The sequence below is a fragment of the Actinomadura sp. NPDC047616 genome, from assembly GCF_040642915.1.
Classification (GTDB): domain Bacteria; phylum Actinomycetota; class Actinomycetes; order Streptosporangiales; family Streptosporangiaceae; genus Spirillospora; species Spirillospora miaoliensis.
In genome coordinates, this window is the sequence record NZ_JBEYTB010000029.1 from 1 (window position 1) to 56,243 (window position 56,243).

Sequence of the window (56,243 nt, forward strand, 5' to 3'; positions counted from 1 at the left end):
TCTGGCACAACGACAAAACCGCCCAGCCCACCGCCCGATCCCTGACCGCCTACGATCACTGACCGCAACCAGACAGCTTGGAATCAATCATCTAGGGCGTCACGGCCGCGCAGGATTCCCCGCATGCATGCGGCTTGTGCCGGTCATGCATGCGGGGAATGGGGTCAGGCGCGGTCCCCGGGCTTGGCGACGAAGGCGCCTCGGGTCAGGGCGCCCCAGCCGATGATCTGGCCCTGCCTGACGGGGCGCAGGCCGGTCTCGCGGTGGTCCTTCACGGCGACGACGCGGAAGCCCATGTAGGCGTAGGTCTTCCGGTCCACGAAGATCTCCCTGCGCAGGTAGCCGTTCTCGACGCGGTAGAGGGTGACGCCCGCGCGGTCCGTAGAGCCAAGGGACGCGCGTCGCACCGCGGCAGGTCGTACGGCGCGCGTTTGCGGAACGCCGTCAGGAAGGTCGGACGGCGAGGGCAACATCTACCACGTCCGTTCATTGGAGATCCCTTCGGGTGGATGTCACCCGGTACTCGGCCGATCTCCGCGAACGGGTTCCCTCCTTCGGCCGATGAGTTTCCGGTGGGCGCGCGGTCTGTCCTTGCGACTGGAGGGATGTCATGACGAGTTTCGTGCGTTCGGCGGACGGGACGCGGATCGCGTTCGATCGGCTGGGTCAGGGGCCCGCGGTGATCCTGGTGGGCGGGATGTTCTGCGTCCGGGGCACGACGGCCGCGCTGGCCGAGCGGCTCGCCGGGGAGTTCACGGTGGTCAACTACGACCGCCGGGGACGGGGTGACAGCGGGGACACGGCGCCGTACGCCGTGGCGCGGGAGATCGACGATCTGGCCGCGCTGATCGAGACGGCCGGGGGCGCGGCGGCGGTGTACGGGATCTCGTCCGGGGCGGGGCTGGCCCTGGAGGCGGCCGCGGCCGGGCTGCCGATCACCCGGCTCGTGCTGCACGAGCCGCCGTACGGGTCGGACGACGAGGACGACAGGCAAGGCGCCCGGCGGCTCGCCGAGGGCGTGCGGCAGGCCGTCGCGGACGGCCGCCGCCGCGACGCGATAAAGCTGTTCCTGACGGCCTCGGGCATGCCGCCGGAGATGGTCGAAGGCGTGAGCGGCGACCCGGGGATGCTCGCGGTGGCCCCGACGATGCCCTACGACTTCGAGATCATGGGAGACGGCGCCGTCCCGGCGGACCGCGTGCGGAAGATCGGCGTTCCGACCCTGGTCATCGCCGGCGGGGCCAGCCCGCGGTTCTTCCGCGACACCGCCGACCGGCTCGCCGGCCTGCTGCCGGACGGGCGGCTCACCGTTCTGGAGGGCCAGGGCCACGACGCGCCGGCGGACGCGGTGGCACCCGCGGTCGCCGCCTTCCTCCGCTAGAAGCAGGGGCCGTCACGGGCGGATCAGGGTGTTCAGGTGGTGTTCGTAGAGTTCGCGGACGCGGGCGGGGGGCATGCGGTCGGGCGCGGTGACGGCGTGCAGGCACAGGCCGTCGAACAGGGCGTGCAGGCGGTCGGCCTCCAGGTCGACGTCGGTGCCGGGGGCGAGGTGACCGGCGTCGGCCAGGTCGCGCAGGGTGGCGCGGAACAGGTCGGCCAGGTACCGGTCGCCTTCGGCGTTGAGCTTGCGCGCTCCCGCGTCCACCAGCGCCCGTGACAGGAACGCCACCCATACCTCGTTGGCCGTGCGGGCCTGCGCGTCCAGCGGCAGCAGCAGTTCCAGCAGGGCGCGCGCGGCCTCGCGGGGATCGTCGGGGGGTTCGTGGGCGTCGAGCCTGCGCTCGGTGGCGTCGAAGATGACCCGCATGGCGAAGTCGAGCAGTTCGCCCTGGCTGGAGAAGTAGTGCTGGACGGAGCTGTGCGACCAGCCCGCCTGCCGCGCGACGTTCCGCAGTGACGCGCCCTCGACGCCGCGTTCGCGCACCACCTGCCAGACGGCCAGGGCGAGCCGGCGCCGGCGTTCCTCGTGGTCGACGATCTTCGGCACCCGACCATGGTACTTTTTTCGGCCATGTGGCCGAAAAAAACCATCGCTGCTGCTCCGAGGGCGCACGTCCCGCTGCGTCCCGTCCCCACCGTGATCGGACGGGCCGTGCTCGGCATGCTCGCCATGGCCGTCGCGCTGGGCACGGCGGGCGCGGTGGGCGACACCGCCCACGAGCGTCTGGGGCTCGACGGCACCGGCCGGCAGCTGCTGACCGCCGTGGTGTGCTGCGCCATCGCCGTGCCGCTGATCTGGTTCCTGCGCCGCCGCGTCGACCGGCTCCCCCTGGACGGGCTGGGCCTGACCGGACGCGCCGAGAGCGTGCGCGCGTTCGCCAAGGGCGTGCTGATCACCGCGGGGTCGGCCGCCGCGATGTTCGGGCTGGGCACCGCCGCGGGCTGGGTGCGCTGGGGCGCGCTCGACTGGCCCCGGCTGGTCGCCTACATGGCGGTGAACGCGGTGATCGCGCTGGCGTTGGAGGCGCTTCCGGAGGAGCTGACCCTGCGCGGCTACGCCTACCGCACTCTCAACGCGCGTTTCCGCCGGCGGGCGGCGTTCGCCGGCACGGTGGTGCTGTTCCTGGTGACGCCCGGGGTCTCCGGCGTCGTCCAGGCGGCGGTGTCCGCCCTGCTCGGCGGGCCGGTGACACGGCCCGGCCTGGCACCGCCCGGCGAGGATCCCGTCTCGTACCTGATCCTGCTGACGGTCTTCGGAAGCGCGCTGCTCACCGCGAGGATCACCACGGGATCGCTGTGGAGCGCGATCGGCCTGCACCTGACGTTCCTGACCGTCAACCGGGTGACGCTGTACGGGGAGGACCGCGACGCCGGGTGGTCCGCCGAACTGACCACGCCGGACGCCGTTCTGCTCGTCCCGGGTTACCTGCTGCTGGCCACCGCGTTGTTCCGGCTGACCGGACGGCGGATCGGATGGCGCGAGCGCGCACCCGAGTGACCGCCCGCGGGGTGAGGTATTCATGACCCGCCGGTCTCGTTACAGAGAGTGAGGAGAGTGGCTAGGTTGCTGGGTGTTCTCCGGGACGGGCGGAGTCACGGACACACTCGGTGAAAGTGGATCATTGACGCACGAGTCGCGCTTCCACATCCTGGGGCCGCTGGAGGTCACCGTCGGCGACCGGCCGGTGCGGGTGCCGGCGGGGCGGCAGCGGGTGCTGCTGGCCTCGCTGCTGGTGGACGCCAACGAGATCGTCCCCGTGGACGAGCTGGTCGAGCGGGTCTGGGGACGGCACCGGCCGCGGCACGCCCGCGGGGCGCTGCACACCTGCCTGACGCGGCTGCGGCACACGCTCGACCGGGGCGAGCCCACGGCGTCCGCGATGATCCGCACCACGGCCGCCGGATACGGCATCGCCGCGCCCCCGCACCGCCTGGACCATCTGCGGTTCCAGGAGCTGCTGCGGGACGCGCGGTCGGCGGCGTGGCGCGGCGACCCGGCGGGCGAGTCGGCCGCGCTGGCCGAGGCGCTGTCGATCTGGCGGGGGCCGCCGCTGACGGACGTGCCGTCGGAGTCGCTGCACCGCGAGGTCGTGCCCAAGCTGACCGAGCAGTGGCTGCGCGCGGTCGAGCGCAGCAACGCCCTGGACCTGGCGCTGGGACGGCACGGCGAGCTCATCGGCGAGCTGCGCGCGCTGATCCGCCGCCACCCGTTCCACGAGCGGTTCTGGGGGCAGCTCATGCTGGCGCTGTACCGGTGCGGACGGCAGGCCGAGGCCCTGCAGGCGTACGCGAGCGTCCGCGAGCGGCTGCGCCGGGAGCTGGGCGTCGAGCCGGGCCGCGAGCTGCGCCGGCTCCAGCTGGCCATCCTGCGCGACGACCCCGAGCTGGCGGCTATGTGAGGCCGGGCGGCGGGTCGAGCAGCAGGACGGACGGGATCCGGTCGGGGTGCGCCAGACGCAGGAAGTGCATGCCGTGGCCGGACAGCCCGAGCATGAGGCCGGGGAAGAAGCCGTCGCCTTCCGGGCCGGGGTTCTGCCACTGGGTCTGCACCTGGACGTCGGCCTCCAGCCGGAACGCGGGCCGGTCGCGCAGCTCGGCGTAGCGCAGGAACAGCTCGGCGTTGCCGCAGCGGCCGTGGCACAGCGAGTCGTTCATCAGGCGGGGGAAGTCGCGCATCGTCGCCGAGACGGCCCGGTGCGCCTCGTCCAGCAGCGATTCGTCGTCGCGGCCCAGCAGGTCCCAGCTGTGGATGCGGCTGAGGCCGGTGCCCGCGGCGCCGTTGCACCAGGCGTTGCCGGGACGGGGCCTGCCGCGCGGGTCGTCGCCGTCCCGCGCGGCCTCGTCGAAGCGGCGCGCCTCGTAGGCGAAGGCGCGGCGGCCGGCCTCGATGTACTCCGCCCCGTCGGTGCCGGCGCCGAGGGCGATCAGGGCCCAGCCGATGCCGCCCGCGCCGTGGGCGAAGCCGGTCAGGCCGGGGTGGGCGCCGGGACGGTCGGGCCGCGGCCAGCAGAGGGTGCCGCGGTCGGCCCGCGCCTGCCGCAGCAGGTGGTCGGCGCAGCGGTGGGCGACGTCCAGGCCGGCGGTGCCGCCGGTGGCGCGGGCCAGGCCGAGCATCACGGGGATGATCCCGGCCGCGCCGCCGAGCACGTCCAGGTGCCGGTCGCGGTCGATCCGGTCGGCGATGTCGCGGCTGAGGCGGACGGCCAGGTTGAGCAGGGCGAGGTCGTCCCACAGCGCGTACAGGTGGGTGAGGGCGTAGACCAGGCCGCCCGTCCCGGTGAACGCGCCGACGCCGCGGCGTCCGCACTGCCCGGCCGCGTGCTGGAGCGCGCGCCGCGCCGCCTCCCGGAACCGCGGCTGGGGGCTTTCCTCGTTCAGGTAGGCCAGGAACAGGGCGATGCCGGCCGTCCCCAGGTACAGGTCGCCCTCCACGTCGACCTCGACCTTGCCGTCGCGGGTGCGCTGGTAGGACGTCCAGGGGGCGGGCGCGTCGGGTTCGCGCAGCATCGCGCACAGCCGTTCGCCGATCCGGACGGCGTGGTCGACGGCCGCGGCGGCGAAGTCGGGGTCGGTGACCTCGCCCGAGGCGAACCCGGCGAGGCCGCCGAGGCGGCCGTGCGCGCCGAGCCCGGCGGCGATGTAGCGGGCCTGCCGGGCGCGGTCGCCCGGGGCCAGCCGCCGGATGCGCGCCGCCGCGCGGTCGAGCGGCGTGGCGGCCAGGCGCGTGCCCAGCGGTGTCCGGTGGTCGTGGGTGACGCGGTCGTCGTCGGCCGCGACCGCGAACAGGGGCACGTCGAGCCGCCACATCGACGCCAGTTCCCAGGCCGGGAGGGGCCCCTCGCCGGCCTGGTCGCGTACGGCGTCGAAGAGCAGGTCGACTTCGAGGGGGTCCATCAGGCTCCGGGGCCGCCCGGCCGAGCGCAGCAGGTCCGCGTACTCGCGGGGGTCGCGGTCGTGCACGCGGACGCGGCTGCCGGTGAACAGCCCGGTGACGCACTCGACGGCGGTGCCGGGCCACTGCTCGAACCATCGGTGGACGCGGCAGAAGCCGTCCTTGATCGCGTCGGTGTGGTCGGCGGTGCGGACGGGCGCGTCGTCGAGCAGGAGGCCGGGCAGGACGTCGACGGTCGTGGGCCAGTCGAGCAGGGCGGGACCGAGCACCGAGTCCACGAGGGTGCCGAACGTGCCCGTGTCCTCGGGGGACGACGCTCCCAGCACGGTCGAGCAGTCGGCGACGTGCGCGTGGCCGTCGGCGACCAGGACGGTGCCGGGACGCAGTTCGCCGCCGAGCACGTAGAACAGCGCCAGGTGGCCGCCGAACTCGCGGTGCACGCGTTCGGCCCCGGCCTGGCCGGGCACCGTGGCGCGGCCGGACGGGATCAGCGCCTCGTAGCCGTAGCCGTCGCGCGCCAGGACGGGACGCACGGCGAAGTCCAGCACGCCGTCGTCGCGCAGCCGGGCGAGCAGCCCCTGGTAGGCGGCCTCGGCCCGCACGCAGCGCGGCTTGTAGACCAGGTGGGCGCGGGCGTCGCCGAGCTCGACCTCCACGACCGTGACCGACCGCGCCCCCGCGTGCGGCCCCGACAGCCCCGGCCGCACCGAGCGGATCGCGGTGATCCGGCGGCCGCCGAACAGGGTCTCCGCCAGCGCGTCGGCGTCGGCGCGCAGCCGGGTCAGCAGCAGGCGGCCGTGGTCGGCCAGCAGCGCGGTGACGTGCGCCAGCCACCGTCCCAGCACCGGGAAGTCCAGGTAGAAGCGGTGGTAGGACTCGGCGTCGGCGAAGGTCTTGTCGAGGTAGGCCAGGTTGTCGGCGGCGTCGCCGGCGTCCAGGCCGCTGTGCAGGTCGAGGTGGACGCGCGCGTCGGTCTCGACGGCGCGGGCGAGCGCGGGCTCGAAGCGCTCCAGCAGGTGGCGCTGGAAGTCGTCCACCACGCGGGGACGCACGGGTATCCCGGCGCCGCGCAGGCCGGTGAGGCGGCGCGCCAGCTCGGCCAGGAACGGTTCACACGCGGTGGCCAGGCGGCCGTAGTAGTCGTCGTAGGCGCGCCAGCTCGCGTCGGACGTGGCAGGCCCGGCCTCGTGGACGCCGTTCAGCGCGGCCTCGTAGGTGGGCAGCCAGGCGTGGTGCAGCTCCCGCAGGACGCGGGCGGCCCGGGCGCCGGGATCGCGTTCGTGGCGGCGGTAGGCGGTGAGCGTCTCGACGAGCGCCTGCCGCGTGTACCGGACGGAGCGGGCACGCCCCGCCGCCTCCTCGTCCGGCCGCCGGACGGCGAGCCTGCCGGCGAGGCGTTCGAGCCTCCAGACGCCGTAGGCGTCCGGAGGGGGTCTTCGGCCTCGTTCGTCCGGCTCGTCGTCACCCCCGTCGGCCACGTCGGCGGTGCCCAGCACGGACACCACCTGCACCCGTTCGGAGAGGTTGGCGGCGCGTGCCGCGATGTCCAGCGGATAGGTGCGGTCCATCCCCCGAGTCCTCCGCTCCACAGGGCCTGCCTGCGCGGCGGCCCGCGCGTCGCGGTGGGCGCGTCGCCCCCGTGCCCACCGGAGCGCTTTACCGTTTCCTCGCAGAAGCAAATCCAGATTAGGAACGGGCTCTTTCACTCGGCCTTCACATCGCTTCCACTTCCGAGGCACTCAACCAAGCGCTCGCTTGACTTCGCGGGGCATGTCACGGCACGGTGTCCCCATGGCGCTGCTGGACGGACTGCGCGTACTGGACCTGACGATGTGGCGGCCCGGCCCCTACGCCACGCAGCTGCTCGCCCAGCACGGCGCCGACGTGATCAAGGTGGAGCCGCCCGGCGGCGAGCCCATGCGCGCCTTCCGGTCCCACTTCGACCTGCTCAACCAGCGAAAACGCAGCGTCGTGCTGAACCTCAAGGACGACCGCGACCGCGCCCGCTGCCTGGAGCTGGCGGACGGGGCGGAGGTGTTCGTCGAGGGGTTCCGGCCCGGCGTCGCCGACCGCCTCGGCGTCGGCCACGACACGCTGCTGGCCCGCAATCCCCGACTGGTCTACTGCTCGCTGTCGGGGTACGGGGCGCGCGGACCGCTGTCCGGCGTGCCCGGTCACGACGTCAACTACCGGGCGTACGCGGCGGCGACGCCCCCGGACGCGGTGTCCCCGGACGCGGGCGAGCTGCCCGTGGCCGACATGGCGGCCGCCACGATGGCCGCGTTCGCGATCACGGCGGCGTGCCTGCGGGCCCGCGCCACCGGCGTCGGCGACCGGATCGACCTGGGCATGGCCGACGTGCTCGCCAACTGGGTCGGCACCGTCCCCTCCCCGACCCGCCCCGCCGCGGCGGGAACGGCGCCCGTCCCCGGATACGGCGTGTACGCGACCAAGGACGGCCGCAAGGTGACGCTGGGCGTGGTGTCGGAACAGCGGCTGTGGGCCGCGACCTGCCGGGCCCTCGGTCTGGACGAGCACGCGGACGCGCCGTTCGCCGAACGCCTCACCCGCGTCCGCGAACTGGACGACGCCGTGGCCGCCGCCCTGGCCGCGCTGCCGTTCGACGCCGCCGTCGCGCGCCTGACGCGGGCCGGGGCGCCCGTCGCACCGGTGCTGACCCGCGCGGAGATGATGGCGCATGACCATTTCCGGTCACGCGGCGTCGTCGCCGACGGGACGGTGGGCAGCCCGGTCCGCACCGCCGCGCATCCGCCGCTGCCGCCCGGCCCGGTCGCCGAGCTGGACGAACACCGCGGCCAGGGCTGGGCGGCCGGGCCGCCCGCCGATCTCACCCCCTGAAATTCATCCCGTTTTGTCGCACCCGGCTGGCATGCTGGGGCGCGTGAGCGCGCGCGTGTTGAGTCCCGTGCTGGTGGGCCGGTCGGCCGAGCTGGCACGGTTGCGGGAGGCCCTAGCCGACGCGCCGGGCGCCGTGCTGCTCGGCGGCGAGGCCGGGCTGGGCAAGACCCGGCTGATCAAGGAGTTCTCCGCCGGCCTGTGCGGCACCGGTGCCGCCGCCCAGGGCGAGCCGCCGACGCGGCTGCTGGTGGGCGGCTGCCTGGAGCTGGGCTCCGACGGCCTGCCGTTCGCCCCGTTCACCACCGTGCTGCGCGAGCTGGTGCGCGACATCGGCATCGACGGCGTCGCCGAGCTGCTGCCGCGCCGCGACACCTCCGGCCTGGCCCGGCTGCTGCCCGAGTTCGGCGAGCCGGAGACCGACGCGGCCACCGGCGAGGAGCGCGCCCGGCTGTTCGAGCTGGTGCTGACCCTGCTGGAGCGGCTGGCCGAGCGCGCCCCGGTGGTGCTGGTCGTGGAGGACGCGCACTGGGCCGACCGCTCCACCCGCGACCTGCTGTCGTTCCTGATCCGCAACCTCGGCACCGCGCCGCTGCTGATCGTCGTCACCTACCGCGCCGACGAGCTGCACCGCACCCACCCGCTGCGCCGCCTGCTGGCCGAGCTGGACCGGGTCGAACGCGTCCGCCGGATCGAGCTGGCCCGGCTGTCGCGCGCCGCCGTCGCCGAGCTGGCCGCCGGGATCCTCGGGCACGAGCCGCCCGCCCGGATCGTCGACGACCTGCACGCCCGCAGCGAGGGCAACCCGCTGTTCGTCGAGGCGCTGCTCGACAGCGACGGCTCGCTGCCGTCCGAGCTGCCCGAGTCGCTGCGCGACCTGCTGCTGGTGGGCGTGCAGCGGCTGCCCGAGGAGACCCAGGAGGTGCTGCGCGACGCCAGCGGCGGCGGCACCCGCATCGAGCACGCCCTGCTCGCCGCCGTCTCCGGCCTGGACGACGCCCGGCTGGCCCGGGTGCTGCGTCCCGCCGTCGCCGCCAACGTGCTGGTCGTGGACGGCGACGGGTACGCCTTCCGGCACGCGCTCATCCGCGAGGCCATCCACGACGACCTGCTGCCCGGCGAGCACAGCCGCCTGCACTCGCGGTACGCGCAGGCGATGGAGGACGACCCGGGCCTCATCCCGTCCGACCGGCTGTGGGTGGAGCTGAGCCACCACTGGTACTGGGCGCACGACACCACGTGGGCGCTGGTCAGCGCGTGGCGGGCCGCTGGCGACACCCGCAAGGCCGTCGCCTACGCCGAGTGCCTGTCCATGCTGTCGCGGGTGCTGGAGCTGTGGGACCGCGTCCCGGACGCCGCCGAACGCATCGGCGTCTGCCACATCGAGGTGCTGGAGCAGGCCGTCACCACCGCCGACCAGGCCGGCGAGTACGAGATGGGCATCAAGCTCGCCACCTCCGCGCTGCGCAAGCTGGAGGCCGAGCGGGGCGACGACGTCGACATCCGGCGGGCCCGCCTGCTGGAGCTGCGCGGACGCATGTCCTACGAGCTGGCGCGTCCCGGGTTCATCGAGGACCTGCGGGAGGCGGTGCGGCTGCTGCCCACCGACCCGCCGGGCCCCGACCGGGCCCGCGCCCTGTCCACGCTCGCGCAGTACGGGCGGCTGCTGCACGGCACCGAGGAGGCCCAGGCCGCCGCCGAGGAGTCGCTGGCGATCGCCCGCCGCATCCAGGACCCGGTGGCCGAGGCGCAGGCGCTGCTCACGCTGTTCTGCGTCGACATCGACTACTCGGCCGGGGTGGACGTGACCGAGCCGGCCGAGCGGGCGGCGCGGCGGGCCGGCGGCAGCGCCCCGCTGACGCGGATCGAGGTCATCCGGTCGCACTTCCTGGAGGGCGCGGGGCAGCACGAGGAGGCCGCCGAGGTGGCCCGGCGCGGCATGGAGAAGGCCAGCGAACTGGGCATGGCACGGACCAAGGGCACGTTCCTGGCCATCAACCTGGCCGAGCCGCTGGTGTCGCTGGGCCGCTGGGACGAGGCGCGCACCGTCCTGCGCCAGGCCCTCGACAAGGACCCGCCGCTGACCATCCGCACCTCCCTGTTCGTGCTCGCCGGCGAGATCGCCCTGGCGCGCGGCGACCTGGCCGAGGCGGAGGCCAGGCTCGCACCGGCGCGCGAGGTGATGTGGCGCAAGACCCAGGACCTGTTCGCCACGCTGCGCCTGCAGGCCAAGCTGCGGCTGACGCAGGGCCGCCACCGGGAGGCGCTGGAGTCGGTCGTCCCGGTGCTGGAGCACGTGGGCCTGCCGGACGACGCCCGCTACGCCTGGCCCGTCCTCACGCTGGCAGCCGCCGCGTGCGCCGAACTGGGCGAGGACGCGCTGCTGGACGGTGAACCGGCGTTCCCGCTGATCGAGACGCGGGCGGCCGGGCTGGACGTGCGCGGGCCGGCGCAGCGGGCCGAGCGGCTGACCTACCTGGCGCAGGCGGCGCGCGTACGCGGCGTCCAGGACATCCGGGCCTGGGACGAGGCGGCCGCGGCGTGGGCGGCCATCAAGCGGCCCTATCCGCAGGCCGAGGCGCTGGTGTGCGCGGCGGAGGCCGCCGTCGGCGCGGGTGACCGCGAGGGCGCGGCCGAACGGCTGCGGCGCGCCGCCGACCTGGCCGCCCGGCTGCGGGCGCGGCCGCTGGCCGAGCGCATCGACGACCTGTTCCGGCGCGCCCGGCTGCCGCGCGGCGCCGGCGGGGCGGACGGCGCGGACGGCGCGGCGACGTTCGGGCTCACACCGCGCGAGCTGGAGGTGCTGCGGCTGGTCGCGCAGGGCCGCAGCAACCGCGAGATCGCCGAGGCGCTGTTCATCTCGGCCAAGACCGCCAGCGTGCACGTGTCCAACATCCTGGGCAAGCTGGACGTCGCCAGCCGGGGCGAGGCCGCGGCCACCGCGCACCGGCTCGGCCTGTTCGCCGCTCCCCCGCCCACGGGCGACGGGGCTTCCGGCAACGGCGCGGCGCACAACGGAACCGGCGGAACCGGCGGCACGGGCGGCTCGGGAGGCGAGGCCGGACGGCCCGCCTACGCCACCCGCCGCGTGTAGCCCCGGGCCCGGCCGCCACCGCGCCCGGCCCCGGGAAGCCGGTGGCGGGGGCCTCCCCTCCCGGACCCCCGCCACCGGTTCGTCGGACCACACGGGAACTTCGGTGGCTGGCCTTCGCGCCACGGTCCGTGGAAGCACGCGGCGCTCCTCCGCTCGGAGAGGCGGTCCGTGACCCGTCTGGCCGTCACCCAGTCTGGACGCGCGCACGCACGGCGGCCATCGCGAAACGTGCCCATTGGCATATCTAAAACCAACGGGATTGACTCCCTGGGGGAGGCGGGCGCGTCCGCGACGGCGCGCAGGGCGTCAGCGCGGACGTGGCGTCGCTCGGACGGGCGTCAGCGGGGGACGCGCGCCACGCAGAAGACCGTCTGCCCGAACGGCGGGCGCACCACCCGCTCGATGGCGCGGGTGACCGGGATCACCGTCCGGTCGTAAATCTTGACCAGCCGCGGGTCGGGGTAGCCGGCGCCGCCGCGGCGCACCGCCAGCCACCAGGCGACGCCGCCCAGCAGGTTGATGGGCTTGAGCACCTGGGGCACCAGGCCCGCCTCGCGGACCGACCGGCCCAGCGTCTCGGGCGTGTACCGGGTGACGTGGCCGACCTTGCGGTCGAAGTCGCCGTACAGCTGCATGTAGCCGGGGACCCAGATGACGATCCGGCCGCCCGGCTCGGTCACCGCCGCCAGGTCCTTGAGGGCCTGCACGTCGTCCTTGATGTGCTCCAGGACGTTCATCATCACGACCGTGTCGACGCGCCGCCGGATCTCGATCTCGGCGGGCAGCTCCAGGTCGATGACCTCGACCCGGTCGTCGCCGTCGTAGCGCTTGCGCAGCTCGCCCACGCAGTACGGGTCGTTGTCGCTCACCACGAGGTAGTCGAGGCGGCCGGCGAACTGCTCGGAGAAGTGGCCGAGGCCCGAGCCGACCTCCAGCAGCGACCGCCCGACGTGCGGGGCGACCATCTCGTACTCGTACCTGCGGTAGTTGCGCGCCTCGTCGCCGCCGAGGTGGTTCTCCAGAGCCCCCTCTCCGGCGGCGGGTTGCACGATCTCCCCGTCACCCGCGGTGGGGACGGTGCGGCCGGGCTCGCCCGAGGGGGCCGGCCCGCTGCCGAGGAGGTTGAGGAGGGTGCCGGAAATGGACTTCTTCTGACCTGGTGACTGCATACTTTCCGCTCGCTGAGTGCGTTCGTCGCTGCCTGGCGTTCGGCTTGGCGTTCGCCGGATCGGCGGTCCGCGTGTCAAGACCGGGAGCGGACCGAATCTCGGGCGCAAGGTCGCGTCAGTCTACCCATCGTGCAACACCAGGACCGCTAGACGCGTCGTTTTTCCCGTGACACGTCCCACGGCGCGGCATCCGACGAGGTCACAGGGGGTGCTCAGCGGCAGATCTGCTCCCAGCAGATCCCGCGGCGGACGGGCGCGCCCGTCAGATGCCACGAGAAGTCACCGTACCGGACGGCGTAGAGATGATCGCGGCACGCCTGCTCGATGGCGTTGGGACGGCGCGGGCAGGCGTCGCCGTAGGACTCGACGGCGGCGGCCAGCACCGCCGACCGCACGGCGTCCGGGGGCACCTCGACACCGTGCCCGGCCAGCGAGCCGCCGCCCGCCGTTTCCGTGCCGGGTCGTTCGTCCTCGGCGAGGTAGCGGTCGCCGAGCACGCATTCCTCCGTCACGCGCACGGCGACGTGGGTGAGCACCGCGCGCCGGGTGCGCAACCGCGCGGTGCGCACGGCCCCGCCGCGCAGAGCCCGCGCGGGGAGTCCGAGCCGCTGGACGGCCGTGGCCACGAGCGCGTCCAGGTCGGGCCGCACGTCGGGCCGCGCGCCGGGCCGGGCTGCGGGCCCGTCGGCGGAGGGCAGGCGCCGCACCAGCGTGAACAGCAGGCAGCCCGGCTCGGTGTAGAGGGCGCCCCCGCCGGTGGCCCGGCGCACAACGCTCACGCCGTCACGCGCGCAGGCGGCCAGGTCGACCGCGCGGCCCAGGTTCTGGAAGCGTCCGACGACGATGCCGGGACCGTTCTCCCAGACGCGCAGCACGGGCGCCTCGACCGCCGACCGGACGACGTCCCTCGGCGCGACGCCCTCCGCGTCACCTGCCGGCCCAGGCCCCGCCCAGCCGGGGCCGAGCGTCATCGGCGACGGGACGCCCGCGCGTGCCAGCGCCTCGTCCAGAGCGAGGTTCCATGCCGGATCCCGCGTGTCGTCCACGACAACGCTGAGCATCGGGATGGGCCTCCGCACTCGTCCCCCACCGGCACCCCACCGCACCGGCATGATCCGGCGTCACCTGCCTACCTGGCGCACGCCGCGCTCCGCAACATAGCGACAGAGCGCACAGATCGCAGTCAGGCGGTTTTCATATGGTGGCACTGCGCGACGGGACCTGGTCGGGGGCTCACGGCGGGGGACGGAGTGCGTCTGCGGACACTCACCCGATGGTGCGGTGCACGTTCTCCCTCTGGCTCGCCCCCGGCTCGGCGTGCGCGATCCACGGCCCCGGAATGGACGGATCGAGAACGCCGTCCTCCTGCCAGACGAAGTCGCCGTCCAGCACGTGCCGGGCGAGCTTGTGGTCCAGCACGTCGGTGTTGCGCCACAGCCCCCTGAACAGCTCGTCGATCCGTACGCGGGCCTGCCTGCAGAACGCGTCCGCCAGGCGCAGCGCCGACGGGCCGGGGTCGTGCCCGTTCAGGCCGAACATCGCACCGTTCGTGGCGTCGGCGTAGGCGCGGACGCACACGGCGCTCATCGCGAACAGCTCGGCGCCGATGTCGACCATCCGCCCCAGGAACCCCTGCCTGCGTTCCAGCTCGCCCTGCCAGCGGCCGGCGGCGTAGAACGTCGCCCGAGCCAGCTTGCGCGAGGTCCGTTCGACGTAGCGCAGATGCTTGGCCAGCGGCCCGAACTGGGCGTACGAGCCCGGACGCTGGCCGGGCCCCGTCACCAGGGTCGGCAGCCAGCGCGCGTAGAAGTTGCCCGCGCGCGCCGCCGCGCGGGCCTTCTGCGCGGGGGACGCCTCGGGGTCGATGATGTCCCCGGCCACCGACAGGTGCGTGTCCACCGCCTCCCGGGCGATGAGCAGGTGCATGATCTCGGTGGAGCCCTCGAAGATCCGGTTGATGCGCAGGTCGCGCGCGTACTGCTCGACCGGCACGCCGCGCTCGCCGCGGGCGGCCAGCGACTCGGCCGTCTCGTAGCCGCGGCCGCCGCGCAGCTGCATCAGCTCGTCGGCGATCCGGCAGGCCATCTCCGAGCCCCACAGCTTGGCCAGCGCCGCCTCGATCCGGATGTCGTTGCGCTCGTCGTCGGCGAGCTGGGACGACAGGTCGACCATCGCCTCCAGCGCGTAGGAGGTGGCCGAGACGAACGCCACCTTGCGCGCGATCGCCTCGTGCTCGCCGATCGCGCGGCCCCACTGCACCCGCTCGCGCGACCACTCGCGGGCGATCTTGGTGGACCACTTGCCCGCCGCCGCGCACAGCGCCGGCAGCGACAGCCGCCCGGTGTTCAGCGTGGTCAGCGCGATCTTCAGCCCGGCGCCCTCGGACCCGATCAGGTTGGCGGCCGGGACGCGCACGTCGTGGAAGCGGGTGACGCCGTTCTCGATGCCGCGCAGGCCCATGAACGCGTTGCGGTTCTCCACGGTGATGCCGGGCGAGTCCGCCTCCACCACGAACGCCGAGATGCCGCCGCGGTGGCCGTCGCCGCGCGGCACCCGCGCCATCACCACCAGCAGGTCGGCGACGACGCCGTTGGTGGTCCACAGCTTGACGCCGTTGAGCACGTACTCGTCGCCGTCGGGCACGGCGGTGGCGCTCAGCCGGGCCGGGTCCGAGCCCACGTCCGGCTCGGTGAGCAGGAACGCGCTGATCTCGTTGACGCAGCGCGGCAGCCAGGTGTCCTTCTGCTCGGCGGTGCCGAACAGCTTGACCGGCTGCGGCACCCCGATCGACTGGTGCGCCGACAGCAGCGCGCCGATGGCCGGGCTCACCGAGCCGACCAGCATCAGCGCGCGGCCGTAGTAGAGCTGGCTCAGCCCGAGCCCGCCGTACCGGCGCGGGATCTTCATTCCGAACGCGCCGAGTTCGCGCAGTCCCTTGACGACCTCGTCGGGAATGCGCGCCTCGCGTTCGATGATCAGTGGATCGACCTTGGTTTCGCAGAATTCCCGCAGCCGGGCCAGGAACTCCTCGCCCGTGCGCCGGGACTCCTCGTCCGGCCGGGGATGGGGATGCACGAGATCGAGCCGGAAATCTCCCATGAACAGCTGTTTGCCGAAACTCGGCAGCCGCCATTCGGTCTCCCGGGCCTCCTCGGCCACCCTGCGTGCGGTGCGCTCGTCGACCGCGCCCGGGGCGGTGCCCCCGGCCGGACGGGTGCTGTGACTCGGCTGGCTCATGTCGGCTCCTCCGACGCGCTCCGTCGCTACCCGCGAAGTTACTACCAGGTTGTACCCGTGAGTAGCCCCCTGTGCTGGTTTCTGGAGATGCCCCCTGTGACGCACCGGAAACACCCATAAGCACTCTGGTGAGAACGCCGGTCAAGGACGGGACTAAACCCCCGATACCGCGACATCAGATTCGGCAAAAAGTCATGCCAAGTGACAGCAAAGGTGATCCAATGAGTGCAGTGTCGTCGAACGACTTGACCCTGCGGGGCCAGAGGGGTTCGCTGTGCGTGATGGATGAGACACGGAAACCGACTCTCATCGCCTCGGTGCAGCGCGCACTGCACCTGATGGAGGCCGTGGCGTCCCATCCCAACGGGGCGCCGGCCAAGCAGCTCGCCCGCGAGGCGGGCCTCCCGCTCGCCACCACCTACCACCTGCTGCGCACGCTGGCGCACGAGGGCTACGCCACCCGGCTGTCGGACGGCGTGTGGGTGCTCGGCGACCGCATCACCGCGCTGCACGGGCAGAGCAGGACCCAGCAGCTGCTGGCCCGGATCCGGCCCACCCTGATCGCCCTGCGCGACGAGCTCGGCGCCGCGTCCTACTTCGGCATGCACGTCGACGACGAGATCCGCATCATCGACATCGCCGACGGCCCGCGCACCCCGCGCGTCGACCTGTGGGTCGGCTTCACCGAGGCCGCGCACGCCACCGCGATCGGCAAGTGCGTGCTGCGCCAGCTCGACGTGGAACGCCGCCGCGACTACCTGGCGCGCCATCCGCTGGTCGACCTGACCCCGCACACCATCACCGAGCCGCGCCGCCTGCTGCGCCTGCTGGACGCCCCGTCGCCGATGTCGCTGGACCACGAGGAGTACGCCATCGGCACCGGCTGCGCCGCCGTCCCGGTCACCGACGCCAGCGGTTCGGTCGTCGGCGCGCTGGCGGTCTCGTGCCGCACCAGCAAGCTGCCCCGCATCGAGGCGTCGGTCCACCGCATGAAGGCCACCGCCGCCCGCATCCAGCGCACCCTCACCCTCACCATGTAACCGGCCACGCCCCCCGCCGCCCAGCCACGCAAGGACACCCGTCAGGCACGCGACAGTGGGGGGTTCAGGGGTGGGGGGCGGTGCGGTGGGCGCGTAGGCGGGCCTCCAGGGCGCGGATGCGGCGCTGGTCGTCCTCGTGGCGGCGTTCCAGTTCGCGGACGCGCGCCTCCAGCTCCAGGACGCGCCGGACGGCGGGCAGCGTCAGGCCCTCCTCGACCAGCTCCACGACGTACTGGACGCGGGTGATCTCGACCCGCGAGTAGCGCCGCTGCCCGCCCTCGGTGCGGCGCGGCCGGACGACCTGGTACTCGTCCAGCCGGCGCAGGAACGCCTGGCGCAGGTCGAGCATCGCGGCCACCTGGCCCACCGAGTAGAGGGGGGCGTGGTCATCGTCGATCGGCAACGTCGCCATCTCATCCGTCCGATCCTGGTCCCTGCCCGATCATGCCGGAAGGTTCCCGGTACGCGCGCCCGGCATGCGCGAAGGCGCGGCGGGGCCGTGCCCGCCGCGCCGTGCGCCGATCCTCCACGCCGTGCCTCAGCGCCCCAGGATCGCCTTCTTGTCGGCGCGCTTGATCTCGACCTTGCGCGGCTTGGCCTGCTCCAGCACCGGGATCCGGACGGCCAGCACGCCGTTGTTGTAGGCGGCCTCGATGGCGTCGGCGTCCAGGTGCTCGGACAGGTAGACGCGCCGGGTGAAGGTGCCCATGACGCGCTCGCGGACGAACATCCGGTCGTCCTCGGCGAGCTCCTCCTCGCGCCGCGCGCTCACCGACAGCACGCCGCGGTCGACGGTCACCTCGATGCTGTCGGGGTCGACGCCGGGCAGGTCGAAGCGGAGCAGGACGTCGTCCTTGCGGCGGACGCCGTCCATCGGCATGGCCCCGCGCTCGCTCGCCTGGCCCCACATCTGCCGGGTGAGCCGGTCGAACTGGCGCTCGAACTCCTGCACGAACGGGTCGATCGTGGTCAGCAGCATGATCGCCACCTCCGTAACGAGTGGTCGGTACTTCGACCTTCGCCTGGAGCAAACCTCCAACTCGACTTATATATTTCCTCTCACCCGGAGATCAAACAACTTACCTGGAGGACTGAATCGTCTTACCTGCCCTCGAAGCGCGGGGCGCGTCCCTCCAGGAAGGCGGCGATGCCCTCCTTGGCGTCCGCGCCGGCCGCCAGCTCGACCAGCTCGCCGAGCAGGTGGGCCACCTGCTCCTCCAGCGGGCGCCCCTCGACGGCGAAGAAGGCGTCGCGTCCCCGGCGCAGGGCCAGCGGGCTCTTGGCGGCGATGAGACGGGCCAGCTCGTCCACCCGCGCGTCCAGGTCGGCGCGCGGCACCACCTCGGTGACCAGGCCGATGTCGCGGCCCTCGGCGGCGCTGATCCGCGCGCCGGTGTAGTACAGCTTGAACGCGTGCTTGGGCGCGACGTTCCGGTTGACGATCGCCATGATCATCATGGGCCACAGGCCCACGTTGACCTCGGGGGTGGCCAGCGTGACGTCCTCGGCGGCGATCACCAGGTCGCAGGCGGCGGCCAGGCCCAGCCCGCCCGCCACCGCGTGCCCGGCCAGCCGGGCGATGATCGGCTTGCCCAGTCCGGGGAACGCGGTGAACAGCCGGTACGGGGCGCTGGCCCGGATCGCCTCGGGGTCGGCCAGGGGGCGGCCGTCGCCCTGCGCCGCGCCGAGCCCGCCCAGGTCGGCCCCGGCGCAGAAGGCGCGGTCCCCGGCCCCGGTGAGGACGATCACGCGGACCTCCTCGTCGTCCCGGGCGCGGGCGAACGCGTCGAGCAGCTCGTCCACCATCTGGTCGCTGAGCGCGTTGCGGGCCTGCGGCCGGTTGAGCGTGATCCGGGCGACGTGGTCGGCCGTCTCGTACATGATCGTCTCGTACATGCCCCTCCTCAGGACTGCGGAAGAACCCGGGATACACGAAGGCGGGCGGAGCCCGGAAGGCTCCGCCCGCCACGCGGTCGGCCGATGGTCGCGGTCGGCCGCGGACCAGACCCGGATGAGAACCGGACAAGGTCCGGATCAGGCGCCGGATCAGACCCGGATCAGACCCGCTCGATGATGGTGGCGTTGGCCTGGCCGCCGCCCTCGCACATGGTCTGCAGGCCGTACCGGCCGCCGGTGCGCTCCAGCTCGTGCAGCAGCTTGGTCATCAGGATGCCGCCGGTGGCGCCGAGCGGGTGGCCCAGCGCGATGGCGCCGCCGTTGGGGTTGGTCTTGTCCAGCGACGCGCCGGTGTCGCGGGCCCACGCCATCGGGACGGGCGCGAACGCCTCGTTGACCTCGAAGACGTCGATGTCGTCGATCTTCAGCCCGGACCGCGCCAGCGCCTTCTCGGTGGCCGGGATCGGGCCGGTCAGCATGTAGACCGGGTCCGAGCCGCACACCGCCAGGGTGTGGACGCGGGCGCGCGGCGTCAGGTTGTGCCGCCGGACGGCCTCCTCGGAGGCGATCAGCAGCGCCGAGGCGCCGACGGAGATCTGCGAGGCGACGGCCGCGGTCAGGTCCCAGCCGTCGCGCAGCGGCTTGAGCTCGGCCATCTTCTCCAGCGTGGTGTCGGCGCGGGCGCCCTCGTCCTTGGCCAGCCCGGCGATCGGGGCGATCTCCCGGTCGAAGTAGCCCGCCTCGATGGCCCGCACGGCGCGCCGGTGGCTCTCCAGCGCGTACTCCTCCATCTCGCGGCGGCTGAAGCCCCACTTCTCGGCCATCAGCTGCGCGCCGCGGAACTGGGAGATCTCCTGCTGCCCGTACCGCTCGCCCCAGCCCTCGCCGTAGGGGAACGGCATGCCCTTCTCCAGCGCCATGGCCACCGACGAGCCCATCGGCACCATGGCCATCTGCTCGACGCCGGACGCCACGACCAGGTCCTGGGTGCCCGACAGCACGCCCTGCGCGGCGAAGTGGATCGCCTGCTGGGAGGAGCCGCACTGGCGGTCGATGGTCACGCCGGGCACGCCCTCGGGCAGGCCCGCCGACAGCCACGCGGTGCGCGCGATGTCCAGCGACTGCGGGCCGACCTGCATGACGCAGCCCATGATCACGTCTTCCACCGCGGACGGGTCGACGCCGGTGCGGTCGACGAGTTCGCGGAGCACGTGGGCTCCCAGGTCGGCGGGGTGGACGTCCTTCAGGGCGCCCTTCTTGGTGCCGACGGGGGTACGGACCGCGCCGACGATGTACGCCTCGGCCACTGCGCCTCCATGAGTGTGGGGTTCGGTTCCGTCCCGAAACCGAGCGAGATTCGGTCGTCAGTACGAGATTACAACGCCCCGGGGCCGGCGCCATATGACCGGGGTCTCCACTCTTACCGGATCCCCTACCGGATCACGACGCGGCGAGGGGGCGTTCGCCGTGGTAGACGACCTTTCCGTCGGCCTCGTCGCCGAGCGACTCCGCGGCCAGCCGGCTCAGCAGCCCGGTCAGCTCCGGGTGGTCCTGCGGCGACCAGCCCGCCAGGTGCCGGGCCAGGCCCTCGAGGCGCGCCTCGACCAGACGGCCGGCGGCCGCGCGCCCCTCCGGGGTGATGGTGAGCACGCCGTCCGCGCGCGCGACGTAACCGGCGTCCACGAGCCGGTCGACGCACGGCCTGCCCCGCTCGGGCGGGACGCCCGCGCGCTCGGCCAGCTCCGCGCCCGTCACCGACCCGTCGCGCGCGATACGGCACAGCGCCCACATGCTTCCGGCGGGCAGATCCACCCAAGGAACGTCAGCGCGCCGAACATCGCGAAGCCCACCACGAAGCTGATCGCCGCCCCGAGGGAGAACACCGGGTCGGCACGCGGCGCGCGGCGCCCCCCCAGCGGGGTCGACGCCGTGGAGGCCAGCAGGTACGCGGTGACCACCCACGACAGGTGGTTCAGCCCGCCCAGGTCGCTGACGATCGTGGGCAGCGCCGTGGACACGATCGTCTGGTCGAGCGCGGCCAGCAGCATCGCCAGCATCAGCGAGCCGAGGATCACCGCCAGGTCGCGGCCCTGGGGCATGGCCGTCGTGCGCGGGGGCGTCGTCGCAGCCGTCATTCCCGGTCCCTCGTACGCGAGTACGCGACGGCCTACCCAGGAACCGTGAAGGATCACATCCCGGCGCCCCGGACCGGCGGCCGGCCGGGTCGCGGGCGGGCGGCCGAACCGGGACGCGGGACGCTAGCCGAGGAGGTCCTTGGCTGTCTTGGCGGCGCCGAGCGCGGCGCACGCCCCGGCCGCGGCGGCCGCCCCGGCGGTGGCCCACGGCGGCACGCCGCCGCGCGTCTTGAGGGCGGCGACGGTGTCGAGCGCGTCGGCCAGCAGCCCGTACCGGGCCCACGTCCGGCGGCTCGCCCGGTCGCCGAGCAGGTAGCCCGCGCCCAGGACGATCTCGCGGGCGGCGAACATGCGCACGACGAAGTCGCGGCCCGCGTCGGGGCCGCGGCCCATGCCCACCAGCCGGGTGGTCAGCCGCGGCGCGGCGAGCCCCGCGACACCGAGCGCGACCCGGCCGCGCGCCACCTGGAGAAGAAGGTCGTCCACCCGGTCACGCTTCTGGTCTTGTTTCGCATCTGCCACGTCCGTGAGGCTATCCCCGTACCGAACCCGATTCGAGCACTGGGGTAAGGGTTTTCTGACCCGTCTATCGTTCAAGGGACAGCACCCGTCCCCCCAGAACCGAAGGTGACCATGGAAGGGATCCTCGCTCTCGCCGTCACCGCCCTGCTGTGCGCGTACTGCGTGCGGTGGGCGGCGGGGAAGATGCGGCTGACGGTGCCGACCCGCATGGCGGTGGTCGTCATCTTCGTGCTCGCCGTGCTCGCCCTGTACGGCCAGACCCTCCGCTAGGCCCGAACTTCCTCCCCGCCCGGTGAGTCAAAACCGGGAAGAGGCCTTTTCGACCCTCTCCCCAGCCCTCGTGCCGGAGCCCCGGAGTCCGGCGCCGCGAGGGGGTCGCCCGGCGAGCCGACCTTGAGCCGAGGGAGACAGACGTGCCGCAACCGGCGACGCCCATTCACCAACCAGGCGGCACGGTCGCCCCGCACCTGCGGCGGCTGCTGGAGTTCACCGAACCCTCGTTCGACGACGTCTGCCTGGACGTGGCGCGCGGCCCCGGGCCGATGCCGGGCGCGCTGCGGCCGTGGGTGCGCCACGTCACCGCCGTGGACGCGCAGCCGCCGGTGATCCGCGAGAAGAACGGCCGGATGCCCACGGTGACGTTCGGCACCGGCCCGGTCCGCATTCCCGGCGAGAGCGACCTCGCGAGCACCACGCTGCCCATGTCCCGGCCCCCGGCCCACGCGGACGGTCACGGCGCACCGGCGCGGGGCGGCGGCCCGGACGGCCCCGTCTCCCCCATACGGGCCGTGCGGCCCGTGCCGTACGACAACACCGGCGTCCGCCGCCACGACCCCGACACGCCCACCATCCGCGCCGACGCGACCGCCCTGCCCTACCGAAGCGGGTCGTTCACGCTGGTCACCACCCGCTTCTCGCTGCTGCACCTGGGCGACCCGCAGCGGGTGCTGCGCGAGCTGCTGCGGGTGTGCCGCCCCGGCGGCAGGCTGGTCATCGCCGAGCTGGTCCGTCCCAACCTGGCCGGACCCGACCGCGACCGGCTGGAGCGGCTGCGCGACCCCGGCCACCCGGGCACCCCGTCCATCGCCGGGCTCACCGAAATGATCACCTCGGCGGGCGCCGGGGTCCGGCGGCTGGACGTGTTCACCGTGGAGCGGCCGGCGGAGCCGTGGCTGGCCGGGGCCCGCGACCCGCGCGCCGCCGACCGCATCCGCGCCGCGCTCCTGGAGGAGGTCGACGGCGGCCCCCGCACCGGCGCCAAACCCCGCGTGATCGGCGGTGAGCTGTGGTTCACCCAGAACTGGGCCCACGTCGCCGCCGAGCCGGCGTAGCGGGAGCCGATACAGCCGACCCGGCGACCCGGCGCTCCGGCCGGTGCCGTCTCAGGGAACGAGCACGGCGGCGCCGGTGAAGCGGCCGCCGGCGAGGTCGGCCAGGGCCTTGCCGGCCTCGTCCAGGCCGTAGGCGACGGTGGAGACGGCGACGCCGAGCCGGGCGGCCAGCAGCAGGAACTCCTCGCCGTCGGCGCGGGTGTTGGCGGTCACCGAACGCAGCTGCCGCTCCTGGAACAGGTGCCGCTCGTAGTTGAGCTGCGGGATGTCGGTCAGGTGGATCCCGGCGACGGCCAGCGTGCCGCCGCGGTCCAGGCGGCGCAGCGCGGCGGGCACCAGGCCGCCGGCCGGGGCGAACACGATCGCCGAGTCCAGCGGCTCGGGCGGGGCGTCGAACGAGTCGCCCGTCCAGGCCGCGCCCAGCGACAGCGCCAGCGCGCAGGCGGCCGGGCTGCGGGTGAACACGTGCACGGCCGTGCCCTCGGCGACGGCGATCTGCGCGGCCAGGTGCGCCGAGCCGCCGAAGCCCCACAGGCCGAGCGTCCCGCCGGGCGGCACGGCGGCGCGGCGCAGCGCCCGGTAGCCGATGATGCCCGCGCACAGCAGCGGCGCGACGCGCACGTCGTCCAGCTCGGCGGGCAGCGCGTAGGCGTAGGCGTCGACGGCCAGGGTGTACTCGGCGTAGCCGCCGTGCGCGTCCCAGCCGGTGTAGACCGACGAGGGGCACAGGTTCTCCGCGCCGCGACGGCAATAGCGGCAGGCCCCGCAGGTGCCGCGCAGCCACGCCACCCCGATCCGGTCGCCGACGCCGAACCGGCAGCCGGGCCCCGCCGCCGTCACCTCGCCGACGATCTCGTGCCCGGGGGTGACGCCGGGCAGGTGGACGGGCAGGTCCCCCTCGGCGACGTGCAGGTCCGTCCGGCACACCCCGCAGGCCCGCACCCGTACCAGCAGCTCGCCCGGACCCGGCTCGAGGACGTCCCGTTCGACCGGTTTCAGCGGGCCGGTCTCGATCGGCCCCGGCATCTCGACGCTCCACGCCCGCACGCACCCCACGGTACGCGCGCCGCGCTTTTGATCAAGCCCCGTCAGGGACGCAGGGGCAGCTCGAACCACACCGCCTTGCCGTCGGCGGTGGGCCGGGCCCCCCAGCGGGAGGCGAGCTGGTCGACCAGGTACAGGCCGCGCCCGCCCTCGTCGGTCTCGCCCGCGCTGCGGATGCGCGGCAACCGCATGTCGGCGTCGAACACCTCGACCCAGAGCGCGTCGGCGCCGCGCCGCAGCCGCAGCCGGAACTCCTTGGTGGCCGGTTCGCGGCGGGTCAGCGGCATGTCCAGCGGCGGCCCGGGGTCGAACAGCGGCTCGGTCATCGGCTCGGCCATCGGCACCGGCGCGGACAGCGGCCCGGACGCCGTCGCCATCGCGCCGGGCAGGGACCAGTCGTCCTCGTCGACGTCGTTGAGCGCGTCGGCCAGCGCGTCGGCCGCCGAGGGGGCGCTGTTGAACCGCACCGGCGGCGGCCCGTCGAGGACGAGCTCGCGCCGCGGCCGCGGGGTCGCGGCGGCGTGCAGCACCACGTTGGTGACCACCTCGGACACCAGCAGGCACGCCAGCTCGGCCTGCTCGTCCAGCATGCCCCAGGAGGCGAACGCGTCGGCGGCCATCCGCCGCGCCTCCGACACCATGATCGGCTCGGCCGGGAAGGTGCGCTCCTCGACGGCCAGCTCCTCCGGCGAGGTGCGGATCACCACGATCGCCACGTCGTCGTCGATGTCGCCGGGCACCGCGTCGAACACCGCGCCCGCGATGGTCTCCACGTCCCGCCGCGCCACCGCGGCCACGGCCTGGCGGACCAGCTCGCGCGACTCCTCGCGGGTGTAGTACTCGCCGTCGGCGCGGGGCCGCCGGTCGATCAGCCCGTCGGTGTAGAGCACCAGCGTGGAGCCGGGCTTGAGCTCGGCGGACTCCTCGTTGAACAGGATCTCGCCGCCCACGCCCGGCGACCGCAGGCCGAGCATGCCGCCCTGGCTGTGGAAGGTCAGCTCGCTCACCTCGCCGTCGTTGATCAGCAGCGGCGGGTCGTGCCCGGCGTTGGCGAACTCCAGCACCCGCGACCAGGCGTCGTAGACGAAGTAGGTGCACGACACCAGCGGCGGGCGCACCTCGTCGTCGCCGGGCGGCGCCCAGCCGGACTTCTGCCGCTGCGGCCGGGTCATGGTGCGCACCCACTCGTCCAGCTTGCGCAGGATGTCGGCGGGCGGCTTGTCGTCCTGGGCGAAGGCGCGCAGCGCGGCGCGCAGCTGGCCCATCACGGCGGCGGCGCGGGCGCCGCGGCCCTCCACGTCGCCGATGACCAGCCCGACGCGGCCCGCCGACAGCGGGATCACGTCGTACCAGTCACCGCCGACCTGGGTCTGTATGCCGTGCCCGTGCGACTCCAGCGGACGGGCCGGCTCGTACCGCCAGGCGATCTCCAGGCCGTCCAGCCGGGGCGGCCGCTCGCCGGGCAGCAGGTCCTTCTGGAAGGCCAGCGCGGTCTCGCGCTCCTCCTCGAACAGCAGCGCGTTGTCGATGGCCAGCGCGACGCGGCCGGCGATGGCGCCCATCAGGTCGCGGTCGAACGCGTCGTAGTGCGGGTCGGGCCGCCTGGTCAGGTTGGACAGCGCCACGCTCATCACGCCCAGCAGCTCGCCGCGCACCAGCAGCGGCGCGGAGATCACCGAGGTGACGCCGAGCTCGTCGCCGAGGCGCTGGCTGGCCAGGCTGGGGGCGGAGAAGCGGTGCCGGACCATGTCCTCGACCAGCACCGTGTCGCGGCGGTTCATGGCCTTGGCGGCGAAGTGCCCCGCCGGGTAGGAGACCGGCTCGCCGACCTCGGCCCAGGTGCCGGGCGGCGGGGTCCAGTCGGCGGCGTGCCGGGACACCCGCCGGTACAGCCGGTCGCCGCTGAACAGGTCGATGAAGCAGTGGTCGGCGAACTGCGGCACCAGGGTGTCGGCGACGCGGCGCAGCGTGGTCTCCAGCTCCAGCGACCCGGCCAGCCGCTCGCCCACCCGCTCCAGCAGGCCGTAGCGCTCGTGCTCGCGCTGGTTGCTGCGCAGCGCCTCCCGGGCGAAGATCACCACGCCGTCGACGGCGCCGGACGGGTGGCGCAGCGGCACGGCGTGCGCGCGGGTGTAGACGGTGGTGCCGTCGGCGCGCAGGTTGCAGAACGTGCCCTCCCACACGCCGCCCTTGAGGACGTGCCGGGCCAGCTCGGTGGCCTGCTCGTGGTCCTCCTCGGCGATGCCGAGCGACAGCACGGAGTGGCCGATCAGGTCGTCGCCGCCGAAGCCGAACAGCTGGCGGGCGAAGTCGTTGCCGTAGATGACGTTGCTGAAGCGGTCGCAGACGATGACCGCCATCTCCATCTGGTTCAGCACCGTCTCGGGCGGCAGCTGCGCCTCGAACGGCGGTTCGTCCGGTCGCTTCATCGGGCCGTCCGCCGCCTTCCGGCCGCCGCGCGGGCCCTCGCCGGCGCCGCCGGGCGCGCGGGATCGGGCGGTGCGGCCGTTCTCGGGGTCGCCGCCCGCCGTTCTGTCGTCCGCCCTGCCGTCGTGCCCGTTCTCCTCGTGTCCGTGTGCGCCGCCGTGCCCGGCGGCGCCGTCCGCTCGGGGGCCGTCGCCGTGGTGCCCGGCCGCCGCGCCGTCCGCCCGCCCGCTCCGGCCGCCGCGGTCAGGGCGGCCACCGTGCGTGGCGGCGCGGCCGCCGCACGTATCTCACTGGTATTGAACGACGAACCCGCCCCCGGGATACGCCCGAACGCCGCGACGGTGTGGAGATCTTCGGTATAGACGCGCGGCGACGGCGAAGACGACCCGGGCGTGCCGTGCGGCGCGTTCGGCGATGGAGACGGCGATGGGGGCGGCACCGTACCGGGTTCAGCGGCCGCTGACGAACACGTGTTCGGCGATGGACCGCGGCAGCTCGCTGGCGTTACTGTCGGCCTCGTCGTCACACGTCACCCGCACCCCGTCGTCGGTCGCCCGAAGAGTCACCTCTCGCCCCGGTTGTATCCCGATTTGCTTGAGTTTAAGCATCAGCTCGCTGTCGCTCTGCACCTGCTCGCTGATGCGGCGGACGACGGCCGGGGCGCCGTCCGGGCTCGCCGCGTCGGTCATCGACGACAGCGGGGCGCTGTCCCTGTCGTCGCCGTGCCCGCCGAGCTCGTCCAGGCCGGGGATGGGGTTGCCGTGCGGGCAGTGGGTGGGATTGCCGAGCAGGGCGACCAGGCGCCGCTCGACCTCCTCCGACATCACGTGCTCCCAGCGGCACGCCTCGATGTGGACGTCCTCCCAGGGCAGGCCGATCACGTTGACCAGCAGACACTCGGCGAGACGGTGCTTGCGCATCACCCGGGTGGCCAGGTTGCGGCCGGTCTCGGTCAGTTCGAGGTGCCGGTCCCCCTCGACCCTCAGCAGCCCGTCGCGCTCCATGCGCGCCACCGTCTGACTCACCGTCGGACCGCTCTGCGAGAGCCGCTCGGCGATGCGCGCGCGAAGAGGAATGATCCCTTCCTCTTCGAGCTCCAGAACCGTACGGAGGTACATCTCCGTGGTATCGATCAGGCCGTGTGAGGTCACAGCTCCCTCCAGACTTGTGGACTCGAGTCTACGCGTTCCGCACCTCCCGCGACGGTGCCTGCGCATATCCCCGTGGGGGCGGGTACGGAGGAACGCACGATGAGCGCGAATTCTTCCCATGACGCCGCCCCCTTCCTGCCGGACGACCCCAGGTCACGGGCGGATCTGGGGGCGCTGCGCGAGGCCGCCGCGGGGTGCCGCGGCTGCCCCCTGTACGAGAACGCCACCCAGACGGTCTTCGGCGAGGGCGCGGCGCACGGCCGCGTGGTGCTCGTCGGCGAGCAGCCCGGCGACCAGGAGGACCGCCAGGGCAGGCCGTTCGTCGGCCCGGCCGGGCGGATGCTGGACCGGGCCCTTGAGGAGGCGGGCATCGAACGCGGCGATGTGTACGTCACCAACGCCGTCAAGCACTTCAAGTTCAAGCGGATGGCGGGCGGCAAGCGCCGCATCCACGAGTCGCCGAACGTGAGCGAGATGCGGGCATGCCGCCCGTGGCTGGTGGCCGAGCTGCGCGTCCTGGAGCCGGACGTGGTGGTGGCGCTGGGCGCGACGGCCGGCAAGGCGCTGCTGGGGTCGACGTTCCGGGTGACCAAGCGGCGCGGCGAGCTGATCCCCATGCCGGACCCGGACGTGCTCGGCACGCCGGCGGCGGCGCGCGCGGCCGAGGCCGCCGAGCGGGCCGGCGACGGGGACGCGGGGTGGAACGGGACGCGGCTGCTGGCCACGATCCACCCGTCGGCGGTGCTGCGCGCCGAGGACCGCGAGGCGATGTACGCCGGTCTCGTCGACGACCTCAAGGTCGTGGCGACGGCCCTCGGGTAGCCGCCCCGGCTAGGGCTCGCGGTCGGTGGCGGGTTCCTTCGGCTCGGGCACGTCGTCCGTGAGCGCGGGCGCGGCGGTACGGGTGTCGTAGCGCAGCAGGGCGGGGACGCACAGGCCCACCACGACCACCAGGACCGCGCACGCGAGCCCGCCGCCCACCCAGGAGACCGTGGCCCCCGCGAAGGCGGCGGTCGCTCCGGCGCGCAGGTCGCCGAGACGGGGGCCGCCCGCGACGACCACGGTGAAGACCCCCTGGAGGCGGCCGCGCATCTCGTCCGGCGCATACGTCTGGAGCATCGTCTGCCGGAACACCGCCGACACCAGGTCGGCCGCCCCGCCCACGGCCAGCAGCACCACGGCCAGCCACAGCTGGTGGGCGAGCCCGGCGACGGCGACCGCCAGGCCCCACACGACGATGGCCCCGACGAGGGCCACGCCCTGCCGGTGCACCCGTCCGATCCAGCCCGACATCAGGCCGCCGATGAACGCGCCGATGGCGATCGAGGCGAACAGCCAGCCGACCGCGTCCTCCCCGCCGAAACGGGTCTCGGCCAGTTCGGGGAACAGCGCGCGCGGCATGGCCACGCCCATGGCGATGATGTCGACGACGAACGACATCAGCAGGACGGGCTGTGTGGCCAGGTAGCGCAGCCCTTCGAAGACCGAGCGCAGACCGGGTGTGCCCGTCACCTCTCCCAGCGGCGGGATGGCGGGCAGGCGCAGCGCCGCGTACAGGCCGACGGTGAACAGCACGGCGTCCATCGCGTAGGCGGCCGCGTAGTGCCAGCGGGCCAGGATCACCCCGGCCACCAGGGGCCCGGCCAGCATGCCGATCTGGCTGGCGGTGAAGCTCAGGGTGTTGGCGGCCGGGACGAGGGAGCGGTCCAGCAGCCGGGGGATGATCGCGTTGCGGGTCGGCGACGCGACCGCGAAGCCCATCGCCTGGACGGCCACCACCGCCATGATCAGCCACAGGTCGTCCATGCCGAGCAGGGCCTGGGCGAACAGCAGCAGCGTCGCGACCCACATCACGCAGGACGAGCCGAACAGCAGCCGGCGCCGGTCCACGTGGTCGGCGACCGCCCCGCCCCACAGCCCGAACACGATCAGCGGGACGAGGTTGACCACGCCCAGCACGCCCACCCAGAACGACGACCGCGTCACGTCGTACACCTGGACGGGCACGGCCACGGCGGTGACCTGGAAGCCGACGAACGACACCGCCTGCCCCAGCCACAGCCGCCGGTAGGCGGGATGCGCGAGGGGACGGGTGTCGATCGCGACGGCGCGCATCCACCCGCCGCGGCCCGCGCGCCGCGCCTTCCGCGGCGCGCGTCCCGCCTTCTGCGCTGACTGCCGCGCCGCGTGCTGTGCTGTCTGCTCGCGTGCCTGCGGGTGCGGATCGGGGTCCTGGGGATCAGGAGGTTCGGAGGCGTTCTGCACGGTCTCTACTCGGTCGGATAGTTAGCCGGGTTAATTACCGGTGCCAGCCTACGAACCGCCGAGCCCTGTCCGCCAATCCGGCGCCCGCCACAGGGGGCGGGGCTACGGGGACAGGCGTTCCAGCTCCCAGGCCGTGGCGTCCGGGGCCGGGCGCCGGTAGCGGAGCCGGTCGTGCAGCCGGTTGGGCCGCCCCTGCCAGAACTCGATCGCCAGGGGCACCACGCGAAACCCGCCCCAGAAGTCCGGCAGCGGGACCGCCTCGGCCTCGGCCCGGTCGCGTTCCGACCGCGCGGTCCGCTCGTCGCGGGCGGCGGGCGCCCCCGCGGACGCGGCGGCCGGATCCGGCCAGCGGGCGGACAGCTCGGCGTACCGGGCCTCCAGCTCGTCCCGTCCCGTGATCACCGAGGACTGCCGCTCGCTCGTCCATGCCCCGACGCGCGACCCGTACGGGCGGGTCTGGAAGTAGCCGGCGGTCTCCTCCCGCGACAGTTCCGCCACCGGGCCCGACACGATCACCTGCCGGTGCAGCGGATGCCACGGGAACACCAGCGTCGCGCGGGGGTTGGCGGCCAGGTCGCGCCCCTTGCGCGAGGTCAGGTTGGTGAAGAAGCGGAAGCCCGCCGGGCCGTAGCCCTTGAGCAGCACGGTGCGGGCGCTGGGCTCGCCGTCGGCCGAGGCGGTGGCCAGCACCATGGCGTTCGGCTCGGGCAGCCCGGCCTCCACCACGTCGGCCAGCCACCTCGCGAACAGCTCCAGCGGGTCGGCGGGCACCGCCTCCTCCCTCAACTCCCCCGCGTCGTAGGCGGCGCGCAGCCGCGACAGGTCGATCTCCGGTGCGCGCGGAACCCCCGCGGTATCGGCGCTTTGCGCGCCACTTGCCTCTGGTATCCGGCCGTCCACAGCGTCTGAGCCTCTCACCAGGGCATTGTGCATCTCACAGGGGCCTGGGTACTCAGCAGTAAAAGAGACACGGTTCAATGGCACGGCACCGCCTTATCACTATGGGGACGAAAGGCAGGACGACATGTCCGACTTCAAACCCGGGCTTGAAGGGGTCGTAGCCTTCGAGACCGAGATCGCGGAACCGGACAAGGAGGGCGGCGCCCTCCGCTATCGAGGCGTCGACATCGAGGAGCTCGTCGGCCGCGTCTCCTTCGGCGACGCCTGGGGCCTGCTCGTCGACAACAGCTTCGACCCCGGCCTCACCCCCGCCGAGCCGCACGTCCTGCCGGTCCGCTCCGGTGACGTGCGCGTCGACGTCCAGAGCGCGCTGCCCATGCTGGCCCCGGCGTACGGCATGCGCCCCCTGCTGGACATCACCGACGAGGAGGCCCGCGCCGACCTGGCGCGCGTGTCGGTGACCGCCCTGTCGTTCGTGGCCCAGTCGGCCCGCGGCGTGGGCACCCCGATGGTCCCGCAGAGCCGCGTCGACGAGGGCGCGACCATCACCGAACGGTTCATGATCCGCTGGCGCGGTGAGCCCGACCCCCGGCACGTCCGGGCCATCGACGCCTACTGGGTCTCGGCCGCCGAGCACGGCATGAACGCCTCCACCTTCACCGCCCGCGTCATCGCCTCCACCGGCGCCGACGTCGCGGCCAGCATCTCCGGCGCGATCGGCGCCATGTCCGGCCCGCTGCACGGCGGGGCCCCCGCCCGCGTGCTGCCCATGATCGAGAGGGTCGAGCAGGTCGGCGACGCCCGCAAGGTCGTCACCGGCATCCTGGACTCCGGCGAGCGGCTGATGGGCTTCGGCCACCGCGTCTACCGCGCCGAGGACCCCCGCGCCCGCGTGCTGCGCCGCACCGCCAAGGAGCTGAACGCCCCCCGCTACGAGGCCGCCAAGGCCCTGGAGGACGCCGCGCTGGCCGAGCTGCGCGAGCGCCGCCCCGACCGCGCCATCGAGACCAACGTGGAGTTCTGGGCCGCGGTCATCCTGGACTTCGCCGAGGTCCCCACCGCGATGATGCCCGCCATGTTCACCTGCGGCCGCACCGCCGGGTGGGCCGCCCACATCCTGGAGCAGAAGCGCACCGGCCGCCTGGTCCGGCCGAGCGCCCGTTACGTCGGTCCCGGCAGCCGGTCCATCAACGACGTGCCGGGCGCAGCGGAGGTCCTCAAGCGCACCGCCGGCTGATCCGGCTCGCCCCACCGCCCCCGCCAGAGCGCACGAGGCCCCCGGCAGAGTCGCCGGGGGCTTCCTCATGTCCGGGGCGCACGTCCGGGACGCATGTCCGGGGCGCTCACGTCCGGCGCGGTCCGTCCGGGTTTGCCATGATGGGCCGGTGACCGACCACGACCCGCTGGACGACGAGCCGCTGGACGGCGACATCGGCCCTGCGGCGGGCGCGGCCCCGTCCGCGGACGCCCGCCAGGAGCGGGTCCGCGCGGAGGCCGCGCGCCAGGCCGAGGAGCTGCGGCGGTACGAGCGGGAGCGGGAGCTGCGGCGCCGCCGCACCAACGCCCTCGCGGGCCGCGTCACCGCCGTGCTCGTCGCGCTGCTGCTGGCGTTCCTGGCCTACGACTCGGTCACCACGGCGCTGGAGGCCCGGGAACGGAACGACCCGTGGATCTACCCGCCCGCCGTGATCGCCGCGCTGTGCCTGGCCGGGCTGGCCGCCCTGGCCGTCTGGGCGGTCCGCCGCTCCAGGTGACACCCCGCTGACCGGCGCGTCTCGCCATGTGAACCCCGTCCCTGCTCCGCCGCGCAGGTCAAGTAGCCTTCTTCGGGTGACCGAGAGCGCTGACAAAGCCATAGTCATTCCCGAAGACCTCAAGCCCGCCGACGGGCGGTTCGGGTGCGGCCCGTCCAAGGTGCGGCCCGAGCAGCTGGCCGCCCTGGCCGAGTCCGGGGCGCGGTACATGGGCACCTCGCACCGGCAGAAGCCGGTCAAGTCGCTGGTCGGCCGGGTGCGCAGCGGCCTGGCCGAGCTGTTCTCGCTGCCCGAGGGGCACCAGGTGGTGCTCGGCAACGGCGGCACCACCGCGTTCTGGGACGCCGCCGCGTTCGGTCTGGTGCGCGAGAAGTCGCAGCACCTGTCGTTCGGCGAGTTCTCCAGCAAGTTCGCCAAGGTCACGACGAAGGCGCCGTGGCTGGCCGAGCCGTCGGTGATCTCCAGCGAGCCGGGGACGCACCCGCGGGCCGCCGCCGAGGAGGGCGTGGACGTCTACGCCCTGACCCACAACGAGACCTCCACCGGTGTGGCCATGCCGATCGAGCGTCCCGCCGGGACCACCGCCGACGAGGCGCTGGTGCTGGTGGACGCCACGTCCGGCGCCGGGGGCCTGCCCGTCGACGTCACCGAGACCGACGTGTACTACTTCGCGCCGCAGAAGTGCTTCGCGGCCGACGGCGGCCTGTGGGTGGCGCTGATGTCCCCGGCCGCGCTGGCGCGGGTCGAGGAGATCGCGGGCTCCGGCCGGTACGTGCCGGAGTTCCTCAGCCTGCCCACGGCGGTGGACAACTCCGCCAAGGACCAGACCTACAACACCCCGGCCGTGGCGACACTGCTGCTGTTCGCCGAGCAGATCGAGTGGATGAACGAGCAGGGCGGGCTGGCCTGGACCACCGCCCGCACCGCCGACTCGTCCCAGCGCCTGTACACGTGGGCGGAGAAGACGTCCTACACCACGCCGTTCGTGGCCGATCCGGCGCAGCGGTCGCAGGTCGTCGGGACGATCGACTTCGTGGACTCGGTGGACGCGGCGGCGGTCGCCAAGACGCTGCGGGCCAACGGCATCGTCGACACCGAGCCGTACCGCAAGCTGGGCCGCAACCAGCTGCGCATCGGGATGTTCCCGGCGATCGACCCGGCCGACGTGGAGGCCCTGACGGCCTGCATCGACTACGTGGTCGAGCGCCTCTAGCACCGCCGGCGGGGGTTCGCCGCGCCGCCGGTCAGGCGGTGGCGGCGAACTCGCCGGTGCCCCGGGCGGTCGGCGTGAACCCGGCGCTGCCGAGCACGTGCGGCCGCCCGTCCGGCGCCCCCAGGCCCGCCCGCAGGTAGGTGCCCTCGCGGAGCATGACGGCGGTGGCGAACCGCACGCGGGTGTGCCGTCGCACCGTCCGCAGCCAGCGCGGCTCGGACGCCCAGTAGAGGTTCTGCTCGGTGTCGACGGCGACGGTGAGCGGGCTGCGGGCGGCGCGGGCCAGGTGGACGCGGTCGGGCCGGGCCCGGTCGACCCACGCCAGCGCGGCCCGTCCGGGCAGCGCGGCGCCCAGCGTCTCGGCGGTCGCGGCGGCGTCCCTGCGGCCCGCCAGCAGCCGGAAGATCCGTTCGGCCGCGACGTCGCCGTCGTGCGTGCCGACGAGTCCGGCGTCGGCTCTCGCGCCTGCTCCCGGGACGACCAGCGGACCGGCGTCCGGCCGCCCGTCCGGCGACTCCGGCGCGGCCCGGCCGGTGTGCCCGACGACGAGCGGCGCCACGTCCAGCAGCGGCAGCAGCTCGGGCCGCCAGACCCGCGAGAAGGCGGCGCGGCCGGTGACCACGCGGCAGCCGTCGTAGGACAGGTCGCAGCCGCGGGCGTCGCGCGTGCCCGCGGACGCGGCCGCCGACGTGACCGCGCGGCCGGTGAACAGCGCGATCCCGGCGGTGTCGCGGCCGCGCTCCTCGGCCAGCGTGCCCAGGATCACCAGGGCGTCCGACACCGCGCCCGGATCCCCGGCGCCGGGCGAGCGCAGCACCCCGAACAGTCCGTACATGACCGTTGAGACGCCGATCACCGCGGGACGGTTCGAGCGGGCGGCCCGGCCGAATAAGCTCGAACCCGTGAACCGTGCGCCCCGCTGGCTCCTCCCCACCGTGCTGACCGCGCTCGTCCTGGCCGTGGTCGTCGGCGCCGTGCTCGGCTGAGTCCGGCCGTGACCGGCCGCCGCGCGAGGTCGGCCGGGCGGCGGACGAGGGTCGGTTGTCGGGGCGGGTCGTGTGATCGATCGGGTGCGGAACGGGGGAAGATCGGATCATGTCGTCGCCGCGCCCGTGCCGAGCCGCCCCCAGGCCCCCCGTGCGCGCCGTCGTCCGGCTCGGCGCGGCCTGCGGCGCGGTGTCGGTGGCCGGCGCCGTGGCGGCGGCGCCCGCGGCCGCGTCGGCGCCCGCGGTCAGGGACGCCCAGGCCCGCAGCGAGGTGGCGTTCACGGTCCGGGATCCGCGCGTCGCCGAGTCCAGCGGCCTGGCGGTCAGCGTGCGGCACCCCGGCGTCGTCTACACCCACAACGACTCGGGCGGGCGGGCGGAGATCTTCGCGCTGGGCCCCGACGGCAGGACGCGCGCCGTCCTGACGCTGGCGGGCGCGCAGGCCCGCGACTGGGAGGGCATGGCGCTTGGCCGCGACGAGCGGGGCCGTCCGGCGATCTACGTGGGCGACATCGGCGACAACATGGGCGGCGCCTGGCCCTACGTCACCGTCTACCGCGTCCCCGAGCCCGCCGAGCTGCGCTCGCAGACGCTGCGCGCCACCGCGTTCCGGCTGAAGTACGAGGACGGGCCGCGCAACGCCGAGACCATGATGATCAACCCGCGCACCAACCGGCTGTACGTGGCCAGCAAGCTGTTCTCCGGAAAGATCTACGAGGCTCCGGCGCGGCTGCGCACCGGCGGGTTCAACACGCTGCGCAAGGTCGGCGACGCCCCGGGCATCGCCACCGACGGGGCGTTCTCACCGGACGGGCGCCTGTGCGTCATCCGCACGTACTTCGGCGCCCGCGCCTACGCGGTGGGGGCCGACGGGCGGCCGGGCCGGTCGCTGGGGTCGATCTCCCTGCCCGGCCAGGAGCAGGGCGAGTCGATCACGTTCGCGGCGGACGGACGGTCGCTGCTGGCCGGGTCCGAGGGCCTGGACCAGCCGGTGTACCGGGTGCCGCTGCCGGACGACATGCTGCCCGCCTCTCCCCCGCCGGCACGGACGGGCAGCGGGGGCGGGTCCGGCGCCGAGGCCGAGGAGGGGCGCCGCGACTCGACCGGGGCGAGCGTGGGGCTGTTCGCCGCGCTGGCGATCGCGGGGGCCCTCGGTTACGCCATCGTGCGGAAGCGTTCATGATCGTAGGCGTGGGATCGGAAAAGGAGTGACGGGCCCACCGGGCCCCGTGTGAGGATGCGGACTGTGGAGCACGAGCTGGTCGGCCTGCACGCCTCCGCGACCCGGTGGCGTCCGGTCGCCGCGGGACGGCTGGCCTTTCCGGTGCTGGCGCTGGCGTTGCTGCCGATCCACCCGGTGTGGCTGTGGGCGGCGCTGCTCGGGGCGGTCGCGACGGCGCCGTGGATCGCCGGGGCCGTGGCGTCCCTGCGCCGCCGCCGTCCCCGGCCGTACTGGCGGCTGTCGGCGGCGGGGCTGGAGCGGGTGGCGCCGGACGGCACGACCCTGACCCGGTACGAGCGGTCGCGGATCGAGGGCCTGGCGATCACCGTGGACGACGGCGGGCTGACCGTCCTGCACCGGTTCGGCCGTACGACGGTGGGCGGCCTGGACGCCCTCGGCATGGAGCCGCTCGCGCTGTTCGTGACCGCGCGCCGGCTGGGCATCCCGGTGTTCCTGCTGGACGGCGCCGTCTCGGGCCTGTCGGACGACGACGGCGGCGAGACCGGCGCGGGCGCCGACCTGGGCCTGCCCCGCCATCACGTCGCCGAGCAGCGGCTGCTCGACCAGGAGGCGGCGCTGCTGGCCGCCGCGCACGAGCCGCTCCGCGAGGACCCGCCGGCGTCGGGCGCGGCGGGCGAGCCGATGCGGCTGGCGTCGCCGGAGCCGGTGCCGGGACGGGGCCGTACCGCGGTGCTGGGCACGCTGCTGGCTCTGCTGGGCGTCACGATGATCGCGCACATCGCGGTCGAGGGGACGGCCGACTTCGGGCACCGGCTGGCGGCGGGCTGCTGGGCGCTGGCCGCCATCGCGGGGGTCGCGGGGGCGCGGCGGCGGCTGCTGCGCGCCGTCCAGGTGGAGTGGACGATCCGGCGGGACGGGCTGCACGTGCGGACCAGGCCCGGGGCGAAGGAGGGCCGGCGGGTGGCCGCCGGGGACGTGGCGGCGCTGGTCGTCGGCCCCGGCCTGGCGCTGGACGCGCTGACCGACGAGCCGCGGCGCGTCCCGCTGGCGGTGCTGGCGTTCGACCACCGGATGCGGCTGCTGGCCCGGCTGCCCGCGCACGGCCTGGACGCCTTCCAGCTCGCGCACGGCCTGGACGACCACGGCTACCGGGTCGTCACGCCGGGGCCGCGCACCCCGCGTTCCCCCGCCTACGGGCTGGAGGGACTGCCGGAGGTCTTCGCGCAGGTGCCGGGCGGGCGGCTGGTGGTGGCCGACGGCGGGCTCGGCTGGGTGGACGCCGCCGGCGACGTGGTGCTGCGGATGCCCGAGGACCGGATCGGCGGCATCGAGCTGCTGACGATCGCCGGGCACGCGTGGGTGCGGCTGTACGACTCCGATGGCGACGAGTTCTTCGCCGCGCCGCTGTCGGCGCTGCGGATCTCCCGTACCGACCTGCGCGAGTCGGCGCGGCGGGCGGGGCTGCCGGTGACCGACGCCGAGTACGACGCCTATCTGAGCGCGGCGTTCCATTCGGCGGTGTCCACGCTGTCGTCGGTGCCGTCGGAGGCGGAGGCGGTGCCGTCGCACGCGGGCGGGTCCGGCGGTGAGGCGCCGGTGGAGACGGCGGGCGGCGGCGGTCCGGGTCCGGCGGAGGTCGAGGAGGCCGCGCCTCCGACGCCGTCCACCGCGCCCGGGGTGCTCCTGGACGCCACGCGCCGTTCCCGGGTCGGCTCGTACGCGATGAGCGTGCTGTTGTGCGAGTTCGTGGCGCTGCTGGGCGCGGTGTGGCTGGGCCCCGATCTGGGCGGTTTCTCGGGCATGGCGGGCTGGGCGGTGCCTGCGGGGGTGCTGGCGGGGCTGGGCGGCTACTGGCTGTACGACCGCAACCGGGCGCAGCTGCGCGTGTCGGCGGCCGGGGTGGCGGTGGTGACGCTGCGCGGCCGCGTCGAGTGGGAGGTGCGTCGCGAGCTGATCGGCGGCGTGGGCGTGGACGAGTCCACCGAGCGGATGCCGCGGCTGGTGGTGTGGGGGCCGACGGGCCGGGTGCTGCGCCAGGTGACGTTCCCGCCCGATCTGGGCGAGCTCCGGCGCGCCTGCGAGCGTTACGGGGTGCCGTGGGGGCCGCCGGACGCCGACCGTCCCGCACCGCCTCCCCCGGAGCTCTAGGGGCCTCGCAGAAGTCCCTGGGGGCGCTGGGAGCCGCTCGGGTCAGCGCAGGGGCCAGCTGTGCAGCGACTCGTACACGACCGTCGTACGGCCTCTGCCGGGCAGGTGGCTGCGCATCAGGTGCACGGACTCGGCCGTCCACGTGCCGCCTGCGAACGCCGCCAGCGGTTCCAGCAGGGACCGCACGTCGACGGGACGGCGGCAGCGGGCCAGGGTGAGGTGCGGCCGGAAGCCGGGGTGCTTGTCGGGCAGCGTGCCCTCGCGGCGTCCCGCGGCGGTCGTGGACGCGGCGAGGCGGGCCAGGTCGCGGCGGTCACCGTACACGCCGGTCCACAGCACGCGTGCGTGCGCGGGGTTGGGGAACGCGCCCGCCCCCGCCAGCGACAGCGTGAGCCGGGGGTGGCGGGCGACGGCGCGTTCGAGGCGGGGCAGCAGGCGGTCGTGCGTGCGGTCGTCCACCTCGCCGAGGAAGGTGAGCGTGATGTGCTGCTGGTCGCGGCGCAGCCAGCGGAGGTCGGGCAGGTCGTTCTGGAACGGACCGAGGAACTCCGCGAGCTCGTCCAGGATCGGCGGGGGCGGAACGACCGCCACGAACAGCCTCATGCGAACGTCCGGAAGGCCACGCGTCCCAGCCTTTCAGCAGGCACGCTCCTTGTCACGTCTCCGTCATGTTCCCGGCGGCGCCCGCGCGACGCGACCGCAGCGCCCCGAGCACCGCCGCCGGCCGGCGGCCGGCGCGCGGGACGGCCAGCGCGGCGACGACCAGCACCGACGTCACGGCGACCAGACCGCCGACGACGATGCTCATCCGCGGCCCGAACTGCTCGGCCATCCAGCCGACCACCGGGGCGCCGATCGGGTTGGTGCCCAGGAACACCAGCATGTAGAGCGCCATGACCCGGCCGCGCATCTCGGGCGCGACGCCGAGCTGCATGGTGGCGTTGGCGGCGGTGGTGAAGGTCATCAGCGCGATCCCGGTCGGCACCAGCAGCACCAGGAACGACCAGTACGCGGGCATCAGCCCGGTGACGACCTCCAGCACGCCGAACAGCAGCGCCGCGCCGATCAGCACCCGCATCCGGGGCCGGGTGGCGCGGCGGGCGGCCAGCAGCGCCCCGGCCAGCGCGCCGAGCGCCAGCATGCTGGACGCCAGGCCGAACGACGAGGCCCCGGTGTGGAAGACCTCGCGGGACACCAGCGCCACGGTCACCTGGAAGTTCATCCCGAACGTGGCGATGAACAGCACCAGGACCAGCACGAGCGTCAGGTCGCGGCGTCCCCACACGTAGCGCAGGCCCTCGCGGAGCTGTCCCTTGCCGCGGGCGACGGGCTCGGCGGTGTGCAGCTCGTCCTGCCGCATGACGTAAAGGCCGAACAGCACGGCGCCGAACGAGGCGGCGTTGACCAGGAAGACCGGGCCGGTGCCCAGCACGGCGATCAGCACGCCCGCGACGGCGGGGCCGACCAGCCGGGCCCCGTTGAACGAGGCGCTGTTCAGGGCGATGGCGTTGGGCAGGTCCCGTTTGCCGACCATTTCGACGACGAACGACTGCCGGGTGGGGTTGTCGACGACGGTGGCCACGCCGAGCAGGAACGCCAGCAGGTACACGTGCCACACCTGGGCGGTGCCGGTGATCGCGAGCATGCCCAGCACGAGGGCGAGCGCCCCCATCGCGGCCTGTGTGATCATCAGGAGGCGTCGCTTGGGGTAGCGGTCGGCGATCACGCCGCCCCACAGGCCGAACAGCAGCATCGGCAGGAACTGCAGGCCGGTGGTGATGCCGAGCGCGGTGCCGCTGCCGTGCGTCAGGTCCAGCACGAGCCAGTCCTGGGCGACGCGCTGCATCCAGGTGCCGACGTTGGAGACGACCTGTCCGGAGGCGAACAGCCGGTAGTTGCGGACGCGCAGCGAACGGAACATGCCGCCGGTGGCCGGGTCGGCCTCGGCGACGGAACGCTCCACATCGGCGGCCTCCGCGCCGGCCGCCTCCGCACCGACCGCCTCGGGGCCGACCGGTTCGGGGGCGCCGGGCTCGGGGTCGCCGGGCTCGGGCGGGCCGCCCGGCTCGGCGGCTAGGACTGGCTGAGCTTGTCCAGGATCGGGGCGGCCTGCCGCAGGATCTCCCGCTCCTCGGGCGTCAGCGCGTCCAGCCTCCGGGACAGCCAGGCCTCCTTGCGGCGCCGCTCCCCGGCCAGCAGGGCGCGGCCCTCCTCGGTCACGCTCAGCACGACCTGGCGGCCGTCGGTCGGATGCGGGCTGCGCTCCACCAGTCCCCGGCTCTCCAGATACGCGATCACGCGGGTCATCGAGGGCGGCTGCACCTTCTCGTGGTCGGCCAGCTCCCGCGGGGTCATCGCGCGGTGTCGATCGAGGGCGGCCAGCGCGGCGAACTGGGTGAGCGACAGCGGGGCCGCCGCCCCGGCCGCGTCGGGCCTCAGCGTGCGCAGACGGCGCGACAGCCGGGCGATCGAGATGCGCAGGTCTTCGGCCAGGCCCTGGACCGACACCGCGCGGCTTGTGGTCGGTGACGTTGTCATGTTCGTTCGCAGAAGTCATTGCTTTTGCTAACGATACGACGGTGGCTCGGATTCCGCCATACCGCAGGCAGGGCACCCCGCCACCGCGACCGGCCACCGGGGCTTGCGCGTTTTCGCGACGCGCGGGGGGCGCGGGCGCGCGAGTGCGCGGGGCGGCGCGACTTCTTCCTCCGATCGGCTCGCTGATGTCCCGTCTTCCATGCTGCCATGCCGCGCTTGACAAGGATGGCTAATGGCATTAGCTTTACGGCTATCGACATTAAGGAGCGGGTCATGAGCGAGTTCGTCGAAGTCCCCGGCGGCCGGATCGCCTACGAGGTCACCGGCGACGCCACGGGTCCCCTGGTGGTGCTGGCGCCGGGCATGGGCGACCTGCGCACCGCCTACCGCCACGTCACGCCCGCCCTGGCCGCGGCCGGATACCGGGTCGTCACCACGGACCTGCGCGGCCACGGTGACTCGGCCGCCGGGTTCGCCTCCTACACGGTCGGGGACGGCGCGGACGACCTCGCCGCGCTCGTGCGGCACCTGGGCGGCGGTCCGGCGGTCGTGGTCGGGCACTCGTTCTCCGGCGGCACCGCGCCGCTGCTGTCCGTGCGCGAGCCGTCCCTCGTCCGCGGGCTGGTGCTGGTCGCGCCGTTCGCACGACCCGTCTCCCCCAACCCGGTGATGAAGCTGATGGCCGGGCTCGTCCTGCGCAGCCCGGCACTGTGGGGCATGTACTACAAGAACCTCTACAAGGGGCCGCGTCCCGCCGACTTCCCCGCGCACCTGGCGGCGATCAAGGCGAACATGCGCGAACGCGGCAGGATGGCCGCCGCCCGCACGATGGGCCTGGACACCAAGCCGGAGATGGCCGGGCTGCTGCCGCGGGTGTCCGTCCCGGCGCTGGTCGTCATGGGCGCCAAGGACCCCGACTTCCCCGACCCCCGCGCGGAGGCCGAGACCGTCGCCGCCGAGCTGGGCGGCCCCGCCGAGATCGTGATGATCGACGGGGCGGGCCACTACCCGCACCAGGAGTTCCCCGCCGAGACCACCGAGGCCCTCCTGCGGTTCCTGCGGCAGGTGGCGCCCGCCGGCGACGGGGTGAGCGCCTGATGCCGCGCGCCGGCCTGTCCCCCGACGCGGTCGTGGACGCCGCGATCGGCATCGTCGACGCGGGCGGTCCCGACGCGCTCACCCTGGCCGCGGTCGCCAAGGCCGCCGGGGTGGCGACGCCGTCCCTCTACAAGCACGTGCGCAACCTGGCCGAGCTGCGCGACCTGGTGACGCGGCGGGTGATGGAGGAGCTCACGGTGCGGCTCCAGCGGGCGGCGATGGGCCGTTCCGGGGACGACGCCATGCGGGCGGTGATGCGCGCCTACCGGTCCTACGTCGTCGACCACCCGTCCCGCTACGCCGCCATGAGCCAGCAGCCGCTCACCGACCCCCGCATGGCGGACACGGGCGAACGGCTGCTGGAGGTGGTGCTGGCCGTGCTGCGCGGCTACGACCTGGACGGCCCCGACCTGATCCACGCGGCCCGGTGCCTGCGGTCGGCCGTGCACGGCTTCGCCGTGCTGGAGGCGGCGGGCGGGTTCGGGCTGCCCGAGGACCTGGAGGCCAGCTACGACCTGCTCGTCCGGATGGTCGTCGGCGGCCTGCGCGCCGCGCCCCGGCCGGGGCCGCACGAGCCGCCGATAGGCTGATCGGCATGACCCGACCGCGCCGCCCCGACCCGCCGCCGCTGGAGACCAACGACGTGCGCGTCGCGGTCGCCGGGACGGCGGCGTGGGCGGTCGCGCTGGTCGTCTTGCTGATCGTCGGGCTGCCCGACGAGCGCCAGTGGTGGCTGTGGGTGTGCGTGGCCGGGATCGTCACCGGGCTGTTCGGCGTCTGGTACATCCCGCGGCTGCACCGGGCCCGCGTCCGCCAGCAGTCCAGGCACGGGCAGCAGTCCCGAGGCGAGCAGCGGTAAAGGCGCGAACGCGCCTCCGGCGAAGGCTGAGGGCGCCGGGTCTCAGGACTCCAGGTCTCAGGACTCCAGGTCGTTCTCGGCGAGGAGCGTCGGCAGCGCGCCGGGATCGCGCAGGACGGCCTCGGCGGGCAGCCGGGCCTCCCAGCGGCCGCTGAGCCAGGCCAGCGCCCGGGCCAGCCCCCAGGGGCCGGTGGCGTGCGCCTGGCCGTCCCCGCACCACCACGGCACGGAGACCCCGTCCACGACCAGGCGGTCATGTGCGATGTAGGTGCCGGGCGCGTCCGGCAGCACCGCGCGGACGACCGCGGGCACGGGCCGCTTCTCCCCGTCCGTCCGCACGACGCCCTCGATCTCCTCGCCGGCGAGCGGCAGGTCCAGCAGTTCGGCCAGGTGCTCGGCGGCGTCGCCGTGGGAGGCGATGACCAGCGGCTGGCCGCGCAGCAGGGGCAGCAGGTCCGGGCGGTCCAGGACGAGGGCGTCGGCGGCGTCCACCACCTCCACCTCGCCGTCCACGACCGCCCGCACGCGTTCGGGCGGCTCCAGGGCGGACGCGTTGTCGGCGACGGCCGTCCAGAGCCGTCCCAGGCGTTGCCGGGGCACCGTACGCGCCGGGTCGCCCATCCGGTCGAGCAGCTCCTGCGCGCCGCCCGGCTCGGCCAGCAGGTCCGCGAGCGACGTGCGGACGCCGAGAGCGAGCAGGAACGGACGATCGAGGCCGGCGGGCGCGGGATCGTACAGCCCGGCCAGCAGATCGTCCTCGCCGGGGAAATGGAACTCGGTCGGGCGGCGGCCGTTCAGCACCGGATGGCGCCGCAGCCACCACGCGGTGTACGACGGCACCGCCACCCGGCGGCCGTCGTGCAGGGTGACGTGCGCCGGCTCCACCACCGCCGCCCGCAGCGCGGGACGCCCGGCCAGCAGGCGCAGCGCCGCGTCCCAGCCGTCGACGAGCTCCAGGTCGCGCACGGCCTGGAACTCCGGCAGCAGCGGCGGCAGCTCCTGGTCGCCGACCCGGGCGAGGACGTCGTCGGCCCAGCGGTCCTCGTCGTCCAGGTGCAGCGACACGTCGCCGTCGGCGAGCGCGGCGGGCTCGACGTCCTCGGCGCGGGCGACGGCGAACACCTCCAGCACCCCGGCGGCGGCCAGCACGCCGGCGCCCCACCGCTCCACCAGCTCGGCGTCGGCGACGCCGAACGGGGCGTCCGCGGCGATCAGGTCGCGCAGCGGGCTGTCGGGCAGCAGCAGCTCACCGGCCGGATACAGGTCGCCGTCGGCGCCCGGCAGCGCCAGCTCCGCCAGCCACGGCTCCTCGCCGGGCTCGATCCCGGCCGCCCGCACCAGGCCGAGCACGGCCTCGGCGATCTCGTCCGGGTCGTCGGCGTCGAAGGAGCCCTCGACGGCGGCGCGCACGGCGGGGTCGGCCAGCACCGCCCGCGGCCCCGCCTCCACCGCGCCCAGACGCGGCAGCAGCGGGTGGACGGCGTCCGGGTGGACGAACCGCAGCCCCAGCGCGCCCAGCCGCGCCGGGTCCACGCCGTCGGCGGCGACGAGCAGCCCGCGCGGGCCGCGCACCAGCCGGTCGCCGTCGGCCAGCGGGACGGGCAGGGCGCCCAGGGCGTCGGCCGGCGCCCCGGTCAGCGTCTCGTACAGGCCGCGCCACCACGCCGGTTCGCGGTCCAGGGCGGCCAGCTCGTCGATCACGTCGGCCAGGTCCAGCCGCCGCACGCCCAGTGCGCCCAGCGCCGCGTGCCGCACCGGCCAGGCGGGCGGCAGCAGCCCGGGCACCACGGGGTCGTCCCCGCCGTCCAGCAGCTCCACGAACGCCGCCGGGCCGTCCACGGCCACCGCGTCCCGGCCGCGCACCCGCTCGGCGCCGGCGGCGGGCAGCAGCGGCACCTCGGGCAGGCGGTCCAGGACGGCGCGGCGGATGCGGGCGTCCAGCTCCCCGGCCGCCACGGGTCCGGGCACCAGATCGAGCAGGCGCGTGGAGGTCGGCAGGGCGCGCAGGAGGCGTGCGTAGGCGTCGGCGGCCCGTTCCACCAAAAAGTCGGTGAGCGGTCCGGGCGCGACGTGACGGCGGTCGGGGGCGAGCGGGAACGAGGCGATCAGCAGGGCGGGCAGGTCGAGCCGCTCGTCGCTGGGCGTGGGGGCGTGCACGACGGCGGGCGTCCCGGCCAGGTCGCCGGTGTCGGGCACGGCCCAGCGCACCTGCCACACCGGGCGGGCGCGCTCCTCGGTGGGCCGGTCGGCCAGCAGGTCCGGCCGCAGCACGCCGTGGTCCTCGGCCGTGCGCCACCGCGTCCCGTCGATCACGACCGTGCCCGCCGCCTCGTCGTGTTCGGCGGTGAGGGTGCGGGTCTCGCCGTCGACGTCGATCTCGACGGAGGTCAGCGCGGGCAGGGCCAGCAGCAGCGCGGGCCCGGCCTGGCGGAGCTGCTCGCGCACCCGGCCGGCGGCCTCGTCGTCGCGCAGCGGCAGCCGGACGACGGTGTCGAAGCCGTCCGGCACGTCCACGGCCTCGTCCAGCGGGAACGGCAGCCGCAGCAACGGCACGTGCCCGCCCCGGCGCTCCAGCTCCTCCAGCAGGGCCGGTGTGCGCGCCGCCAGCAGGCGGGCGCGCGCCGCCGACCACTCCACACCCCCCGTGCGGGCCGACACGATCGCGGGCCGGTCGCTCACCGCCACGACGGCCGAGAACCCCACGCCGAACCGGCCGGCGGCCCCCTCGTCGTCGCGTTTGGCGGACGCGCGCAACGTCGACAGCGCCTCCACCCCGGCCGCGTCGAGCGGGGACCCGGTGTTGGCGGCGGTCAGCACGGCGCCGCGCAGCGTCAGCCGCAGGCGGCCCGGCACCCCGGCCCGCACGGCGGCGTCGGCGGCGTTCTGCGCCAGCTCCACCACCACGCGGTCGCGGTACCCGCCGAGCGCGAAGTCCTCCTCGGCGTTGGCGTCCTCCCGGAACCGCGCCGGGGACTGCGCCCACGCGCGCAGCACGCGGTCACGGATCTCCCCGGTGCCGAACGGGTCGTCGTTCACGGTCGATGTCACCGCAGTGCGGGATCAGCTGTGGCCGAGGGCCTCTTCCTCCTCCTCCGAAGGGGCCTCGGAGGAGGCGTCGGCGGTGTCGCGGACGGGGCTGACCTTGACGATGTCGTAGCCCACCTCGTCCAGCACCGGCGGGCCGTGCTCGGACGCCGGGGGGATGACGACGGCCTCGGAATGCGCGCCGCAGCCGTGGTCGGCCGACACCACGCGCCCGTCGTCGGGCGCGTACTCGTTGGCGCACACGCCGAACATCTGCCGCAGCTCACCGGCCAGCGGCACGTAGAACCCGCAGGTGGAGCACTGCGCGGGGGCCGAGGCGGCGATGGGCGCGCGGGGCCCGGCGATGCCGTCGTACCAGCGGGCGGCGGCCTCGGCGCGGCCCTCGCGCGACAGCACGCGGGGACGGCCCAGCCCCAGCTCCCACTGCATCTGCTGGTCGCCCGCGTCACCCACGTCGGCGTAGCCGGGCGCCAGCCGCGCGTCGTCGGTGGCGGTGGGCAGCAGGTCGCCGGGGCCCAGGTCGCCGGGACGCAGCCGTTCCAGCCACGGCACCCACTCGGGGGCCAGCAGGGCGTCCTCCCCGGGCAGCAGCGCGCACTCGCTGACCGTCACGACCTTGGCGCGGGCCGCCCGCGTCACCGTGACGGCCCAGTGCCAGCCCCGGTAGGCGGGATCCAGGCACGCGAAGTAGTGCGTGACCACCCGGTCGCCCTCGGCGCGCAGGGCGAGGTGGTCGCCGACCGGCGCCGACGGGGACCGGTCCGTCGCGCCCGCCGCGGCCACCTCCTGCGCGGCCTCCCGGGCGAGGTCGACGGCCTCGGCGCAGGCCGGGTCGACGACAGGGGTGCGGCGGCGCGCCGTCCCTCCGGAGCGCGCCGTTCCGCTGGAACGGGCCGCCCCGGCGGAGCGCGCGCCGGTGGAACGCGCGGGACTCGACTGACGGAGTGGGCTCACGCCCTCAATTCTCGCGCATGAATTGGCGTGGCCGAGACCACCGGGGCCCGCCGGGGACCTCCGGGACGCGCGCGGGTGAGCACGGCGCTCACCAGGGAAACGTACTCTCGATTGGATCGGCTCCCGAACACGCCGCACGGGGAGATCAGGACGCATGGGCATCCAGGCACGCGCGGGCGCGGTCGGGCGCTCGCTGCGCAGGGGCGTCCGCGGCGCGGGCCGTGCCGTGCGCGGCGCGGGCCGCCTGACGCGGCGCGCCACGCACGCCCAGGGCGCCGGGCGCAGCGGCCTCGGCACCCTGACCGAGGCGGGCGCGGTCAACGCCGCCGGCGACGCCATGGTGGCGGTCGCGCTGGCCGGGACGGTGTTCTTCGGCCTGGACGTGCACCAGGCCCGCGGCCAGGTGGCGCTGTACCTGCTGGTCACGATGGCGCCGTTCGCGCTGGTCGCCCCGCTGGTCGGCCCGGCGCTGGACCGGATGCGGCACGCCCGCCGCTACGCCATCGCCGCCACGCTGGCCGCGCGCGGCCTGCTGTGCTGGGGCATGGCCGGGGCGGTGACGCGCGGCGACGAGCTGACCTACCTGCCCGCCGCGTTCGGCGTGCTGGTGCTGTCCAAGGCGTTCGGGGTGCTGCGGGCGGCGGCGACCCCGCAGGTGCTGCCCGAGCGGATCTCCCTGGTGACGGCGAACGCGCGGGTGTCGTTCGCCGGGCTGGTGGCCGCGGCGGTCGCCGCGCCGATCGCGGCGGGGCTGACGGTGCTGATCGGCGCCGACTGGCTGCTGCGCGTCACCACGGCGGTGTTCCTGCTGGGCGTGGTGGTCACGATCCGCCTGCCCAGGCACGTGGACGCGGCCCCCTCCCCCTCAGACACGGCACCGGACGTCGACGCGGCACCGCGGCCCGACGCGGCCCCCGAACCCGCGGACGGCGCCGAACGGCCACGGCGGCGCGGGCGATGGCGGACGCTCCCGCGCCTGACCCCCGCCGTCGCCGAGGCGGTCACGGCCAACGCCGCGCTGCGGGCGTTCTCCGGGTTCCTCATCCTCTACCTGGCGTTCCTGCTGCGGCAGCAACGGTTCGACCCCGTGTCCGGCAACATCGCTCTCGGAATGCTCGCGGCGAGCGCGGGCGCCGGGGGCCTGGCCGGCACCGCCCTGGGCGCCTGGGCGAAGGCACGCGCGCCCCGGCTGCTGGTGCTGGGCACGCTGGCGTTCGTCACGGCCGTCGCGGCGTTGTGCGCGGCGCTGTTCGGCCTGTGGGCGGCGCTGGCGGTGGCGTTCGCGGGCGCCCTCGGCCAGTCCCTCGGCAAGCTGTCGATGGACGCGATGGTGCAGCAGGAGATCGGCGAGGACGTCCGCTCGTCCACGTTCGCGGTCACCGAGACCCTGCACCAGCTGGTCTGGGTGCTCGGCGGCCTGCTCGGCCTCGGCATGTCGATCGTCGCCGACGGCCGGGTGGCCCTGGCGACCGTGGCGGGCGCCCTGGCCGTGTCGCTGGCCGCGCTGCTGCTGCGCCGTCCGGGCCGCCGCCGCACACGCTCACGCCGCCGCACCCACGTCCCCGACGCCCACCCCGAAACGACGTAGTCGTGTGGGGGACGACCCCCTACACCCCCGTCAGTCGGTCAGGCGGTCCTCGCTCCGCAGAGCTCCGCTGCGGTCACCTGACCTCAGGGCGCCAGGTCGTCCGCGACGGCGCGGAGGACGGTGGCGATCTTCTTGGCCTCGGCGGGGGACGGGTGCTTGCCACGACGGTAGGTGTTGGAGATGCCGTCCAGCAGCTTGATGAGGTCCTCGGTGATCACCACCATCTCATCGGGCTTCTTGCGGCGGGCCTTGGCGATCGACTTCTCCACCGACGGCGGGGTCTCCAGTGTGCGCACCGACAGCGCCTGCTGCCCCCGCCGTCCCTCGACCACGCCGAACTCGACGCGCTGGCCGGACTTCAGCGACGTGACGCCGCCGGTGAGCGCGGAGGAGTGCACGAAGACCTCACCGCCGTCGTCGCGGGTGAGGAAGCCGAATCCCTTGTCGGCGTCGTACCACTTGACCTTGCCAGTGGGCACGGGAGACCTCGTTCAACTCTCGTCCTGAATTGGCCTCAAGATTAGTGCCTCGCCGCGGGGCGGTGAACACGTGTGCGACCGCCCGGAGCCCTTACGAGGCCACGGATTGAAGCTACCTGCGGCGGGGCCTTCCGGGCACCCGGATTTCCGGCGGCGAAACCGCTCCGGAAAAAGCCGGGCCGGGGGCGAATCAGGCGGCCGAACCGTCGCCCGAGAGCTCGCCGGAAACCCGGGCCGAACCGTCGCCCGTCCCGTTGCCCGCCCCGTCGCCGAAGCCGGCGAGCCAGCCGGGGAAGGCCAGCAGGTCCGGCAGCACCACGTCGGCGCCGTACGCGGTGAGGGCGGCGGCGTCGAACGCGCCGGTGGCGACGCCCACCGCCGTCGCGGCGGCGGCCCGCGCGGCGTCCACGTCGCCGGTGTGGTCGCCGACGTAGGCGCCGGCTCCGTAACGGCGCAGCGCCACGCCCTTGTCCGCGCCGAACAGGCCGCCGACCACCTCGTCCACCGCCAGCCCCAGGAAGCGCACGGTCCGCTCGGTGTCGGCCTGGTTCTTGCCGGACACCACGATGACCCGGCCGCCCCGCGCCCGCACCGCGTCGACCGCCTCCACCGCGCCGGGCATGAGCCCGGTGGCGGGCACCGCCACGTCGGGATAGATCGCGCGGTAGCGGTCGGCCATGGCGGGCACCTCGGACGGCGGGAACCAGTACGCCAGCTCCACCTCCAGCGGCGGCCCGATCCGCGCGACGACCGCCTCGACGTCGATCGGCACGCCGGTCTCGGCGGCGAGGGCGGCGTAGACCGCGCCGATCGCGGCCCGGGTGTCGGCGAGGGTCAGGTCGAGGTCGAACCCCACGGCGAATCGCGGCGAAACTGGCTCCAGCACGCCACACAGGGTAAAGGGAAAGGTATGGGGAAGAAGCGACGGCCACCCGCCGGGGCGGCGTCCCGGCGTGCCCCGGGGTCGTGCCCCGTACAGCCCCGCGCTCCCCTGGTAGTGGCGATGCGACGGGATCCGAGTAGGGGAGCGCGGGAGTCCTGTGTACGGCCGCCGCCCGGTCGCCCGGCCCGGCGGCGTTGTGCGGCGGATATACCCGGCGACCCCGGCACGAACCCTCTCAGCAGGAAAAACGCGCGTCTCGAAAGGGCGCGCGGCCCCCAAACGATCCCCCGTCGGACGGCAATCCGCCCCATCCCGAGAAAGAGGGCGCCATGGCGGACAACACCGAGACCACGATGACCGGCCACAGCGGCGGCGGCAGCGGCCGGCCGGGCGGAACCCCCGGGTGGCGCGCACGGCTGTCGGGCGGCGGCGTCCGGTCCGCCCGCAGGCGCGCCGTCTCGGTGCTGGCCGGGGTGGTCTCGCTCGTCACCACATTGGTGGTGCTGGTGCTGGCCGTGCACATCGTGTTCGTGGCATTCGAGGCCAACACCGGCAACGAGCTGGTGCGGCGCGTGGCCGGGTGGGCGCACGACCTGGCCTGGCAGTTCAAGGACGTCTTCCAGCCCGCGAACGCCAAGATCGAGGTGGCGGTCAACTACGGCCTGGCCGCCCTGGTGTACCTGCTGGCCGGCCGGATCGTCGTCGGGCTGGTCCGGCGCCTCGGCTGACGCCACGCGGACCCGCCCGGCGGTCCGCACGGCCGGGCCGGTCGTGGCCCGGTCGCGGTCCGGTCGTGGTCAGGCCGGCTGCGGCCGGGTCAGTCGCGGCCGGGGAAACGGACGGTGCTGAACGGCCACGTGGTGACGACCCACTCGCGGACGAAGTCCTCCAGCTCCCGCTCCAGGGCCGGGTCGTCCTGGTCGTCGCGCACCCAGAACACCACGACGGCGTCGGCGTCGGGGGTGTCGGACGGCGCGATGTGGATGCGGCCGAGCTGGCGCTCCTCGTCCGGCGTGGTGACCGCGTAGCTGAACGAGCGCCGCAGCTGGCCCTCCTTCTGCAGCCAGGCGATGTCGATCAGCGCCTGGTCGAAGGTGAACTCCTCGTCCGGCCAGCCCCAGTCCGGCCCGAACCGCTCGCGCAGCCGCTCCAGGCTGCCCCGCACCGCCGCGTAGTCCTTGACCACGTCGTGCACGGTGATCGGGCGGATGCGGAAACGCGGACCGGCGACCAGCGTGGGCACCACGAAGTCCTCGGGCAGGAACGCCCGGCGCGCCCCCGTGCGCGCGGCGCCCTGGACGCCCGGCGCCCCGGCGGGCCGGCCGGGCCCGGCGGGCTCGTGGCTCTCGTGGGGCTCGGCGAGCCCGGTGAGCTCGGCGAGCTCGTCGGACTCGGTGCGGGCAGCCTCGTGGGGCTGCGCGTGCGGAGCCTCTCGGCTGATGCGCAGTGCTCCGCCGATCAGCGTGCGCGGTGATCCGCGGATCCTCCTCCGCGGCAGTACGGCCATTCGCTCGGTCCCTCCCGTACGCCCCTTTCCGGATAAGAGGCGTAGCACGAACTCTAGCCGCCGGGGACGGTGCGAGTCGCGTCACGATCCGGGCGTGCCGGGCATCGGACGGATACGGCCAGCGCGAACATGCCTTACTGTTCTTGCGGAGGAACACGTGACCAAGCCGACTTCAACGCGCGAGCGGATCGTGGCCGAGTCGCTGCGGCTGTTCGCCGACCGCGGATACGCGGCCACCTCGGTCGCCGAGATCGAGGCGGCGGCCGGGCTGTCGCCGGGCGCGGGCGGTCTGTACCGCCACTTCCGCTCCAAGGAGGAGGTCCTGGCCACCGCCATCCGCGAGCACATCGAGCGCACCGGCAAGCAGGTCAGCGAGGTGCTCGAACACGCCAAGCAGTACGAGGGCCGCCCGCTGGAGATCCGGCTGCGGATGACCTGCCAGGCCGGGCTGGCCAAGATGCGCGAGGAGCAGGACCTCATCCGGGTGCTGTTCCGCGACCTGGACCAGTTCCCCCACCTGGTGGCCGAGATGCGCGAGGGGATCGTCAACCCCCTGTACGACGGCATCGCGCAGTGGCTGTCGGAGCAGCCGGAGCTGGCCGACGCCGACGAGGACTGGCCCGCGATCGCCTCCGTGCTGGGCGGCGCGGTCGTCAACTACTGGCTGGCCAACGAGTCGATGTACGAGCCGCCGACCCGCATCGACGAGAAGCGCTTCGTGGCGAGCTGGGCCCGGCTGGGCATGGGCCTGGTGAGGCAGGCCCCCGCCGCCTCCTCCTGACCGCGCCCGCCGTCCACCGGTCCTCACCTCGCCCGGCTCTCCCCGCACACGCCTCCACGCCGACTAGGTTGGGAACGGCATGGAGACCTACGCCGACTGGCTGCGCGCACGCGACGACGCCGACCTGCGCGCCCTGCTGTCCGCGCGGCCCGAGCTGATCACTCCGGTTCCGGCCGACCTGGGCGCCCTCGCGGCCCGCGCCGCCGCCCCGGCCGCCATCTCCCGCGCGCTGGACCGGCTCGACCGCTTCACCCTGGCCGTGCTGGAGGCCGTGCTCGTCCTGCCCGACCCGGCGCCGCGGGCGCTGGCGGACGCGATCGGCGTCACGGAGGCGGAGGCCGCGGCGGCCCTGGACCGGCTGCGCGGCCACGGCCTGGTGTGGGGGTCGGAGCGGACGGCCGCCGCGCCGGGCGTCCGGCAGGCCCTGCCGCACCCCGCCGGGCTGGGGCCGCCCGCGCGGGAGGTGTTCGCCACCTATCCCACCGAACGGCTCGTCGGGCTGATCACCGACCTGGACGCCAAGCCGCGCGGATTCCCCGACGCCGACCGGCTGCTGCGCCGCCTGGCCGAGCTGCTCGCCGACCCCGAACCGCTGATCGCCGACGCCGGGGCCGACGCGCGCGCCGCCCTCGCCCAGCTCACCTGGGGGCCGCCGGTGGGCCGTGTCGCCGACGCCCGCCGCCCCGTGCGGGTCGGCACCGCCGCCACCCCGATCGAGCGCCTGCTGGCGCGCGGCCTGCTCGCCGCCGAGGACGACCGCACCGTCACCCTGCCCCGCGAGGTGGCCCTGTACCTGCGCGGCGGGCGGCTCTTCCAGGACGTCACCGCCCAGCCGCCCCCGCTGACCGGCCGGCCCGGCAGCGCGCCCGCCCGTCCCGGCGAACGCCAGGAGGACGTGGTGGCGCGCGCCGCCGCCGGGGCCGCGTTCACCGCCGTCCGCATGGTGGAGGACCTGCTGGAACGCTGGGGCCTGGACCCGCCGCCCATGCTGCGCAGCGGCGGCCTGGCCGTGCGCGACCTGCGGGCCGCCACGGCGCTGCTGGACGTCGAGGAGTGGCAGGCCGCGCTGCTGATCGAGACGGCGTACGCGGCGGGCCTGCTCACCCACAGCGGCGAGGTGGACGGCGAGTGGCTGCCCACCCCCGCCTACGACGTGTGGCTGCTGCAGGACACCGCCGGACGCTGGACGGACCTGGCGCACGGCTGGCTGAGGTCCGACCGCGTCGCCGGGCTCGTCGGCGAACGCGACGACCGCGACCGGCTGATCAACGCGCTGGGCGACGCGGCCGTGCGGCCCCTGGCCCCGTCCACCCGCGTCGCGGTGCTGCGCGAGCTGGCCGAGGCCGAACCCGGGCTGGCCGTGGACGCCGACGCGGTGCGGGCCCGCCTGACCTGGCGGCGGCCGCGCCGGTCCGGCCCGCTGCGCGACCGCCTCGTCGACTGGACGCTGCGCGAGGCCGCCGTGCTCGGCCTGACCGGCTTCGGCCAGCTCGCCCCCCACGCCCGCGACCTGCTCGACGGCGCCGACCCCGCGCCCGGCCTGGACAAGCACCTGCCGCGTCCGGTCGAGGAGATCCTCATCCAGGGCGACCTGACGGCCGTCGCGCCGGGCCCGCTGGTCACCGAGCTGGCCCGGGAGCTGGCGCTGGCCGCCGACGTGGAGTCCACCGGCGGCGCCACCGTCTACCGGTTCACGGCCGGGTCGATCCGCCGGGCCCTGGACGCGGGCCGCACCGCCGACGAGCTGACCGCCCTGCTCACCCGGCACTCGGCGACCCCGCTGCCGCAGCCGCTCACGTACCTGATCGAGGACGTGGCGCGGCGGCACGGCGCGCTGCGGGTGGGGGCGATGGCCTCGTACGTGCGCACCGACTCGCCCGCCGTGCTGGACGAGATCCTCGCCGACCGGCGCGCCGCCCCGCTCCGGCTGCAACGCCTGGCGCCGACCGTGCTGGCGTCGGCGCTGTCGCGCGGCGAGCTGCTGGCGGGGCTGCGGTCGCTGGGGCTGGCGCCGGTCGCCGAGTCCCCCGAGGGCGGCGTGATCATCACCCGTCCGGACGCGCACCGCGCCGAACCGCCGCCGACCGCCGAGATCACGCGGCTGCGTGCCGAGGCGACCGCCGACGAGGCCATGGTCGCCGCGGCGGTGCGCGCGCTGCGGGCCGGGGACGAGGCCGCCCGGTTCGGCGCCGAGCACGCCGCGTCCGCCCCGTCCGGCGAGCCGCCCCGCTCCCCCGCCGCCGCGACCGTCGAGCTGCTGCGCGACGCCGTCGACCGCGGCGCCCGGGTGTGGATCGGCTACCTGGACCAGCAGGGCCAGTCGTCCAGCCGCATCGTGGAGCCGGTGCGCGTCGAGGGCGGCTACCTGACCGGCTACGACGCCACCCGCGCCGCCGTCCAGCGCTTCGCCCTGCACCGCATCACCGGCGTCTCCGAAATCGACTCCTAGAAACGCGCACCGGAAAATCCGGTTGCCGTCCGCGCGACGAATGCGGCACGGTTGAGAACGTCACGACGACGGCGAAAGGAGGACCCGGTGCGAACCGCGAGACGCATATGTCGTCGGCGGCGAGCGAATGCCGAAACCGTCCTCCGGACGACGCCGCGCCCACCGAATCCACGGTGCTGACGCCGACGGCTTCGCGGAACGACGACGACGTGCGCGCCCGATGCGCAGGCAGCGGTTACTTCCACTGATAATGGAGAGGTCACAGGTTCGAGTCCTGTCCGCCCGACTCTCCGGGCGGTAGCTCAGCCGGATAGAGCGCTTACGTACCGCCGCCGCCCGGTTCTCGGGCGCGCCTTTCACTCGCCCCTCCCGGTGCGCAGGCCGGAGTTACTTCGGGTTGATTGAGGTTCGATTCCTTGAGATTCCACCATTGTGGGGTCCAACAGCACTTCGGCCGATCTGAACTCGGGAGGGGCCCCCGATTTTCCGCCGCCCGGTGCGCCGCCCCGGCGCCCACGCGCGCCCTGCGCGCGACCTGATCTCGGCGGCCGACAGGAGGCCCGTACCGACATGGCGAAGTTCAACCGTTCACGCCTGACCGGCGCGCTGAGCGCCGTGCGGTCCCGGTCCACGCCCACCGCCCGCACCCATGAGGGCGCCCCGGGATATGCGCGCGGCCCCAAGAGTGAACTCTTCCTCCTCGCGGTGTCGAACATGGTCGGCGAGCAGACGTTCTACGAGGGCGCCGACGAGCGCGACGAGCGGTTCCGCACGCTGGCCGGCCAGGTCGCGCTGGACGACCCGGACTGGACGGCCCGCATGATCGGCTGGCTGCGCGCGGACGCCGGGATGCGTTCGGCCGCCGTGGTCGCGGCCGCCGAGGGCGTGCGGGCGCGGCTGGCCGAGCGGCGCGCGGGCGGCAACCGCCCGATGATCGCCGCGGCGCTGCGCCGCGCGGACGAGCCCGGGGAGCTGCTGGCGTACTGGCACGGCCGGTACGGGCGGGCGCTGCCGCAGCCGGTCAAGCGCGGTGTCGCCGACGCCGTCCGCCGCCTCTACGGCGAACGCTCGCTGATCAAGTACGACGGCGGCGACTTCCGGTTCGGCGACGTCATCGAGCTGACCCATCCGCGGCCGCGCACGCCGTGGCAGGGCGACCTGTTCCGGCACGCGATCGACCGCCGGCACGGCCGCGGCGGGGACATCCCCGCGTCGCTGGCGACGCTGCGGGCGCGGGCGGAGCTGCTGGCCCTGCCCGTGGACGAGCGGCGCGCGCTGCTGGACCGTCCGGACGCCGAGCGCGTGCTCGCCGACGCCGGGATGACCTGGGAGTCGCTGGCGGGCTGGATCCAGGGGCCGCTGTCGGCGGCGTTCTGGGAGCGGATCATCCCGTCGATGGGCTACTTCGCACTCCTCCGCAACCTTCGCAACTTCGACCAGGCGGGCGTGTCGGACGAGGTCGCCGCACGGGTGGCCGAGCGGCTGGGCGACCGGGAGCAGGTCGCGCGGTCGCGGGTGCTGCCGATGCGGTTCCTGGCGGCCTACCGGGCGGCGGCGTCGCTGCGCTGGGCGTGGCCGCTGCAGCGGGCGCTGGACGCGTCGCTGGCGAACGTCCCGGCGCTGCCGGGCCGCACGCTGGTGCTCGTCGACCGTTCCGGGTCGATGTTCGGACGGCTGTCGGCCCGCTCCGACCTGACCTCGGCGGACGCGGCGGCGGTGTTCGGCGCGGCGCTGGCGCTGCGGGCCGAACACGCCGACCTGGTGCAGTTCGGCACCGGCCACGCCCCGGTGCCGTTCCGCCGCCGCGAGTCGGCGCTGAAGGTGGTGGAGCGGTTCGGCTCGCTCGGCGGGACGAACACGGCGCAGGCGGTGCGCGACAACTACCGCGGCCACGACCGCGTGGTGATCGTCACCGACGAGCAGGCGTGGTGGGGCTCCCGCGGCGAGGAGCCCACGCGGGCGGTGCCGCAGCAGGTGCCCGTCTACACGTGGAACCTCGTCGGCGTTCTCGATGATTCCGCTCATCGAGGCCGGCCGGAACGCCGACTGGCCGTTCTGAACCGGTGTGCGCACGGCCCCGCCGCGCGCACACCGGGCCGCGGCCGCTTCCCGCCACCGGCTACGGATCTGGATGAACCAACAGATAGCCTGCACAGTCCAACCAATCGATAAAACCGGACGGACCGCGGCTCGCCGGGCAGGGCGACCGGCCGGTCCGATCGCTACGGAAGGGGCCCCGAGTGAGCGGGTACGGAGGGCAGCCGTCCGGGTGGAGCGACCCCTACGGGCAGCAGGACGGCGGCTGGCAGAACACGCCCCAGGCGGGCTGGTCCGACCCCGCCGCGCAGCCCGGATGGGACCCGAACGGCCAGTACGGCA

50 protein-coding genes, 1 tRNA gene and 1 pseudogene (1 of these 52 running past the window's edge) are annotated in these 56,243 nt (G+C 74.6%); 25 read left to right on the forward strand and 27 right to left on the reverse strand.

The window, feature by feature from the left end; translation table 11 throughout:
- Positions 1–164: 164 nt before the first annotated feature.
- A complete protein-coding gene (locus ABZ801_RS40120) occupies positions 165–407 on the reverse strand; it encodes a hypothetical protein (RefSeq protein WP_360708832.1) in 243 nt (80 codons plus the stop codon).
- A gap of 203 nt (positions 408–610) precedes the next feature.
- Here ABZ801_RS40120 and ABZ801_RS40125 point away from each other — a divergent pair, with 203 nt between their 5' ends.
- Positions 611–1,381, forward strand: coding sequence for an alpha/beta hydrolase (locus ABZ801_RS40125; RefSeq protein ID WP_360708835.1), 771 nt, complete (start codon positions 611–613; stop codon positions 1,379–1,381).
- A 12-nt stretch (positions 1,382–1,393) separates the two neighbouring features.
- Here the strand turns inward: ABZ801_RS40125 and ABZ801_RS40130 are convergent, their stop codons facing one another.
- A complete protein-coding gene (locus tag ABZ801_RS40130; RefSeq protein ID WP_360708838.1) occupies positions 1,394–1,987 on the reverse strand; it encodes a TetR family transcriptional regulator C-terminal domain-containing protein in 594 nt (197 codons plus the stop codon).
- 90 nt (positions 1,988–2,077) lie between these two features.
- Between ABZ801_RS40130 and ABZ801_RS40135 the strand changes: the two genes are divergently transcribed.
- Both ABZ801_RS40135 and ABZ801_RS40140 read left to right on the forward strand, forming a co-directional pair.
- Entirely contained in the window at positions 2,078–2,938 is an 861-nt protein-coding gene (locus ABZ801_RS40135) for a CPBP family glutamic-type intramembrane protease (protein ID WP_360708841.1), read from the forward strand.
- A 124-nt stretch (positions 2,939–3,062) separates the two neighbouring features.
- Positions 3,063–3,839, forward strand: a complete 777-nt coding sequence (locus tag ABZ801_RS40140; RefSeq protein ID WP_360708844.1) for an AfsR/SARP family transcriptional regulator — start codon at positions 3,063–3,065, stop codon at positions 3,837–3,839.
- Here the strand turns inward: ABZ801_RS40140 and ABZ801_RS40145 are convergent.
- The gene (locus tag ABZ801_RS40145) at positions 3,832–6,900 is read right to left on the reverse strand and encodes a type 2 lanthipeptide synthetase LanM family protein (RefSeq protein ID WP_360708847.1); all 3,069 of its coding nucleotides are present in this window, start codon (positions 6,898–6,900) and stop codon (positions 3,832–3,834) included. The genes ABZ801_RS40140 and ABZ801_RS40145 overlap by 8 nt on opposite strands.
- A 223-nt stretch (positions 6,901–7,123) precedes the next feature.
- Between ABZ801_RS40145 and ABZ801_RS40150 the strand changes: the two genes are divergently transcribed.
- Positions 7,124–8,191 (forward strand): CoA transferase, encoded by a 1,068-nt coding sequence (locus tag ABZ801_RS40150; RefSeq protein WP_360708850.1) that lies wholly within the window; start codon positions 7,124–7,126, stop codon positions 8,189–8,191.
- 43 nt (positions 8,192–8,234) lie between these two features.
- Entirely contained in the window at positions 8,235–11,282 is a 3,048-nt protein-coding gene (locus ABZ801_RS40155) for an AAA family ATPase (protein ID WP_360708852.1), read from the forward strand.
- Between the two features lie 338 nt (positions 11,283–11,620).
- Here the strand turns inward: ABZ801_RS40155 and ABZ801_RS40160 are convergent, their stop codons facing one another.
- From ABZ801_RS40160 to ABZ801_RS40170, 3 genes are all read right to left on the reverse strand, one after another.
- Positions 11,621–12,451: a class I SAM-dependent methyltransferase gene (locus tag ABZ801_RS40160; RefSeq protein WP_344951199.1), complete on the reverse strand. Its 831-nt coding sequence runs from the start codon at positions 12,449–12,451 to the stop codon at positions 11,621–11,623.
- 212 nt (positions 12,452–12,663) lie between these two features.
- Positions 12,664–13,512 carry a hypothetical protein gene (locus ABZ801_RS40165; RefSeq protein ID WP_360708855.1) on the reverse strand — a complete coding sequence of 283 codons (849 nt, stop codon included), beginning with the start codon at positions 13,510–13,512 and terminating at the stop codon, positions 12,664–12,666.
- A gap of 205 nt (positions 13,513–13,717) precedes the next feature.
- The gene (locus ABZ801_RS40170) at positions 13,718–15,688 is read right to left on the reverse strand and encodes an acyl-CoA dehydrogenase family protein (protein WP_360708858.1); all 1,971 of its coding nucleotides are present in this window, start codon (positions 15,686–15,688) and stop codon (positions 13,718–13,720) included.
- 281 nt (positions 15,689–15,969) lie between these two features.
- On the opposite strand from ABZ801_RS40170, the gene ABZ801_RS40175 reads away from it, so the two are divergent.
- On the forward strand, positions 15,970–16,728 hold the full coding sequence (locus ABZ801_RS40175) for an IclR family transcriptional regulator (RefSeq protein ID WP_344951207.1): 759 nt from the start codon (positions 15,970–15,972) through the stop codon (positions 16,726–16,728).
- A gap of 64 nt (positions 16,729–16,792) precedes the next feature.
- Here the strand turns inward: ABZ801_RS40175 and ABZ801_RS40180 are convergent, their stop codons facing one another.
- From ABZ801_RS40180 to ABZ801_RS40210, 7 genes and pseudogenes are all read right to left on the reverse strand, one after another.
- Positions 16,793–17,140, reverse strand: a complete 348-nt coding sequence (locus ABZ801_RS40180; protein ID WP_360708861.1) for a MerR family transcriptional regulator — start codon at positions 17,138–17,140, stop codon at positions 16,793–16,795.
- Between the two features lie 126 nt (positions 17,141–17,266).
- Positions 17,267–17,707, reverse strand: coding sequence for an Hsp20/alpha crystallin family protein (locus tag ABZ801_RS40185; RefSeq protein WP_344951213.1), 441 nt, complete (start codon positions 17,705–17,707; stop codon positions 17,267–17,269).
- 122 nt (positions 17,708–17,829) lie between these two features.
- On the reverse strand, positions 17,830–18,624 hold the full coding sequence (locus tag ABZ801_RS40190; RefSeq protein ID WP_360708864.1) for an enoyl-CoA hydratase-related protein: 795 nt from the start codon (positions 18,622–18,624) through the stop codon (positions 17,830–17,832).
- A 161-nt stretch (positions 18,625–18,785) separates the two neighbouring features.
- Entirely contained in the window at positions 18,786–19,931 is a 1,146-nt protein-coding gene (locus ABZ801_RS40195) for an acetyl-CoA C-acetyltransferase (RefSeq protein ID WP_344951218.1), read from the reverse strand.
- A gap of 133 nt (positions 19,932–20,064) precedes the next feature.
- The gene (locus ABZ801_RS40200) at positions 20,065–20,379 is read right to left on the reverse strand and encodes a hypothetical protein (RefSeq protein ID WP_360708867.1); all 315 of its coding nucleotides are present in this window, start codon (positions 20,377–20,379) and stop codon (positions 20,065–20,067) included.
- Between the two features lie 149 nt (positions 20,380–20,528).
- Positions 20,529–20,759, reverse strand: a pseudogene (locus ABZ801_RS40205) (EmrB/QacA family drug resistance transporter); the annotation flags it as partial.
- A 123-nt stretch (positions 20,760–20,882) separates the two neighbouring features.
- Positions 20,883–21,281 carry a hypothetical protein gene (locus tag ABZ801_RS40210; RefSeq protein WP_344951224.1) on the reverse strand — a complete coding sequence of 133 codons (399 nt, stop codon included), beginning with the start codon at positions 21,279–21,281 and terminating at the stop codon, positions 20,883–20,885.
- Positions 21,282–21,392: 111 nt separating this feature from the next.
- Between ABZ801_RS40210 and ABZ801_RS40215 the strand changes: the two genes are divergently transcribed.
- On the forward strand, positions 21,393–21,551 hold the full coding sequence (locus tag ABZ801_RS40215) for a hypothetical protein (RefSeq protein ID WP_344951227.1): 159 nt from the start codon (positions 21,393–21,395) through the stop codon (positions 21,549–21,551).
- Positions 21,552–21,694: 143 nt separating this feature from the next.
- Entirely contained in the window at positions 21,695–22,612 is a 918-nt protein-coding gene (locus ABZ801_RS40220; protein WP_360708871.1) for a methyltransferase domain-containing protein, read from the forward strand.
- Between the two features lie 51 nt (positions 22,613–22,663).
- Here ABZ801_RS40220 and ABZ801_RS40225 read toward each other — a convergent pair whose 3' ends face one another.
- The 3 genes from ABZ801_RS40225 to ABZ801_RS40235 all read right to left on the reverse strand — a co-directional run bounded on the left by ABZ801_RS40225 (position 22,664) and on the right by ABZ801_RS40235 (position 27,234).
- Positions 22,664–23,659: a zinc-binding alcohol dehydrogenase family protein gene (locus ABZ801_RS40225; protein WP_360708874.1), complete on the reverse strand. Its 996-nt coding sequence runs from the start codon at positions 23,657–23,659 to the stop codon at positions 22,664–22,666.
- A gap of 41 nt (positions 23,660–23,700) precedes the next feature.
- On the reverse strand, positions 23,701–26,085 hold the full coding sequence (locus ABZ801_RS40230; RefSeq protein ID WP_344951235.1) for a SpoIIE family protein phosphatase: 2,385 nt from the start codon (positions 26,083–26,085) through the stop codon (positions 23,701–23,703).
- A 447-nt stretch (positions 26,086–26,532) separates the two neighbouring features.
- On the reverse strand, positions 26,533–27,234 hold the full coding sequence (locus tag ABZ801_RS40235) for a metal-dependent transcriptional regulator (RefSeq protein ID WP_344951238.1): 702 nt from the start codon (positions 27,232–27,234) through the stop codon (positions 26,533–26,535).
- 99 nt (positions 27,235–27,333) lie between these two features.
- Here ABZ801_RS40235 and ABZ801_RS40240 point away from each other — a divergent pair, with 99 nt between their 5' ends.
- Positions 27,334–28,056, forward strand: coding sequence for a UdgX family uracil-DNA binding protein (locus ABZ801_RS40240; protein ID WP_360708878.1), 723 nt, complete (start codon positions 27,334–27,336; stop codon positions 28,054–28,056).
- A 9-nt stretch (positions 28,057–28,065) separates the two neighbouring features.
- Here ABZ801_RS40240 and ABZ801_RS40245 read toward each other — a convergent pair whose 3' ends face one another.
- Positions 28,066–29,349: an MFS transporter gene (locus ABZ801_RS40245; protein ID WP_360708881.1), complete on the reverse strand. Its 1,284-nt coding sequence runs from the start codon at positions 29,347–29,349 to the stop codon at positions 28,066–28,068.
- 252 nt (positions 29,350–29,601) lie between these two features.
- Positions 29,602–30,417 carry a pyridoxal 5'-phosphate synthase gene (locus ABZ801_RS40250; RefSeq protein WP_360708884.1) on the reverse strand — a complete coding sequence of 272 codons (816 nt, stop codon included), beginning with the start codon at positions 30,415–30,417 and terminating at the stop codon, positions 29,602–29,604.
- A gap of 106 nt (positions 30,418–30,523) precedes the next feature.
- Here ABZ801_RS40250 and ABZ801_RS40255 point away from each other — a divergent pair, with 106 nt between their 5' ends.
- The 3 genes from ABZ801_RS40255 to serC all read left to right on the forward strand — a co-directional run bounded on the left by ABZ801_RS40255 (position 30,524) and on the right by serC (position 33,366).
- Positions 30,524–31,636: a citrate synthase 2 gene (locus ABZ801_RS40255; protein WP_344951250.1), complete on the forward strand. Its 1,113-nt coding sequence runs from the start codon at positions 30,524–30,526 to the stop codon at positions 31,634–31,636.
- 148 nt (positions 31,637–31,784) lie between these two features.
- Entirely contained in the window at positions 31,785–32,153 is a 369-nt protein-coding gene (locus tag ABZ801_RS40260) for a hypothetical protein (RefSeq protein ID WP_360708887.1), read from the forward strand.
- A gap of 76 nt (positions 32,154–32,229) precedes the next feature.
- The gene (gene serC / locus ABZ801_RS40265) at positions 32,230–33,366 is read left to right on the forward strand and encodes a phosphoserine transaminase (protein WP_344951256.1); all 1,137 of its coding nucleotides are present in this window, start codon (positions 32,230–32,232) and stop codon (positions 33,364–33,366) included.
- Between the two features lie 31 nt (positions 33,367–33,397).
- Here serC and ABZ801_RS40270 read toward each other — a convergent pair whose 3' ends face one another.
- Complete coding sequence (locus tag ABZ801_RS40270; RefSeq protein WP_360708890.1) at positions 33,398–34,222, reverse strand: hypothetical protein; 825 nt, start codon at positions 34,220–34,222, stop codon at positions 33,398–33,400.
- Here ABZ801_RS40270 and ABZ801_RS40275 point away from each other — a divergent pair.
- The 3 genes from ABZ801_RS40275 to ABZ801_RS40285 all read left to right on the forward strand — a co-directional run bounded on the left by ABZ801_RS40275 (position 34,200) and on the right by ABZ801_RS40285 (position 37,683).
- Entirely contained in the window at positions 34,200–34,352 is a 153-nt protein-coding gene (locus tag ABZ801_RS40275; RefSeq protein ID WP_360708893.1) for a hypothetical protein, read from the forward strand. The genes ABZ801_RS40270 and ABZ801_RS40275 overlap by 23 nt on opposite strands.
- 109 nt (positions 34,353–34,461) lie before the next feature.
- A complete protein-coding gene (locus ABZ801_RS40280) occupies positions 34,462–35,535 on the forward strand; it encodes a hypothetical protein (RefSeq protein WP_360708896.1) in 1,074 nt (357 codons plus the stop codon).
- Between the two features lie 54 nt (positions 35,536–35,589).
- Positions 35,590–37,683, forward strand: a complete 2,094-nt coding sequence (locus tag ABZ801_RS40285) for a hypothetical protein (RefSeq protein ID WP_360708899.1) — start codon at positions 35,590–35,592, stop codon at positions 37,681–37,683.
- A 42-nt stretch (positions 37,684–37,725) separates the two neighbouring features.
- Here the strand turns inward: ABZ801_RS40285 and thpR are convergent, their stop codons facing one another.
- The 3 genes from thpR to ABZ801_RS40300 all read right to left on the reverse strand — a co-directional run bounded on the left by thpR (position 37,726) and on the right by ABZ801_RS40300 (position 40,221).
- Positions 37,726–38,286: an RNA 2',3'-cyclic phosphodiesterase gene (gene thpR, locus ABZ801_RS40290; protein WP_344951268.1), complete on the reverse strand. Its 561-nt coding sequence runs from the start codon at positions 38,284–38,286 to the stop codon at positions 37,726–37,728.
- Positions 38,287–38,338: 52 nt separating this feature from the next.
- Positions 38,339–39,604 (reverse strand): MFS transporter, encoded by a 1,266-nt coding sequence (locus ABZ801_RS40295; RefSeq protein ID WP_360708948.1) that lies wholly within the window; start codon positions 39,602–39,604, stop codon positions 38,339–38,341.
- A 152-nt stretch (positions 39,605–39,756) separates the two neighbouring features.
- Positions 39,757–40,221 carry a MarR family transcriptional regulator gene (locus ABZ801_RS40300; protein WP_344951272.1) on the reverse strand — a complete coding sequence of 155 codons (465 nt, stop codon included), beginning with the start codon at positions 40,219–40,221 and terminating at the stop codon, positions 39,757–39,759.
- 273 nt (positions 40,222–40,494) lie between these two features.
- Here ABZ801_RS40300 and ABZ801_RS40305 point away from each other — a divergent pair, with 273 nt between their 5' ends.
- From ABZ801_RS40305 to ABZ801_RS40315, 3 genes are read left to right on the forward strand one after another with little or no spacing between them, the layout of a single operon-like run.
- Positions 40,495–41,319: an alpha/beta hydrolase gene (locus ABZ801_RS40305; RefSeq protein WP_360708903.1), complete on the forward strand. Its 825-nt coding sequence runs from the start codon at positions 40,495–40,497 to the stop codon at positions 41,317–41,319.
- Positions 41,319–41,909: a TetR-like C-terminal domain-containing protein gene (locus ABZ801_RS40310; protein WP_360708906.1), complete on the forward strand. Its 591-nt coding sequence runs from the start codon at positions 41,319–41,321 to the stop codon at positions 41,907–41,909. The genes ABZ801_RS40305 and ABZ801_RS40310 overlap by 1 nt, the downstream gene beginning before the upstream one ends.
- Before the next feature lie 5 nt (positions 41,910–41,914).
- Positions 41,915–42,178 (forward strand): DUF2530 domain-containing protein, encoded by a 264-nt coding sequence (locus ABZ801_RS40315; RefSeq protein WP_360708909.1) that lies wholly within the window; start codon positions 41,915–41,917, stop codon positions 42,176–42,178.
- Positions 42,179–42,235: 57 nt separating this feature from the next.
- On the opposite strand, the gene ABZ801_RS40320 is transcribed toward ABZ801_RS40315, so the two are convergent.
- Both ABZ801_RS40320 and ABZ801_RS40325 read right to left on the reverse strand, forming a co-directional pair.
- Positions 42,236–45,226, reverse strand: a complete 2,991-nt coding sequence (locus ABZ801_RS40320; protein ID WP_360708912.1) for a hypothetical protein — start codon at positions 45,224–45,226, stop codon at positions 42,236–42,238.
- 12 nt (positions 45,227–45,238) lie between these two features.
- Positions 45,239–46,177 carry a DUF3027 domain-containing protein gene (locus tag ABZ801_RS40325; protein ID WP_360708913.1) on the reverse strand — a complete coding sequence of 313 codons (939 nt, stop codon included), beginning with the start codon at positions 46,175–46,177 and terminating at the stop codon, positions 45,239–45,241.
- 154 nt (positions 46,178–46,331) lie between these two features.
- Here ABZ801_RS40325 and ABZ801_RS40330 point away from each other — a divergent pair, with 154 nt between their 5' ends.
- Complete coding sequence (locus tag ABZ801_RS40330) at positions 46,332–47,765, forward strand: MFS transporter (protein ID WP_360708916.1); 1,434 nt, start codon at positions 46,332–46,334, stop codon at positions 47,763–47,765.
- Between the two features lie 83 nt (positions 47,766–47,848).
- Here ABZ801_RS40330 and ABZ801_RS40335 read toward each other — a convergent pair whose 3' ends face one another.
- Complete coding sequence (locus ABZ801_RS40335) at positions 47,849–48,244, reverse strand: cold-shock protein (protein ID WP_344951288.1); 396 nt, start codon at positions 48,242–48,244, stop codon at positions 47,849–47,851.
- Positions 48,245–48,434: 190 nt separating this feature from the next.
- Positions 48,435–49,130: an HAD hydrolase-like protein gene (locus ABZ801_RS40340; RefSeq protein ID WP_360708919.1), complete on the reverse strand. Its 696-nt coding sequence runs from the start codon at positions 49,128–49,130 to the stop codon at positions 48,435–48,437.
- Between the two features lie 326 nt (positions 49,131–49,456).
- Between ABZ801_RS40340 and ABZ801_RS40345 the strand changes: the two genes are divergently transcribed.
- Positions 49,457–49,855, forward strand: a complete 399-nt coding sequence (locus ABZ801_RS40345; protein WP_360708922.1) for a hypothetical protein — start codon at positions 49,457–49,459, stop codon at positions 49,853–49,855.
- Between the two features lie 89 nt (positions 49,856–49,944).
- Here the strand turns inward: ABZ801_RS40345 and ABZ801_RS40350 are convergent, their stop codons facing one another.
- Positions 49,945–50,634: a hypothetical protein gene (locus ABZ801_RS40350; RefSeq protein ID WP_360708925.1), complete on the reverse strand. Its 690-nt coding sequence runs from the start codon at positions 50,632–50,634 to the stop codon at positions 49,945–49,947.
- Between the two features lie 157 nt (positions 50,635–50,791).
- Here ABZ801_RS40350 and ABZ801_RS40355 point away from each other — a divergent pair, with 157 nt between their 5' ends.
- The 5 genes from ABZ801_RS40355 to ABZ801_RS40375 form a co-directional block, all read left to right on the forward strand.
- Positions 50,792–51,415, forward strand: coding sequence for a TetR/AcrR family transcriptional regulator (locus ABZ801_RS40355; RefSeq protein ID WP_360708928.1), 624 nt, complete (start codon positions 50,792–50,794; stop codon positions 51,413–51,415).
- Positions 51,416–51,494: 79 nt separating this feature from the next.
- Positions 51,495–53,864, forward strand: coding sequence for a helicase-associated domain-containing protein (locus tag ABZ801_RS40360; RefSeq protein WP_360708930.1), 2,370 nt, complete (start codon positions 51,495–51,497; stop codon positions 53,862–53,864).
- 225 nt (positions 53,865–54,089) lie between these two features.
- A tRNA-Ser gene (locus ABZ801_RS40365) sits at positions 54,090–54,150 on the forward strand.
- 284 nt (positions 54,151–54,434) lie between these two features.
- On the forward strand, positions 54,435–56,036 hold the full coding sequence (locus ABZ801_RS40370) for a TROVE domain-containing protein (protein WP_360708933.1): 1,602 nt from the start codon (positions 54,435–54,437) through the stop codon (positions 56,034–56,036).
- Positions 56,037–56,104: 68 nt separating this feature from the next.
- On the forward strand, positions 56,105–56,243 hold the 5' portion of the coding sequence (locus ABZ801_RS40375; RefSeq protein ID WP_360708936.1) for a hypothetical protein. It continues 356 nt past the right edge of the window; 139 of the gene's 495 nt are visible here — the first part of the coding sequence; it begins with the start codon at positions 56,105–56,107; its stop codon lies beyond the right edge, outside the window.

Excerpts from the sequence above, each read along its gene's own strand:
- ABZ801_RS40230 (WP_344951235.1), bottom strand. The coding sequence starts at position 26,085 with ATGAAGCGACCGGACGAACCGCCGTTCGAGGCGCAGCTGCCGCCCGAG.
- ABZ801_RS40345 (WP_360708922.1), top strand. The coding sequence starts at position 49,457 with ATGGCGGACAACACCGAGACCACGATGACCGGCCACAGCGGCGGCGGC.
- ABZ801_RS40245 (WP_360708881.1), bottom strand. The coding sequence starts at position 29,349 with ATGCGCGCCGTCGCGATCGACACCCGTCCCCTCGCGCATCCCGCCTAC.
- ABZ801_RS40305 (WP_360708903.1), top strand. The coding sequence starts at position 40,495 with ATGAGCGAGTTCGTCGAAGTCCCCGGCGGCCGGATCGCCTACGAGGTC.
- ABZ801_RS40170 (WP_360708858.1), bottom strand. The coding sequence starts at position 15,688 with ATGAGCCAGCCGAGTCACAGCACCCGTCCGGCCGGGGGCACCGCCCCG.
- ABZ801_RS40350 (WP_360708925.1), bottom strand. The coding sequence starts at position 50,634 with ATGGCCGTACTGCCGCGGAGGAGGATCCGCGGATCACCGCGCACGCTG.
- ABZ801_RS40315 (WP_360708909.1), top strand. The coding sequence starts at position 41,915 with ATGACCCGACCGCGCCGCCCCGACCCGCCGCCGCTGGAGACCAACGAC.
- ABZ801_RS40190 (WP_360708864.1), bottom strand. The coding sequence starts at position 18,624 with ATGTACGAGACGATCATGTACGAGACGGCCGACCACGTCGCCCGGATC.
- ABZ801_RS40360 (WP_360708930.1), top strand. The coding sequence starts at position 51,495 with ATGGAGACCTACGCCGACTGGCTGCGCGCACGCGACGACGCCGACCTG.
- ABZ801_RS40285 (WP_360708899.1), top strand. The coding sequence starts at position 35,590 with ATGCGGACTGTGGAGCACGAGCTGGTCGGCCTGCACGCCTCCGCGACC.
- ABZ801_RS40215 (WP_344951227.1), top strand. The coding sequence starts at position 21,393 with ATGGAAGGGATCCTCGCTCTCGCCGTCACCGCCCTGCTGTGCGCGTAC.
- ABZ801_RS40165 (WP_360708855.1), bottom strand. The coding sequence starts at position 13,512 with ATGCTCAGCGTTGTCGTGGACGACACGCGGGATCCGGCATGGAACCTC.
- thpR (WP_344951268.1), bottom strand. The coding sequence starts at position 38,286 with ATGAGGCTGTTCGTGGCGGTCGTTCCGCCCCCGCCGATCCTGGACGAG.
- ABZ801_RS40295 (WP_360708948.1), bottom strand. The coding sequence starts at position 39,604 with ATGTTCCGTTCGCTGCGCGTCCGCAACTACCGGCTGTTCGCCTCCGGA.
- ABZ801_RS40160 (WP_344951199.1), bottom strand. The coding sequence starts at position 12,451 with ATGCAGTCACCAGGTCAGAAGAAGTCCATTTCCGGCACCCTCCTCAAC.
- ABZ801_RS40310 (WP_360708906.1), top strand. The coding sequence starts at position 41,319 with ATGCCGCGCGCCGGCCTGTCCCCCGACGCGGTCGTGGACGCCGCGATC.
- ABZ801_RS40300 (WP_344951272.1), bottom strand. The coding sequence starts at position 40,221 with ATGACAACGTCACCGACCACAAGCCGCGCGGTGTCGGTCCAGGGCCTG.
- ABZ801_RS40185 (WP_344951213.1), bottom strand. The coding sequence starts at position 17,707 with ATGCTGCTGACCACGATCGACCCGTTCGTGCAGGAGTTCGAGCGCCAG.
- ABZ801_RS40145 (WP_360708847.1), bottom strand. The coding sequence starts at position 6,900 with ATGGACCGCACCTATCCGCTGGACATCGCGGCACGCGCCGCCAACCTC.
- ABZ801_RS40175 (WP_344951207.1), top strand. The coding sequence starts at position 15,970 with ATGGATGAGACACGGAAACCGACTCTCATCGCCTCGGTGCAGCGCGCA.
- ABZ801_RS40180 (WP_360708861.1), bottom strand. The coding sequence starts at position 17,140 with ATGGCGACGTTGCCGATCGACGATGACCACGCCCCCCTCTACTCGGTG.
- ABZ801_RS40330 (WP_360708916.1), top strand. The coding sequence starts at position 46,332 with ATGGGCATCCAGGCACGCGCGGGCGCGGTCGGGCGCTCGCTGCGCAGG.
- ABZ801_RS40275 (WP_360708893.1), top strand. The coding sequence starts at position 34,200 with ATGACCGTTGAGACGCCGATCACCGCGGGACGGTTCGAGCGGGCGGCC.
- ABZ801_RS40280 (WP_360708896.1), top strand. The coding sequence starts at position 34,462 with ATGTCGTCGCCGCGCCCGTGCCGAGCCGCCCCCAGGCCCCCCGTGCGC.
- ABZ801_RS40150 (WP_360708850.1), top strand. The coding sequence starts at position 7,124 with ATGGCGCTGCTGGACGGACTGCGCGTACTGGACCTGACGATGTGGCGG.
- ABZ801_RS40125 (WP_360708835.1), top strand. The coding sequence starts at position 611 with ATGACGAGTTTCGTGCGTTCGGCGGACGGGACGCGGATCGCGTTCGAT.
- ABZ801_RS40240 (WP_360708878.1), top strand. The coding sequence starts at position 27,334 with ATGAGCGCGAATTCTTCCCATGACGCCGCCCCCTTCCTGCCGGACGAC.
- ABZ801_RS40370 (WP_360708933.1), top strand. The coding sequence starts at position 54,435 with ATGGCGAAGTTCAACCGTTCACGCCTGACCGGCGCGCTGAGCGCCGTG.
- ABZ801_RS40255 (WP_344951250.1), top strand. The coding sequence starts at position 30,524 with ATGTCCGACTTCAAACCCGGGCTTGAAGGGGTCGTAGCCTTCGAGACC.